The organism is Noviherbaspirillum humi (assembly GCF_900188095.1).
GTDB classification, from domain to species: Bacteria; Pseudomonadota; Gammaproteobacteria; order Burkholderiales; family Burkholderiaceae_D; genus Noviherbaspirillum; species Noviherbaspirillum humi.
Window position 1 is genome coordinate 1 of sequence record NZ_FZOT01000023.1, and the last position, 56,704, is coordinate 56,704.

Sequence of the window (56,704 nt, forward strand, 5' to 3'; positions counted from 1 at the left end):
CGGAGCGGCCGGTGCGGCTGATCTCGGCGATCAACCGCATCTACGAGAAGTTCGGGCTGAACGATCTGGAGCAGATCGAGGATGCGCCGGAGTACCAGCCGGGATTGATCCTCACCCCCGAGCTGATCCAGCAATACCTGACGAAGAAGGTTTCCGAGCCGGCCTGATGCCGGGCCACTTTATCTCGATTCCGGAGCGCGCATGGCTGTGTCATTCATGTTGAGACGCCTGGTGCTTGCCGCCGCGGCAGGCATTCTGGCCAATACGGCGCACCCTGCCATGGCGCAGGAAGCGTCGCTGCTGACCTACAAGGGCGAGGACCGGCAGGAGAAGCTGGTGGCAGCTGCGAAGAAGGAGGGAACCTTCACCTGGTACACCTCCTTCGCGGAGCGCGACATCCCGCAGCTGATCGGTCCCTTTGAAAAGAAATACGGCATCAAGGTCCGGGTCTGGCGCGCCGGCACCGACAAGGTGCTGCAGCGCACGCTGATGGAAGCCAACGGCAAGCGCTACGACGTCGACGCCATCCACATCAGCGCGCCCGAGATGGAAGCGCTGCAGCGCGAGAAGATCTTCCAGCCGGTGGAGAGTCCTCATCTGAAGGATTTGTCGCCGGGTGCCGTGCCCAAGCACAAGGAATGGGTCTCCACCTTGCTGACGGTGTTTGTGCAAGCCTACAACACCAACCTGGTGAGGAAGGAAGACCTGCCGAAATCCTACGAGGACCTGCTCAACCCGAAGTGGAAGGGCAAGCTCGGCATCGAGGCCGAGGACTTCGACTGGTTCGCCGCCGTGGTCACCGGCATGGGCGAGCAGAAGGGCGTGAAGCTGTTCCGCGACATCGTCGCCACGAATGGCATTTCCGTGCGCAAGGGGCATACCCTGCTCACCAATATGATCGGCGCCGGCGAAGTGCCGCTCGGGCTGACCGTCTATAACTACATGCCGGAAACGGCAAAGAAAAAAGGCGCGCCGATCGAATGGTTCGCGATCGAGCCGGCCATTGCCCGGGTGAATGGCATCGGCATCGCGCGCCGCGCGCCGCATCCGAACGCGGCGGCGCTGTTCTACGACTACATGCTGTCGCCCGAGGGGCAGAAGGCGATGACCGCAATGGACTACGTGCCGATCAATACCACCGTCGAATCGCCGGTCAAGGGACTCAAGATCAAGCAGATCGATCCGGCCGTATCGCTGGACCAGATGGAGAAATGGTCCAAGCTGTATGACGACGTGATCCTCAAGCGCGGCGGAAAGTAGGGACGATCCGGGCGCACGGCATGCCCTGCCGTGCCGCATTATGACCAGAAAAGGCTAGAACGCATGTCCACCACCATGACCGCCGCGCCGCAGGAAATCCAGCCGCGCAAGAGCTTTCGCGATGTCTGGATCATCACGATCGGACACGCGCTCACCCACTGGTATCCGGCCACCTTCTACCTGCTGCTGCCGCTGATCGGCAAGGAGCTGGGACTGAACTACAGCCAGATCGGCCTCATCATGACCTGCCAGTACATTGCCGGCGCCATCTCCAACGTGCCTGGCGGCATGCTGGTCGATACCGTCGGCAAGAAGGGCCTGCTGATGGCGGTTTCGCTGTTCTGGGTCGGTTTTCCCTATCTGCTGATGGGCATGGCCGGCAGCTACTGGATGCTGCTGTTCTGCATTTCCCTGGTCGGCATCGGCAACAACCTCTGGCATCCGACCGCGATCCCGACCCTGGCCCAGCGCTATCCGGAGCGCAAGGGGCTGGTGCTGTCGCTGCACGGCATGGGCGGCAACGCCGGCGACGCGCTGGCGCCGCTGGCGATCGGCGCGCTGCTGGCGACCTTCACCTGGCGCCAGATCGTGGTGATGAACGTGGTGCCGGGCGCCATCATGTCGCTGCTGATTCTCGCCTACCTCGGCACCCTGACGCTCGGCTCCAAGAAGAAGCCGAAGCCGGCGGCCGCCGAAGAGCAAGGCCAGAGCGTGAAAGAGTATGCGCAGGGCTTGCGCGGTCTGCTCGCGAATCGGGTGCTGATCATGCTCACCGTCAGCTCCGCCTTCCGTTCCATGACCCAGACCACGCTGCTCACCTTTCTGCCGGTGTTCCTGGCCTACGAGATGGGCTTCAATCCGTTCTGGGTCGGCCTGGCCATGTTTCTGCTGCAAGCGGCCGGGTTCGCCGCATCGCCGGTCGCCGGCCACCTGTCGGACCGCATGGGGCGCCGCCGCATCATCATGTCCAGCATGGCAATGACCGCGATGGTGTTGCTGGCCATGGTCTTCGCCGGCAAGTCCACCGCCTTCGTCATCTTCATCGCCGCGCTCGGCTTCTTCCTGTATGCGATCCGGCCGGTGCTGCAAGCCTGGCTCCTGGATGCCACGCCGAAGAACATGGGCGGCACCAGCATCGGCATGCTGTTCGGCATGCAGGCGGTGGGCTCCTCCATCGGTCCCGTGATCGGCGGCTTCCTCGCCGACCGCTACGGCCTGCTGTCGACCTTCTGGTTCCTCGCCGCCACCATCGTGATCGCCAACCTGTTCATCTTCTTCGTGCCGGCATCGGTCATGGCGGGTCAAGGCAAGGAGTGATTCGCAAGGAACCTATGAAGCCGTCAGGACCTGCGCATGGGTGAGCTGTTCGCCATCCTGTCGGCGCTCTGCTTCTCCGCCGGCAATGTCGCCATCAACCAGGGATCGCAGGGCAAGGGCGCCGACAACGGCGCTTTCCTGTCGATCCTGATGACCGCCGCCATCGCCTGCGCGATCTGGCTTGCCCAGGGCGGCGCCTCGCGTCTGGACGCGGTGAATCCAGCCGGCTTGCTGTGGTTCGCCGCCGCCGGCGCGCTCACCATTTTCGTCGGCCGCGTCTTCATGTTCGCTTCGGTTCAGCATCTCGGCGCCATCCAGGCATCGGCCGTGAAGCGACTCGGGCCGCTGTTTTCGGTCACCCTCGGCGTGCTGCTGCTGAACGAACCCTTCGATGGCGTCATGGCCGGCGGCATGCTCCTCATCGGCGCCAGCTTCGCGATGCTGGTGCTGCAATCGACGCGCGGCAAGCCGCAAGGTCCGACACCTGCAACGGCCGCGCGGCCGTGGCGCGATCGCATCGCCAACATCGGCTTTCTATACGGCCCGGTTTCCGCGCTGGCCTACTCGATAGGTTATGTCGCCCGCAAGTGGGGATTGATCCATATTCCGGACGCCGCCTTCGGCACCATGATCGGTTCCATCACCGGCGCCATCATCTTCCTGGCAGCGGCCGTTTTCCTGCGCAGCTATCGCCAGGCGGTGCATGCCACGTTCACCCGCTTCAATTCCTGGCTGACCGCCGCCGGCGTGCTCAGTTCGGTCGGCCAGGTCCTTTACTTCTATGCGCTGTCCTACACCACCATCTCCCGCGTCGCGCTGATCACCTCGATGGAAGCCTTCCTCACCATCTTCCTGTCGATCGCCGTCTTCCGCACACGGGAGAAGGTGACGGCGCCCACGCTCTTCGCCGCCGGTCTTGGCGTGGCAGGAACCGCCCTGATCGTGCTGCACTGACGCCGCCCATCGAATCGCCGGCTTCAAGGCGCAGCTGCACCGCAGGCCGCAGCGCTGCCCGGCGCTGCGCTGCCTTCTTCCGCTAGGCGGTCGCCTGGGTCGCCGTCTGGACCGCTGTCACTTTCACTGATACGGCTTTCGCTTCTGAAGAAAGGCATATGACATTCTTCAGTTGCGATTTTGTCCTGTTGCTTCGCCCTATTCCGTTCATTCGCTTTGCCGTACCGATCATCGGCATCGTCTTTTAGCAAAGAAATTTCGCGCCTATTTTTTCATCAAGGAGCGAAATCATGAAAAACGGATTCACACTCATCGAACTGCTGGTCGCCATTGCCATCGCCGCAATCCTTGCGGTGGTGGCGCTTCCTTCTTATGCCGATTACATCACCCGCGGGCGGATTGTCGACGGCACAGCAACGCTATCGACAATGCAGGTTCGCATGGAGCAGTTCTTTCAGGACAACCGGACCTACGTCGGCGCGCCGGACTGTGCCAACAACACCACCGCCAGCCAATTCTTCAATTTCAGCTGCGCCGCCGCGCCGGCGGTGAGCGCATCGGGCTACGTCCTCCAGGCAGTCGGCAAAGGCGGAATGACAGGCTTCACCTTTACCGTTAACCAGGCGAATTCGCGGGCCACCGCCGCCGTGCCGAGCGGCTGGACAACACCCACCCCGAACAATTGCTGGGTGACCCGGCGCGGCGGACAGTGTTGATGAAGACCGTTTCACAACGAGGCGTAACACTGATCGAGACCGTGGTGGCGCTCGCATTGATCGCCATCCTGGCGTCGCTTGCCCAGTTCGGCTTCTCGGACTGGACCATCAACAGCCGCATCCGCACCACGGCGGAAAGCCTGCAGAACGGCGTGCAGATGGCGCGCGTGCTGGCGGTGCAGCGCAATACGCCGATGAACTTCTCGCTGGTCGATACCCTGACCGCCGATTGCGCGCGCGCGACGGACGGGCGCAACTGGATCATCAGCCTCGACAATCCCGAGGGCAAATGCGACGCCGCGCCGTCCGATTCGACTACGCCTCGCATCCAGCAGGCGAGGCCGGCCGCGGAAGTAGGCGGTGCGGTTTCAATTGCGGCGACCGTCAGCAACGTCGCATTCAGTGGACTGGGACGACCTTCAGGCCCCCTTACGATCGATGTGCAGGGCGCCACGGGCAGCTGCCTTCCGCAAGGAAGTGTGCGTTGCCTTCGCATGATGCTGTCGGCCAGCGGTTCGGTGCGCATCTGCGATCCGTCGCTCGATTCGGCCGGCTCCGACATCAGGAGATGCTGAATGAGGCATATCCCGTTCCAGCTGCATGCACGCGGCATCGCCCTGCTCGAAGCCTTGTGCGCAATCCTGGTGTTTTCCTTCGGCGTGCTGGGGCTGGTCGGCCTGCAATCGGTATCGGTGGGGCAGGCGGCGCTGGCGCAGTACCGCACCGACGCCAGCCTGCTTTCCGACGAACTCATCGGTCGCATGTGGGCATCCAATCATGCGGCTCCATCCACGCTTCAGGCCGCATTCAACTCCAGTGGTGATGCCGGCGGCGGCACCGAATACCAGGCGTGGCTCAACCTGGTGAAGGCAACATTGCCGGGGGTAAAGGCCGGCGGTGATGGCGCGGTTTCCACCCTGCCGACGGTCGTCGTGGACAGCAATGGCGTGGCCACCATCACCCTCTTCTGGCGCACGCCCAACGAAAGCGCCAGCAACCCGCCGCATTTCCATACGGTCGTCGCGCAAATCCGGTAGGACCGCATGATGAGACACCGACCGTTCAGCCAATCGCGCGCCCGCGGCATGGGCCTGCCCGAGATTCTTGTGGGCGTGGTGATTGCCATGATCGCCGCAATCGTCATGCTGCAGGTCTTCAGCACGGCCGAAGGCTTCAAGCGCAGCACCACCGGCGGCGGCGATGCCCAGATCAACGGGACGATCGCGCTGCATACCCTGCAGCGGGACATCAGGCAGGCAGGCTATGCGACCGGGCTGCCATCGATCGTCGGCTGCAGCCTCAGGCTGAGCCCGAGCGTGACACTGCCGGTACTGGCGCCGGTCATCATCAATCCACAGGGTGTCCCAGCCGGTGATGCGAATACCGATACGCTGCTCATCGCTTACGGCTCGGCAGCCCAGCTGCCGGAAGGGGCGAGGATATTCAATCATGTGGCGGGGCAAGCGACTTATACCGTTGCCACCCCCGGCTCATTTGCTGTCGGTGACTATGCCGTTCCCCAGGCGGAAGCACGGCCGCAGGCCTGTGTACTTGCGTTTTCAACCGTCAGCAGCCGTGACTTGCCGAATTCCTCGGTTGGCCTCTCCATCGCTTCCTCGACCAGCATGAAGGGCGGAACGTTGATCAACCTCGGCGCCCAAACTGTAATCCGCGCATATGCGATTCGAGGAGGGGCGCTCACCAGCTGCGACTATCTCCTGAATGATTGCGGCGCCCAGAAAAACGCGAGCAACCAGAATGTATGGGTGCCCATTGCCAGCAATGTCGTCAGCCTGCGGGCACTCTATGGCCGGGACACCACGACGCCCCTGGACCGCACCATCGATGCCTACGACCGCACCACGCCATCGACTGTTTGCGAATGGGCCGGCCTCGGTTCGCTGCGGCTGGCCCTGGTCGCGCGCAACGAGCAGTTTGAAAAGACAAATGTCACGACCGCCGCGCCAAGCTGGGCAGGCGCTGCGAGCGCCGCCATCGACCTGAGCCAACTCCCGGACTGGCAGCGGTACCGGTATCGGCTGTTCGAAACCACCGTACCGTTGATGAACATGCTCATGCCGGACGTGCCGTCGGGATGCTGATCATGAAGAACGCTCGCAAACTCGTCTTCCGTGCGCATGCCTCGGCCAGGGGTATTGTGCTGATCATCGTGCTGGTGGTCTTGCTGGCAATGGCAATCGCCAGCGTCGCCCTGGTCCGCTCGGTCTACACCACCAATATCGTTGCGGGCAACATCGCTTTCCATCAATCGGCCCTGCATGCCAGCCAGCTCGGCGTGGAAGCGGCTTATGCCTGGCTGCGCAATCAGCCGGCGCTGCAGCTCAACATGAGCATCGAGTCCACGTCAGCAACACCGGTTGCCTATGTCGCTTTCCGTGAAGATCCGGCCGAGGGACAAAGCTGGGAAGACTTTTGGAATCAGGTCCTCGTACCAGCAAAACAGGTCAACACCTTGCCGAATGACGACACCGGCGGCAATACGGTAGCTTACGTCATCCATCGATTGTGTCAGACGGCGGGCGCGTCGACGGCCGGCGCGAACTGTGATGCACGGCCCAGCGTGAATCCGGCTGGCACAGGGAGTAAAGGTGCCGGCGTAATAGCAATCAACGCTGTTTCTCCGATCTATTACCGGGTTACCGTGCGAGTGTCAGGCCCCCGAAACACGGTGAGATTCGTCCAGTCTATTGTGTCATTGTGACAGTTTCCATGAGTCACAGATCTAACCAATTCGTCGGGCAATGGGTCAGATTTATGACTAAGTCATAGGTATCCATAATGCGACTCAAGAACATCCAATGTGGCGTCATGCTACTTTCAATGTGCATGCTTGTTCCTGTTGTGTGGGGGGCGCCTACCGATATTGCCAACGCTCCCCTGATTTCGGGCACAGGCGCTGGAGTAAAGCCGAATATTCTCTTCATACTGGATAACTCAGGCAGTATGGACTCCGAATACGTGCCTGACAGTGCCACTGGATTATTTTGCCGCGGCATACAAGGCTCTGGCGTTACTACCAAAACCGAAACCTTTGCGGCTGGTTGCGGTACGTCGCATGATCCGTTAATGCAGAATAGTGACTACAACACTATTTTTTACAATCCTGCGGTCACATATCATCCTCCACTCAAATCGGATGGAACATCATTCCCGGTTTTTGATAAGGAAGAGATGTGGAAAGCGATGCCAACCGATGGGTTGAAGGACTCTTCCGGTGGAAAGAATCTTCTTACAAGCTTTGCAGACAAGCTCTGGTGTGACAATTCAGTCACCATCGATAAAACCAAACCGAATTGGGACAAAGACTGCATTCGTAATGGAAATTATCTGCTTCCTTCATCTAAGCCCATAAATGGAAAATATTATTCCACGGTGATTCTCGATTATTCCAATGGAAAGGGTAAGGTGGCAGTGGGGACGCCGGACAACATTCAGTTGGAAAATCGTGACTTGGGGCCGCACTACTACCTCTTTTTGCCTTTGGAGTACTGCGACAACCGCGCCTTCACTAATTGTCAACCCGAGCAGACCGGAGTTTTCAAATATCCCGCAAAAATAAGGTGGTGCAAGTCAGATAGTGATGCCAAAGCGGTAATGCCCGCTGCAAATGCTTGTCAGGCGACACAAAGCAGTTCATTTCCTCATATACGTTACCCAATCAAGGCAGCGGGCAAAGGCCTAATGATTCGTCAAGACATAGTGCCGAGCACAAATAGCTATCCATACCCGGGCACAGACAAAAAAGCGCTTACCCGAACTGACTGCGCAGGCGAGACATGCTCTTATCAGGAAGAGATGACCAATTTTGCCAATTGGTGGGCCTATTACCGCAATCGTATCCAACTCATGCAAACAGTGGTCAGTAGAGCCTTTTCCGTTCTAGATGATCGGTTCCGCGTAGGCTACATGACAATTGCTTTTGACCCGACTACACCTACTGACGGGTTCATGAACCTGTCGGATTTTACCTCTGGGAATCGAGCGATCTGGTACCAGAAGCTGTTCAAAGCCAGACCGCATGCCGGAACTCCCTTACATGCTGCTCTCGCTAGAGCGGGGCGACTTTATGGAGGCAAGCTTAACAATTCAAGTCTGGATGGGGTTCAAGTATCGGACCCAGTCCAATTCTCTTGTCAGCGGAACTACGCCATCTTGGCAACGGACGGTGTGTGGTCGGCACCCAAGCCTAATGAGGCAGTGAAGCTGGATGGCTCAGACATAGGCGACGAGGACGGCGACCTTGATCCGCCGCAGAAAGATGGATTAAAGCTTTCGAAAATGTTGGCGGACGTCGCGGCTTACTATTACAAGACCGATCTGCGTACCGGCTGTGCTAGTAGTGCGGCCAACGTATGTGACAACAATGTGCCGACTTCTCCAAGCGATCCGGCATCACACCAGCATATGACGACATCTACCATTGGTCTCGGCTTGAGTGGCTTGCTTCGCTATACAACCGATTATGAGACTGCAGCTGACAGCGATTTCCAATTTATCAAAAATGGCGTGGTTGCAAATCCTAGTAATGGAATCTGTAGCTGGCAATTGAGCGGAGTCTGTACTTGGCCAAGTTCACAAAATAGCGCGCTTTCGAGAGTTGATGATCTTTGGCACGCAGCTGTCAATGGCCATGGAAAATATTTCAGCGCCTATGATTCCAATGACCTTTCCGATGCACTGAATAAAACACTGGCCGCTGTCATTGACAGGATCGGTGATGCCGCCGCGGTGACAATCAGTAATCCGAACTTGGCAGCCGGTGACAACTATGCATTCAGCTCGGTTTTTACCAACAACATCTGGAACGGCGATATTTACCAACAGCTGTTGGACCTCAATACGGGGGAAGTCAAGCCGACCAAATCGTGGTCTGCCGCGACGAAGCTGGATGCCAATCCCCAGGCATATGCGAACAGAAAGATTTATCTTTTTAATGCTGGTGCTGCCAATGGGCTGAGGCAATTCGATTGGAACAACCTCAGCAACCAGGAAAAGAGTTATTTTTCATTGGCTTGGATCGGATCCCTATCGCAATTATGCTCGAGCGGCACAAATTGTCTTTCATCCGCTGCTAAAGCTAATGTTGAAGGCGCCAACCTGATCAATTTCCTTCGTGGCCATCGCGCTCTGGAAGGCATACAAAGCGATATCTCGATGCCGTTCCGAAAACGGTCGAGCATCCTTGGCGACATCGTCAATTCAGAAGCCGCTTACATAAAGGCGCCACTTTATGCCTATGCGGACAGTGGTTACGCCGCATTCAAGCAAGCAAAGTCAACCCGGGCGGGCATGGTATATGTCGGGGCTAACGATGGCATGTTGCACGCATTTGATGCTCTTAGCGGTGAAGAAAAATGGGCCTACGTCCCGAGCATGGTGCTCCCGAATTTGTACAAGCTGGCCGATAAAAATTATTCGACGAAGCATGTCTATTTCGTGGATGGAACGCCGGTACAAGCGGATGTCTATATCGGCGGAGAGTGGCGCACCATCCTTGTGGGCGGCTTGAATGCAGGCGGACGGGGTTACTATGCGCTGGATGTCACCGATCCGGATGCGCCCAAGGCGCTGTGGGAATTCACGAACAAAGAGCTGGGCTACTCCTTCGGCAAGCCGGAGATAACCAAATTGGCGGGTTCGGGTACATGGGTCGTGCTATTCGCCTTCGGCTATAACAACGTCGATTCGAACGGCAGCAGCAGCCAAGGCGATGGCAAGGGTCATCTCTTCGTCGTTAAGGCAATGGATGGCAGCCTGGTTCGTAAAATTAGCACCGAGGTTGGTACTATCGATACACCGAGTGGCCTGGCGCAAATCCGGGCATGGGTAGATGACGCCACCAACAATACCGCCAAGTATGTCTATGGAGGCGACCTCCTTGGCAATCTCTGGCGCTTCGATATCAACAATGACGCAGCAACCGGCAATCCAAAATTGCTTGCCACCCTGAAGGATGCCCAGGGGAAGGCACAGCCGATTACCAGCAAGCCCGAGTTGGGGCAGGTCGAGGGCTATCCCATGGTGTATGTCGGGACCGGTCGCTATCTCGGCATCAGCGATATCAGTGAGTTCAATCAGCAGACCTTGTATGGGATCAAGGACCCAGGCACCGGCGGCGGCTACGGCATCCCTCGCAACAACGCTGCATTTGTCAGGCAAACGATTAGCATAGGGACTTGTCCTACAGGGTCACTGGCATCGATCTGCAGTGCCGGTGAAACTGTCAGAACTGGCACGGCGAATGCGGTGGACTTGGCGAATGCCGCTGGATGGTACATGGACTTGCCAACGACTAATGAGCGGGTCAGCACCGATCCACAACTCGTTCTTGGCACGCTGTTGTTCACAGCCAATTCCCTGGACTCCGGTTCCAATGTCTGTAGTCTGGGGGGACAGAGCTATCTATATTTTCTGGATTACCGCAGCGGCGGTCCGGTGCCGAATTACTCTAATGGCGTAATCGGCAGCACGCTTGGGAGCTCATTATCGACTCGCGCTGTTGCAGCGGTTTTGCCTAGCGGGAAAATTACTGCAACTGAACGCCTCTCGGATAACACCACAGTCGTCAAGACGCCACCGATTGGCTCAGCTTCAATTCCCCGACGCGTCTCCTGGCGCGAGGTTGGCGGGCGCTGAGCCGTTCTTAATGTGATGACAATCCTATTGGGCCATGTATGTAGGCAATCCATAGTGGCTGCCGCTTCAATCGCCTTGCATGTTTGCGTAGCAGGGATGGTGTCCGGCAACGGGCCCTATGGCGATCCGGCAAAACGCGCGGAATCATCGTCTTCTGCGCCGATAACCGTGACACTCGTACATCCCGATACAAATGTCCCAAAAGTGAATGCGCAGAGAAATGGACCGGCAATGTTGCCAGTTACAGTGCCGGCGCAACCCATCGTGGGAGCTCGCTTTGCGATTCTTGCCTATCCCAGAAGAGATGCAATCAGCGTGCAACCAACAGGCTCTTCAAGCCCGAATACGGGTCTCTTGCATGCCGGAGACCTCATCGAACCCGCACGCATCCTCCATGAGGCGATGCCCGATCCCTACTCGGTGGCCGACCTGCCGGCAGGCCGCATGCGGCTGGCCCTGCTAATTAACGAGGCAGGAAAAGTTGAAGCCGTGAGATTCGAAGAAGAATTGCTTCCAATGGAAGCAGTAAGCGTCTTGCGCCAGACCTTCGAGAAATTCCTCTTTCAGCCGGCCAAGCGCAACGGCGCGCCAATCAAAAGCGAATTCAAGCTTGAACTGTCCATCGATTCAACGACGCCATCCCTCTGCGCTGCAGCCGGCAACGAAAATCACTGCCCCACCCCCGCCTTGTCCAGCAGCCCCTTCGCCTTCGGCGAAGCGAGAAACCGCACGAACGCCTTGCCCGGTTCCGACTCCGCCGCCACCGCCGAATAGCGGGTGAAATTCTGTGCTTCCGGCGGCAGCAGGCCGACCAACTTCAAGCCCTTGTCCTTCTTCAGCAAAATCTCGGTGACCGCGCCGAAGCCGATCTCCTTGCCTTTGCCGGCCAGCACATGGTCCAGCACCGCCGCGCCGTCCGGATAGCGGGTGGTCTTGGCTTCGACCTGCTCCGCAATGCCCATCTTCTTCAGCAGGCTCTCCATGTAGACGCCGGTGGAGGCCTTGTTGTAGACGATGGAATCGGCATCGAGGATGGAGCGCTTGAGCGCATCGGCGCTGGAGATGTCCGGCGTCGGCGCACCGGGCCGCACCGCCACGCCCACGCCGACCTGGCCGACATAGGTCGGTTCGCCGCTCAGCTTGGCGCTCTTGACGAAGTCATTGATGCCGGCGGTCGGCGCGATCACCACATCCCATTTTTCGTCGGCGGCGATACGCTTGGCGATCTGCGGCGCGGTGTTGTAGGTGATCATCGGGACATGGCCGGACTCCTGCTGGAAAGCGTCGGCCACGGCATGCAGGCCGGGTTCGACGGCGCCGCCGCTGAGCACGGTGAATTCGGCGGCCAGCACAGGCTGGGTAATAGAAGCAAGAGCGGCGAGAAGGGCGGGGCCGAGCGCGGATCTGGTCATGCTGTCTCCTTGGTTGTGATGTTGTAGGCCACGGCTGCGATGGCAATCCCGATCATACCCGAGCCGGCCGTTGCTGGTTCAGCCCGATCGAGGGCGCATGAAAAAAGGCGGCGCGCCGTTGCCGGCGCACCGCCCTTCCTGATCCCTGCCGCACCAGACCAGGCGCGGCGAGCATCGTGCATCAGCCTTCCGGCGTGACGTTGGCATCCTTGATGACCTTGGCCCAGGTCAGGCGCTCGGTATGGATGAACTCGGCGAATTTCTCGCGCGAGCCGCCGCCATCCTCGGCGCCGTACTGGTCCATCCTTGCCATCACGTCCGGCATGGCGAGCACCTTGTTGATGTCTTCGTTCATGCGCTGCGCCAGCGCCGCCGGCATCTTGCCCGGGCCGACCAGGCCGTACCAGGTGCTGGCCTCGAAGCCGGGGAAGCCCTGCTCCGCCATGGTCGGTAGATCGGGGTAGGCCTTGGAGCGCTTGGTGCGGGTCTGCGCCAACGCGATCACCTTGCCGCCCTTTACATGCGGCGTGGCGGCGGTCATGGTGTCGAAGCTGTATTCGATCTGGTTGCCGATCAGGTCGGTCAGCATCGGCCCCGAACCCTTGTAGGGAACGTGCAGCGCGTCCACGCCGGCGCGCAGCTTGAACATCTCCAGGGTCAGGTGCTGGCTGGAGCCGACGCCGGCGGAGCCGAAGCCGATCTTGCCCGGGTTCTTCTTGCACAGCTCGACGATGGCTTTCACCGTCTTCGCCGGCTGAGTGGGGCTGCAGATCAGCAGGTTGGGCGTCACGCCCACCAGGGTGAGCGGCGTGAAGTCCTTCTCGGCGTTGTAGCCGAGCTTGGGCATCAGGCCGGGCGAGATGGCATGGCTGTTGACGTGGGCCATCAGCAGCGTGGTGCCGTCGGCGGGCTGCTTGGCCACATAGTCGGCGGCGATGGTGCCGGCCGCGCCGGGCTTGTTCTCAACGACGACCGATGTGTTCCACATCGCCGCCAGCTTCTGGCCGACCACGCGGGCCAGCACGTCGGTGCCGCCGCCCGGCGGGAAGCCGACGATGATGCGCACCGGGCCGGAGGGCAGGGTTTGCGCGCGTAGCAGCGGGGAGACCAGGGTGGCGGCCGTGGCCGCGATAAAGGTTCTGCGTTTCATGTCGCACCTCGATAGGGTTTTATCTCGTGTCGGAAAGCGGGGCCGGCATGCCGGCCCGTGACTCAGGCAGCCTGCGCCAGCGGCACCTTGGCCGAGTGCGCGAGCGAGGACAGCGCCGCCAGCACGCCGCCGCGCTGGTGCGGCACCTTCGCCAGGTCGAGTCCCATCTCGACGCCGGACAGCGTGCCGCACAGCGTGAGATCGTTGAAGTCGCCGAGGTGCCCGATGCGGAACACCCAGCCCGACAGCTTGCCCAGCCCCTGGCCGAGCGACATGTTGAAATGGTTGAGGATGACCTTGCGCAGCGCATCGGCGCTATGGTGCTGGCCGTTGGCATCCTTCGGCATGACCACCGCGGTCAGCACGCCGCTGTACTCCGCCGGGTTCTGGCACAGCACTTCGAGGCCCCAGGCCTGCACCGCCTCGCGGGTGGCGAGCGCATGGCGCTGGTGCCGGGCGAAGACGTTGGACAGGCCTTCCTCGAACAGCATGTCGCAGGCTTCGGAGAGGCCGTACAGCAGGTTGGTGGCCGGGGTGTAGGGCCAGAAGCCGTTCTGGTTGGCGGCAATGATCTCGTCCCAGGCCCAGAAGGCGCGCGGCAGCTTCGCTTGCTTCGACGCGGCCAGGGCTTTCTCCGACACCGCGTTGAAGGACAGGCCCGGCGGCAGCATCAGGCCCTTCTGCGAACCGGAGATGGTGACGTCCACGCCCCATTCGTCGTGGCGGTAATCGATGGAGCCGAGCGAGGAGATGGTATCCACCAGCAGCAGCGCCGGATGGCGCGCATTGTCGATGGCGCGGCGCACGGCGGCGATGTTGGAGGTGACGCCGGTGGAGGTTTCGTTATGCACCACGCACACCGCCTTGATGCTGTGGCCGGTGTCTTCCGCCAGGCGCGCTTCGATCTGCGCCGCGTCGGCGCCGTGGCGCCAGTCGCCCTGGATGAATTCCGGCTTCAGGGACAGGCGCTCGGCCAGCTTCTTCCACAGCGTGGCGAAGTGGCCGGTTTCATACATCAGCACATGGTCGCCCGGCGACAGGGTATTGACCAGCGCCGCTTCCCAGGCGCCGGTGCCGGAGGAGGGATAGATCACCACCGGCGACTGGGTCTGGAACACCTTCTTGATGTCCGCCAGCACCTTCTTGCCAAGGGCCTGGAATTCGGGGCCGCGGTGATCGATGGTGGGATAGTCCATGGCCCGCAGGATGCGGTCGGGCACGGTGGACGGTCCGGGGATCTGCAGGAAATGCCGCCCGGAGGGATGGGAGTTCAGTTTAAGCATGGGGTCTCCAGCCAATGGCTCTTGTGAATAATCGTTGTGGACGTATTTTTGCATACAATATACCGCGATGTTTGAGAAATGTCCAATCTCCCCGCTTATCTCGGTAAGCAATTGACTAAAAAGGAAAAAAATCATCCATCCAGCGGTTTTCAGAGTTTAAGGCATAATTTTGGTATACAATTCTCCAGAACCCGAAACCGACTGCGCATTCCATGACCGAACCCGTTCCCATCAACCGCCAAGGCTTGTCCGCTGCCGCCACCAGCCGGCTGCGCGACATGATCATCGAGGGCGTGCTCGTCCCTGGCACCCGCCTGAACGAACGGGTGCTGTGCGAGCAGCTCGGCATTTCCCGCACGCCGCTGCGCGAAGCCTTCAAGACGCTGGCGGTGGAAGGCCTGATCGACCTGCTGCCGAACCGCGGCGCGGTGGTGGCGGAAATGTCGACTGCCGACATCGAGCAGACCTTCGAAGTGATGGGCGCGCTGGAAGGCCTGTCCGGCCAGCTCGCCTGCCAGCGCATTACCGCGGAAGAGCTGGCCGAGATACGTGCCCTGCATTTCGAGATGCTGGCCGCCCATGCGCGGCGCGACCTGTCGGCGTATTACCGCGTCAATCTCGCCATCCATGCGCGCATCAACGCCGCCGCCGCCAACGCGGTGCTGACCGAGACCTACAAGCAGATCAATGCCCGCATCCAGAGCCTGCGCTTCCGCTCCAACTTCAATCAGGAGAAATGGGATGCGGCGGTGAAGGAGCATGACGCCATGCTGGCCGCGCTGGAAAAGCGCGACGGCGAGGCGCTGCGCCAGCTGCTGCACCAGCACCTGCTGAAGAAATGCGCAACCGTGATCGACGAACTGAATTCCCGCAAGACCGCCTGACCCAGACTGCTTCCGGCGCTGCAGCGCCGACAACGACTACGACAAATAAGAGACGCCATTTCCCATGAACGCTTCCGTCCCGCACCAAGTCCTGCTCAGCCCTTCGCTGCAGGAGGCCGCCAGCCGCAATGAAATCGCCGCCCGCCTGCAGAAGGAAACCGGCGGCGAAGTCCTGTTCGACAAGTTTTCTCGCGGCCGCTATTCGACCGATGCCTCGATCTACCAGGTGGAGCCGGTCGGCGTGTTCGTGCCGCGCAGCGAGCAGGACATCGTCGCCGCCATCGACATCGCCCGCGACGCGCGCCTGCCCATCCTGCCGCGCGGCGCCGGCACCAGCCAGTGCGGCCAGACGGTCGGCCGGGCGCTGGTGATGGACAATAGCAAGCACTTCAACCGCATCCTCGATTTCGACCGCGACGCGATGACGGTGACGGTGCAGCCCGGCGTGGTGCTGGATCACCTGAACGCCTGGCTCAAGCCGCACGGCCTCTGGTTCCCGGTAGACGTGTCCACCTCGGCCCAGTGCACCATCGGCGGCATGGCCGGCAACAATTCCTGCGGTTCGCGCAGCCTCTACTACGGCAACATGGTGCATAACGTGCTCGGCATCGATGCCTGGCTGTCGGACGGCACCTTCGCCAGTTTCGGCCTGCTGCCGAAGATGCTGGAGGCGGCGCCGCCGCGCATCCGTGCGCTGGCCGATACCGTGGCCCGCATCGCGGCGCGCGAGCGGGAAGAGATCGAAGAGCGCTTCCCCAAGGTGCTGCGCCGCGTCGGCGGCTACAACCTGGACATCTTCCATCCGCAGTCGGTGCGCGGCTATACCGAGGACGGCAGCGTCAACCTGGCGCACCTGCTGGTCGGCTCGGAAGGCACGCTGGCCTACAGCAAGCAGATCACGCTCAAGCTGTCGCCGCTGCCCACCTTCAAGACCCTCGGCGTCGTCAACTTCACCAACTTCAGCAAGGCGATGGACAGCACCCAGCACATCGTCAAGCTGGGTCCGGTGGCGGTGGAACTGGTGGACCGCACCATGATCGAGCTGGCGCGCGGCAATCCCGCCTTCCGCCCCACCATCGAAAAGGCCTTGATCGGCGCGCCGGAAGCCATCCTGCTGGTGGAATTCGCCGGCGCCGACAAGGCGCAGCAGCTGGCCCAGCTCAAGGCGCTGACCGAGCTGATGGGCGACCTCGGCCTGCCCGGCTCGGTGGTGGAGATGGCCGACGAGAAGGAACAGAAGGAACTGTGGGAAGTGCGCAAGGCCGGCCTCAACATCATGATGAGCCTGAAGGGCGACGACAAGCCGGTGTCCTTCATCGAGGATTGCGCGGTGCCGCTGGAGCACCTGGCCGAGTACACCGACCGCCTCACCGAAGTCTTCGCCAAGCATGGCACGCGCGGCACCTGGTATGCCCACGCTTCGGTCGGCACGCTGCACGTGCGGCCCATCCTCGACATGCGCCGCGACGGCAGCGCCAAGATGCGCGCCATCGCGGAAGAAGCGGCGGCGCTGGTGCGCCAGTACAAGGGCGCCTTCTCCGGCGAGCATGGCGACGGCCTGGTGCGCAGCGAATGGGTGGACTGGCAGTTCGGCGAGCGCCTGATGGGCGCCTATGGCGAAATCAAGGATGCCTTCGATCCTGACGGGCTCATGAACCCCGGCAAGATCGTGCGCGCCACCAAGATGGACGATACTTCGCTCTATCGCTTCAAGCCCGGCTACCAGGAGCAGCCGCTGGCCACCGTGCTCGACTGGTCCAGCTGGAACGTGCATACCGATCCGGTCACCGAGGAAGTCAGCGCGCCCGGCACCGGCGGCGACAGCACCGGCGGCTTCGCCAAGGCGATCGAGATGTGCAACAACAACGGCCATTGCCGCAAGTTCGACAGCGGCACCATGTGCCCCAGCTACCGCGCCACCGGCGAGGAAAAGCACCTGACGCGCGGCCGCGCCAATACGCTGCGCCTGGCGGTGTCCGGCCAGCTCGGCCCGGATGCGCTCACCTCGCAGGAAATGTACGAGACGCTCGACCTGTGCGTGAGCTGCAAGGGCTGCAAGCGCGACTGCCCCACCGGCGTCGACATGGCCAAGATGAAGACCGAGTTCCTCTATCACTACCGCAAGAAGCATGGCCTGCGCATGAAAGACAAGCTGGTGGCCTACATGCCGCGCTACGCGCCCTGGGCGGCGCGGCTGGCGCCGCTGTTCAACCTGCGCGACAAGCTGCCCGGCGCGGCGGCAGTGAGCGAAAGGCTGTTCGGCTTCAGCGCCAAGCGCAAGCTGCCGCAGTGGCGCGGCGATACCTTCTTCCGCAACGCGCCGGCCGCCTCCAGCGCCGGCGCCGCCGGCGAGGTGGTGCTGTTCGTCGATACCTTCAACAATTATTTCGAGTCCGACAATGCGCGCGCCGCCTACAAGGTGCTGCAGGCCGCCGGCTACCAGGTGCATCTGGCGAAGGCGGCGGACGACAAGCGGCCGCTGTGCTGCGGCCGCACCTATCTCTCGGCCGGCCTGGTGGACGAGGCCAAGGCGGAAGCGCGGCGCACCCTGCAGGCGCTGCTGCCCTTCGTGCAGCGCGGCGTGCCGGTGGTGGGCCTGGAGCCTTCCTGCCTGCTCACCATGCGCGACGAGTTCCTCTCTTACGGCCTGGGCAAGGAAGCGCATCAGCTGGCGCAGCAGGCCATGCTGTTCGAGGAATTCCTGGCGCGGGAAGCCAAGGCCGGCAAGCTGCAGCTGAAGCTCAAGCCGCTGCCGCAGAAGACCGCCATGCTGCACGGCCACTGCCACCAGAAGGCCTTCGATGCGGTGCGCCCCGTGCAGGCGGTGCTCGGCCTGGTGCCGGAGCTGCAGGTGCAGTTGATCGAATCCAGCTGCTGCGGCATGGCCGGCAGTTTCGGCTACGACGCCGAGCACTACGACGTGTCGATGAAGATGGGCGAGCTGGCGCTGCTGCCGGCGGTGCGCAAGGCCGGCGCCGATACCCTGGTGGTGGCCGACGGCACCAGCTGCCGGCACCAGATTGCCGATGGCGCCCAGCGCGACGCCTGGCATGTGGCGCGGGTGCTCGAAGCGGCGCTGGATCAGGGCTGAGCCGGCGGACTGCGCACTCAGCCGCTATGCATGCAGCAGCCTGAATGCGCGTCCCGGCGCCGGCGCACCGGGGAAGAGCCGCTCCAGGGCGGCGTCATCCAGCCTCAGGTGCTGGCGCGCCACCTGCGAGAGCACCGCGCGGAAGTCGGTACTCACCACGAGGTCGCGCCCTTCATGGAGCCGGCCGCCTTCCAGGCCGGGCCAGTCGGCATGCACCTTCCCGCCATTGACCCGGCCGCCGAGCAGCCACATCGCGTTGCCATGCCCATGGTCGGTGCCGCCATTGCCGTTCTCGCGTGCGGTGCGGCCGAATTCCGACATCACCACGATCACCGTGTCGTCGAATGACGATCCCAAACCCCTGGCCAGCGCCAGCAGGCCCCGGCCGAGCGGCGCCAGCCGGTTCGCCAGCTGGCCTCTGGCGGCGCCCTGGTTGGCATGGGTATCCCAGCCGCCGAGGGCGATGAAGGCGATCTGCATGTTGGGATCGTTGCGCATCAGGGCGGCGAGCCGCGCGGCGTCGCCCGGAAAGCCGTTGGGCAGGGGCGCGCCGCCATTGGCCATCTGCATCTCGGCATCCAGCGCCGCCGATACTTCCTGGCGTGCCTGCTTCGCATCGCGGTAGGCGCGGCTCATGCGGCTGTCGTCGGCGTAGAGCTGGTCGAAGGCGGAGGAAAGGGCGGGACGGGCGTTGCGATCGTCGCGCCGGCCGCCCGTTGCCAGCGCCAGCGTGCTCGCGGGCGCGCTCCCGGAAAGAATGCGCGGCATGACCGGGCCGATGCCGATGGCCCGCGTCGGGCCGCTGCTGCCCGGCAGCGACGCCACCAGCCGGTTCAGCCAGCCATCGGGCGTGCTGCGGCGGCCGGGCGTGCCGGTCTCCAGGTAATCCTGGGCATCGAAATGCGAGCGCGTCGGATCGGGAGAGCCGCAGGCATGAACGAAGGCCAGCTTGCCTTCGCTCCAGAGCGGCTGAAGGTCGGCCAGCGCCGGATGCAGGCCGAAGTAACCGTCCAGATCGATCACGCCGTTGTCGCCGCCCGGACGGTCCAGGCCGATGGTCGGGCGAAGGCGGGCGTACTCCGCGTCGCCGTAAGGGGCGACCACATTCAAGCCGTCGATCGCGCCGCGCAGCATTACCACGATCAGGCGCCGGCGCGCGGCGTCGGCGGGCGCGCCGGCATGGCTCACGGCCCAGGCATCGCGGCCGAGGGGGATCAGGAAGCCGGAAGCGGCCAGCGCCGCGCCGAGGAAGCCTCTGCGTTTCATATTCATCTTTTCCTCGTCAATAACGCATGAAGTCCGGACTGCCGAGCACCATGGCCGCCTGCAGGCGCGGCGGGTTGCGCAGGATGGCATCGCGCGTTGCCGCCGACACGCCCGGCCCGAGGGTGTGCAGCAGGCTGCCGCTGTCGATGCGTGTCGTTGGCGGCGCGGCGGGCGTCGATTCAGGTACGGGCGTCCATGCCTGTGCCGGCGGGTCCATGTCTTGAGTCGTCATCATGCCGGCCGACGCCAGCCGGCCGGAAGCGGCCAGCGCCGCGAAGTCCAGGCGCCTGGCCAGCGCATCGGGATTGAGCCATGCGTCCTCGGTGTTCTTGTAACCGTCCGGCGTGGCGCAGCCGAACAGCGGCATGCCGAGCCGGTTCAGCGCACCCATGATGGGCCGCGCGTTATCCACTGGCAGAGCGGCGGCACGCATGGCGGAGACGACGAAGCGGTAGGGCGTCTTGAACTTCGCGCCGACGGCGGAGGCATTGCGGAATTCGGAGCTGGAAAACAGGACGCGCAGCACCGGCCGGATCTCCCCGCCGCTGTCCAGGTAGCGCCTGGCCAGACGCTCAACCAGCGCCGGCGGCGGCTGGTCGGCGACGAAATACTGCGCAAGCTTGAATGCCAGGCGGCGTGCGGTGGACGGATGCAGGGCGAGGACGTCGAGCGCAATCTCGCCTTCCTGCTGCCCCTGCGCGGCAATACGCCGTCCGAGCCAGACCTTGTCGCCGCCGTCGTGGCGCCGCGCTTCGAATCGGAATCCCGGGCCGCCGCGGGCCAGTTCCTGCGGCTTGAAGGTCCAGCCGGTGAACATGCGCGCCAGCTCGGTCACATCCTGCTCGGTGTAGCCGCCGTCCGCGCCCAATGTGTGCAGCTCCATCAGTTCGCGGGCGTAATTTTCATTGAGGCCGGCGATCCTCCTCGCCGCAGGGATCGTTCGGCCACGCGCATCGAGCGGCTGATCGTTCGCGGCCGAGGACAGCCAGTTGTCGAGATAGAACAGCATGGCGGGATGCCTCGCCGTCGCGCCCAGCAGATCCCGGAAATTGCCGAACGCATGGGGCCGGATCGCATCCCGCTCATAGCTTGCCACCAGCGCCGGGTCCAGGCCCTTGAACATGAATACATTGAAATGGTTAAACCAGAAATCCACCATCACTTCTTCGAGCTGGCGCGGACTCTCCACCGCCCGCAGCAACCTGGCCTGCACGGTCTGCTCGACGATTCGCCGTTGCGTTTCCTTTGCCAGGCCGCGGTCGGCCTTTCCTGCCTGCTTGTCCTGGTCCCTCGCCTGCAGGAGCGCGGCGAGGGCGTCGCCGGCGCTCTGGCTTTCGATCGGCAATGCCGCCAGCCGCTGGGCCAGCGTCGCGGACAGGGCGATGGAAGATGGGTTGAGCTGCATCTCGACATAGCGGTCCACGCCGATGCGCATGACCTCTTCCAGATCACCCGGCCGCGGTCCGTAACCGAGCCGGTTGAGTACATGCAGCGCGGCTTGTTCCGGCGCCGGCTCGGCGGCGCCGGCCAAACCGGAAAGGAGAAAGGCTGCGGTCAGCAGAAGCAGGGCGCGAAAGCGCTTCATGGCGTACCTCCTTGCATGCCGCGGCCATCGGCAAACGGCCTTCGGGTTGAGCGGCTCGGCGCCGACTTTGCAGGACGGGCAAGGATGGGTTCATCCCGTTCATGGCCGCTGCGGCGCGCTCGCTGATGCTTCATTCTACGTTCCTTTCGCCGTCGGGCAGCTGCCGGTCAGCCGCCCATGCAAGCTCGTTCCGATGTGCTTCCCGCACGAAGATGCCATCGGCCTCAGCAGACACAACGACTGGCTCGATTCGGTGATGACTGCGAGGGCAGAAAGTATGTAACAGGCGGTTACTGCATCATGGAAAACCCGCAGCAGCGGGCAGGGATTGATCGTGATGAAGCGAACCGTGTGGTTTGCGTTTGCAAGCCACGCGAAGGGGCCGCCCCTGCAAGCATGCCGCCATCCCCGGCAACAGCCGCAGCGGCGACTCGCGAGACGCGCATTGTCATCACCAATGGATGACGGAACAGAAAAAAGCCGCGCAAGGGATGCAACTCATTCACCAAATGACCTACTAACAAGGCGAATCTCATTGACGATCGATTAACCGATGACAATCGGCTTTCCAACTAGATAGTGCCGCCTTACGCCTTGACCAAGCCATTTACCGACATGGAACCCCGAACCGCCTCGGGGGTTGTGAAACGTCTTGTCGAACTGTTGCCGCGCATGCACAAGCTGATGGCGGCAGCCGTGGTCATTACCGATCAGGAAACTCATTTCTGCGCTGCATCCACCGGGCTCGATGGATGCCACCCTGATGCATTGATGGCCTTCTGCCGCTCGGCCACCCGCCGCGATGGCGTCATGGTGGTAAGCGACACTTCCACGCTGCCGGAACTCGCCGAGCATGCCATGGTGAAAGGCGCACCGTGGATACGATTTTATGCCGCGGTTCCGCTCAAATCGGAAGAGGGAAAGTCCATCGGCATCCTGTGCGTGATGGACCGGGTGGCGCGAATGCCCAGCGCCGGGATGCTGGCCTCGGTTGCGGCCATGGGCGAGCAGATCGCACTGCAGCTGCTCATGGAACGGCGCCAGACGGCCATGGCGGCCGGCTCCCACGATTCTGCGGGCACCTCCCATTTCGCCCGGGTGAATCGCGCGCTGCGGCTGCTGAGCGCCTGCAACGAATCGGTCATGCGCGCCACCAGCGAAGCGGCGCTGCTCAACGATATCTGCGGGCTGGCGGTGAACGTCGGCGGCTACCTGATGGCCTGGGTCGGCTATGCGCAGCCGGACGAAGAATCCAGCATCAAGCCCATGGCCCATGCCGGCCAGCTGCCGATGGAAGACTACCTGAGCCGGCTGAAGTTGAGCTGGTCGCCGACCCATCCCGGCGGCAACGGTCCGGGCGGCCGCACCATACGCGAGGGCCGGCCGGTGATCTGCGACGACATCGCCACCGAAGACAGCCTGGCACCATGGCGGCCGCTGGCGCGGCATGCGAACGCGCGCAGTCTGGTGTCGCTGCCGCTGCGCGACGGCAGCCATACCTTCGGCGTGTTCGGCCTCTATTCGATGGAAGCCGTTTCCGAGCATCAGGAAGAGATCGAACTGCTGCAGAAGCTGGCGGACAATCTCGCTTACGGCATCAGCAGCCTCCGTTCCCGCCTGCGTCACCAGCGCATCGAGGCCGCGGTGCTGGTGGCGGCCGCCGGCGTCTCGGCCAGCGGCGGCAGCGCCTTCTTCGAGCAGCTTGCCGGCAGCATGGCGCTCGCCGTCGGCGCGCAGGCCGGCATCATCGGCAGGTTCCTGCCGGGGCGTCCGCTGCGGGTGCGCAGCCTAGGTGCGGTGGCCGACGGCGCGGCGCTCGAGGAGTTCGATTACAACATCGAGGGCACGCCGTGCGAGCGGCTGCTCTCGGCGCCGCAGTGCGTCGTCTCGGAGCGGGCAATGGAGCAGTTTCCGGATGCGCTGCGCCTTCATGCCTTTGCCGCCCAGGCCTATGTCGGCCTGCGGCTGGACGATTCCGCCGGCCAGGCGATCGGCCTGATCTATGTCCTGTTCCGCGAAGCCGTCACCGAACTCAGCTTCGTCACCTCCACCCTGCGCATCTTCGCTGCCCGCGCCGCCGGCGAAATGGAGCGGCTCGAGGCCGACGCCCGCATACGCAACCAGGCATCGCTGCTGGACCAGGCGCAGGATGCGATCATCGTCAGCGGCATCGACCACCACATCACCTATTGGAACAAGGGCGCCGAAAGGCTGTACGGCTGGAGCGCCGAGGAAGCGCTGGGCAAGGACAAGGCGCAGCTCCTGTACCGGCATCCGATCGACTTCTACGAAGCCAGCGCCCATGCCCTGCATCATGGTGAATGGCGCGGCGAGGTTGAGCAGCGGCGCAAGGATGGCGAATCGCTGACGGTGGAGGGCTACTGGACCCTGGTGCGCGGCAACGACCAGCGGCCGCAATCCATCCTTGCCATCCATACCAATGTCACGCAGCGCAAGGCGGCGGAGCGCGAGATCGAAAGACTCGCCTTCTACGATCCCCTCACCCGGCTGCCGAACCGGCGCCTGCTGGTGGAGCGCTTGCAGCATGCGCTGGAAAACCAGGAGCGCGACCTGCATGGCGGCGCGCTGCTGTTCCTTGATCTCGACGACTTCAAGACCATCAACGACACGCTCGGCCACGACAAGGGCGATCTGCTGCTGCAGCAGGTGGCGCAGCGTCTGATTTCCTGCGTGCGCAAGAACAATACCGTGGCCCGGCTGGGCGGCGACGAGTTCGTGATCATGCTCGAACAGCTCAGCCACGACCTGCATGAAGCTGCCAGCCAGGCGCGGGTTGTCGCCGGCCATGTGCTGGATGCCTTCGCCCAGCCTTTCCACATCGCCGGCCACCATTACCATACCTCGCCCAGCATCGGCATCGCCATGTTCGGCAACCGCGACTTCAGCGTCGACGAACTGCTCAAGCGCGCCGACCTGGCGATGTACCAGGCCAAGGCGGCCGGCCGCAACACGATGCGCTTCTTCGATCCGGAAATGCAGCAGGCGGTGAGCGCCCGGGTGGCGATGGAGAACGATTTCCGCGACGGCCTGCAGCTGCAGCAGTTTTCCCTTTACTACCAGGCGCAGGCCGACCGCGAGGGCAGGATGACCGGCGGCGAGGCGCTGGTGCGCTGGCAGCATCCGCGCCGCGGCCGACTGTCCCCGGGCGAGTTCATTCCGCTGGCGGAGCATACCGGGCTGATCCTGCCGCTGGGCGAATGGGTGCTGAAGACCGCCTGCGAACAGCTGGCGCGCTGGGCGCGGCAGAAAGCGACCGCCGGATTGAGCATTTCGGTGAACGTCAGCGCACGCCAGTTCCGGCATGCGAACTTCGTGCCGCAGGTGTTGGGAGCGCTGAACGACAGCGGCGCCAATCCGTCGCGCCTGAAGATAGAGCTCACCGAAAGCCTGCTGGTGGAAGACATGCAGGAGACCATCGCCAAGATGGCGGCGCTGAAGGCTTACGGCGTCGGCTTCTCGCTGGACGATTTCGGCACCGGCTACTCCTCGCTGTCCTATCTCAAGCAGCTGCCGCTGGACCAGCTGAAGATCGACCAGTCCTTCGTCAGCGACGTGCTGACCGACCCCAACGACGCCGCCATCGCCAGCACCATCGTCGCGCTCGGGCAAAGCCTCGGCCTGAACGTGATCGCCGAAGGCGTGGAAACCGAAGCGCAGCGCGACTTCCTGGCGGACCACGGCTGCCATGCCTACCAGGGCTATCTTTACGGGCGGCCTATGCCGGCGGAGCAGTTCGAGGCGATGCTGCGGGCTGCTTCCGTTCACGCAAAGCCACAGCTTCATTGAACAGTTGCCGGTTGCCGTCAGTGTAGTGAAATTGCACCGAGCAGCGAGCACTGCGGCAACCGCAAAATCGAAGAACGCAAGATCGACAATAGGCTAACCGAGAGTGTCTTCAGCGATAGTCGAAGTCATTTTCTAGCTTGCGTTAATGCACTTTCAAAAAATGATTTAGAGGCATATGCATCATGCGGCTTTAAACCTTAACAATTAGCTTGATTCATGTGATTTTATTCGGTCATTTCGTCACTTACGCATTGAAAATGACCGTATCCAAGACCGTCACACCATCTTCCCCGCTTCGCTTTCCAGCAGGTGCCATGCAGCCCGAGTTCTTGCCCGGAACCCACGGTATTTCATTGGACCGTATGCTGGCCGGAACGACGGACCCAAAGGCTGGGCGGCTGGCATCCGCAGATGTGACGAAGATGGATGCCTTCCATCGAATGTCCTGGGTGTTGGAGCATGCCGTTCAAGGTTTGCCAGAAAAGATTAAGGCGGAGGTTTCGCAGTTGATCTCGCCACAATCGTTACTGCTGCTTCTAGGATTCCTCGCTGCCCAGGCAACGCCTATAGGCTGGATTGCCGATCTTGCGGTACTCGGTCTTACCATTCGCGAAGCCTGGTACGTCATAAACTCCTTGAACCGCATCAACGCGCTGGTCAGCAAGCCGCGAGACCGGCAAGATCTATTAGTCGCTGCGAATGTGACGGGCGATCTCATCGCACGGCTTGCGTCGTTGGGATTGCTTGGCAAAGTGATCGGCGCCTTCAAGCGTCATATGTCCAAACATACCGCGCAACCTAAGCAGACGCCGCAAGCTATTCAAGGACCAACCATCGATGTTTCTTCGAGGCGGTTGCCTCGCTCCGAAGGAAATTCATCAGTCCCGCTGACGCCGACGAGGATCGAAACGAACCCATCTTCAAGATTATCGGTTCGCGATTTGCATTCACCAGGTAAAGCGCGGACGGAGATTGTTCCTGAAAAGCGGGGCCGAAATCCACCTACGAACCAGCAAGGCAATTCGCAGCAACCTGCCACGCTGAACAGAAAGGCGTCCAATGCAAATCGTCGTAATGCTACGGCGCGTATAACGGTGTTCGCGTCGCCCCCGAACAGGCCATTGCTGCAATCATCAAATGCGGTGACAAACACGAATGCGCGGGCACCAATCGTCACCGAGAGGCCCCCAATGACTGAGTGGCAGCCGCATTACGAAAAAATCAAGAACAATCCTCCCTTGCCAACGCTGGTGAACTTTCTCAATGATTGGGTCAAAGGCAGCAGGCCGCCCGGCCTGGCAGTGGATATGGGGGCAGGAGCCGGCCTTCAAACTGCCGCGCTCAGCCGCTATGGCTGGGATGTAGTGGCAATTGATGCCGATGCTGCCTCTCCTTATTACGTTCGACAGGCATTGGCTAGAAATCGAGATCGGGCCCATGCAAATAAACGCTCTTCTGACGGTTATGGCAGGGTAGTGATCAAAGTACAAAAGTTTCAGGACGTCAAACTTCCGCCCGATGGAACGGTGGATTTGGTGTGGTCCGGCAGCCTTTCCTTCGTCCCGCGAAAAGACATGCCGGCCATCTTGCAAAAAGTTCGCCGGGCACTTGGGAAGGATGGTCGATTAGTGATTACCCTGTTCGGTCCCGAGCATCATTTAACAGGGAGCGCGGGCATCACGGTTTGGAAGGAGGAAGAAGTGCGCGCGGTGCTGAAAGGCTTCCGAATTCTTTCCTTGCAGCGCAAGAAAACGACGACGGAGTTTACGAACGGTTCAGGCGTATATGACTTGGTAGAAGTTGATGCAGTCAAAGAGTAGGGAAGCGTTTCACTGCGTCCGCGCGGGTTCCATAAAGAATTTCGCCATTCTGGCTTGAGAAGCGATCAGTCGATGCAAGTAAAAAAGTTTGAATCTTATTGCGGTCCAATGAGACTTTGCTCTCTCAAGCGCATGCAATTCACATCGAGCAGCCCGCGCCAGCAGGGCCTCGTCAGCCGCGCTCTCCAGTCTCAGCTGCGCAGCAGCACGTCGCTCGCGTGGCTTTGAAGCAGCCGGTCTGCGAGCGACCAGGCGCGGCCGCTGTAAGTGGAAGGAAACAGAGCATCGCCCGGTATGTTTTGCACCCACTGCACCTGCAGCCAGAAGGCGAGTTGGCTTCCGGCCCATTCGGTAATCAGGTCGCCGCGGCACCGAGAGCGAAGCCGGCGCCGAGCATGGTTGCCAACGCGGCGCGGTAGCGCACATCTCTCCAGGCGCCCGGCTCGCTCAATCGGCCGTGATGCCGGAATCCTTCACCAGCTTCTCCCAGAACCGCGCATCTTCCTTCAGGAACTGCTCGAAGTCGGCCGGCGAGCGGGACAGGGCGACTTCGGTCGCCTCCCGCGCCAGCATGGTCTTGACCTCGGGTTTTTGCAGGGCCGCGCTGGTCGCCTCGAACAGCCGGTTGACGACTTCCGGCGGCGTGCCGGCGGGCGCGAAGAAGCCGTACCAGAAATTCATGTTGAAGCCGGGATAGCCGGATTCCGTCATTCCCGGAATGTCGGGCGCGAAGGCTGAGCGCGCGGGCGTGCTGACGGCGAGTCCCTTCAGCCGGTTTGCCTTGATGAACGGCAGGACCGACGGCGGCGTGGCGAAGGTGAGTTCCACGTCGCCGGCGATCACGGCCTGCACCGCCTGGGCGCCGCCCTTGTACGGCACATGCTGGATGTCGATCCCGGTCGCCTGCTTCAGGTAGACCGCGCCGAGATGGGGCGCCGAGCCGTTGCCGGACGTCGAATAGTTCAGCTTGCCGGGCGACTTCCTGGCCGCGGCGACCAGGTCTTTCAATGAGTTGATGCCGAGGGCCGGGTTGGCGGTAAGGATGAGCGGGGAATTCGATATGCGCGTGATGGGGACCAGCGTGTTGACCCCGTAGTTCTTCTTCGGGTTCATCGCCGGATTGACCGACATGCTGCTCGGGCTGGCGATCAGGATGGTGTAGCCGTCGGGCGGCGCCTTGGCGACGAACTCGGCGGCGATGCTCGAGCCGGCGCCCGGCTTGTTCTCGATGATGATGGACTGCCCCAAGACCTTGCTAAGCGCCTCGGCGGCGACCCGGCCGGTGAAGTCGGCGGCGCCGCCCGGCGTGAAGCCCACCACCAGCTTGATCGGCTTGCTCGGATACGACTGCGCCTGCGCTCCAGGTGCCGCTGCCAAGCAGGCGGCGAGCACGGCAAGCGGCGGAATTGCTTTCCCCATGATGTCTCCTTTTTATATCGTCACGACGAGTTTTCCGAGATGCTGGTTCGACTCCATATAAGCCTTGGCGGCGGCCAGTTCCGGCAGCGCAAACGCCTGGTCGACCACAGGTTTGATCTTTCCCGCTGCCAGAAGCGGCACGATGTCGGCGGCGAAATCGCGCGTGGCGGCCGCGCGGAATGCGGCGTCGACCATCTTGTTCGACACGCCGAACAACACCAGCCGGCGCGAATGCAGGGCGGCGATGTCGAGCTCGGCATGCAGCACGCCGTCGACATAGCCCACCGTGGCCAGGCGCCCCTCGAACGCCATGCTGCGGATGCATTCGGCAAACACCGAGCCGCCGACCGTGTTGACCACCAGGTTGACGCCGGCGCCGCCGGTGACATCCATCAGCGCTTGGCAAAAATCCGGGCCGCGCGTGCACAGCGGAAGATCGAGCCCCAGCGCTTCCAATTGCGCCAGCTTGGCCCGGTTGCCGGAAGTGCCGGCCACGGACGCGCCGATCGCCTTGGCGATCTGGAGCGAGGCCACGCCGATGCCGGAGGCGGCCCCGGTCACCAGCAGCCACTGGCCGGGCATCAGCCGGCCTTGCCTGACCAGCATCTCGTGGGCCGTCATGTAGGTGACCGGAACGCACGCCGCCTGCTCCCAGCTGAGCGCTTCGGGCATGGCGATCGCCTGGTCCACATCCATGAGCGCGAACTCGGCGAAGGCGCCGACGAGGCGGCCGAACACCCGGTCGCCTGCCTTGAAGGCAGCAACCTCGGCACCTGCGGCCACGACTTCGCCCGCGCCTTCGATGCCGGCCGGCTTGCTCGTCCCGGTCTTGCTCAGGCCATGGCCGGCGATGAACTCGCCGCGGTTGAGCCCCGCCGCGCGCATGCGCAGCAACAGTTGGCGCGGCCCCGGCGCCGGCGCCGGCTGCTCCCGCATCTCGATCGCAATTTCCCCATCTTCCGCCAGCAGCCACCAAGCTCGCATGTTCGCTCCCATCGTTGGACGCTTTCGATTACTTGCCGCGAAATACCGGCTTGCGCTTCTCCATGAAGGCGGTCCTGCCTTCGGTGTAGTCCTCGCTTTCGAAGCAGTTGCGGATGAGCTGCTGGCACAGCGCATGGTCGAGCTCCGGCGAGGGCTTGAGGATCTCGCCGATGATGGTCTTCGCTGCATGGATGGTGATCGGGGCGTTGGCGCCGATGGAGCCCGTGTACTCGGCGAGCAGGGCCGGCATGTCGGCCGGATCGCACACGCGGGACACCAGGCCAAGCGACAGCGCCTCCCTGGCGTCGATGCGCCGGGCGGTGTAGAACAAATCCTTGGCGGCGCCGACGCCGATCAGGTCGACCAGGTTCTTCAGCGCCGAATAGCGGTAGCCCAGCCCGAGCCGCGCCGCCGGGATGGCGAACACCGCATCGCTGGAGGCGATGCGGATGTCGCAGCTGATGGCGACGTTGACCCCGCCGCCGATGCAATAGCCGTGGATGGCCGCCAGGGTCGGCTTGCTGCAGCGGTAGATGCTCATCAGCGCTTCTTCGGCCATGGCTTCGTAGTGCTTGACGGCTTCCTTGGCCGCGCGCATGTCCTCGAACTGCGAGATGTCGGCGCCCGAGACGAAAGCCTTCTCGCCCGCTCCGGAAAACACCACCAAGCGTATGGCCTCATCCTTTTCAGCCTGCGCCAGCAGCGGGGGGACGGCCTCCCACATGTCCACCGACAGGGCATTGTGCCGCGCCAGATTGTTGAAGCGGATGTGCAGCGTGCCGGCGTCGGTCCAGGCTTGCACGCGATCGGTCGGGGAGAGATAGGTTTCTGTCGTCATGGCTCTTGTTCGATGGTTCGATGGTGTGAATGGTGGGGCGCATCGCAGGGACGGCGGTCCCCGCCGGCAGGCGCGTCAGAAAACGCCGGCCGATTTCATGTCGGCGACCTGGGCGGAGGTGATGCCGAGCTCCCCCAGGACTTCCTCGGTATGTTCGCCGCGGCGCGGCGCGGCGCGCACGATGTCGCTCGGCGTGCGCGCCAGCTGGACCGGCTGGCCCACGAGGCGCTGCTCGCCGAGCCGGTTCGAGACCACGGTCTTGACCATGTCGAGGTGCTGCACCTGCGGTTCCTTGAAGACGTCGCGCATGTCGTTGATCAGTCCGCAGGCCACGCCGCCTTCGTTCAGGCGCTCGATCCAGTGGCTGCAGTCCTGCTCCGCCAGCCGCCGGTTGATCTCGGCGTTCAGGCTGTCGCGGTTGACCGAGCGCGCCGCCTTGTCATGGTAGCGCGGGTCCTCGATCCACTCCGGCGCGCCCAGGATGTGGCAGAAGCGCTCCCAGATCTTCGAGCCGAACACGGCGATGTTCATGTAGCCGTCGCGCGCCTTGTAGACGCCGGTCGGAATGCTGGTGGGATGGAAGTTGCCCGCCTGCTGCGGAATCTCGCCATCGATCAGCCAGCGCGAGGTCTGGAAATCCATCATGTAGACCATGGCTTCGAGCAGGGAGGTATGCAGCCATTGCCCCTTGCCGGACTGCTCCCGCTCCAGCAGGGCGACCAGGATGCCCTGCGCGGCGAAGATGCCGGCGCAAAGGTCGGCGATGGGAATGCCGACGCGCATCGGGCCGTCGCCGGGCATGCCGGTCACCGACATCAGCCCGCCCATGCCCTGGGCGATCTGGTCGAAGCCCGGCCGCGCCGCGTATGGACCGGTCTGGCCGAATCCGGAAATGCTGGCGTAAACCAGGCCGGGATTGTCCTTCGCCAGGGAGTCGTAATCGATGCCGAGTCGATACTTCACGTCGGGGCGGAAGTTTTCGACCACCACGTCGGCCGTGGCGATCAGGCGCTTGAGCACCCGGATGCCTTCCGCTTCCTTGAGGTTGAGGGTGATGGAACGCTTGTTCCGGTGGGTGTACTGGTAATCCGAGCCATCCTGCCCGCCGAGCGTATCGTCGCCGCGCATGTGCTCCGGCATCTGCACCTGGATCACGTCCGCGCCCCAGTCCGCCAGCTGCCGGCATGCCGTCGGGCCGGCGCGTACCTGGGTGAGATCGATCACGCGAAACCGCTGCAGTGCGGTTGAAGCCGGTACGTGGGGCATGTCTTCCTCCGGATTGTTTTGATTTGTTCACGGAGTATTCACACTTCGGCCAAAAGTGTCAACACTTTGAAACGGATTGTCGTCAATTTTGAGCGCCGTTCCCGTTCCGTGGACCTGCCCGCATGTATAATCGCCGCACAGACAGCCGCAGGGCGGACAAGGGTTTCGACGAGGCGCAAGAAGCCTTTCCCAGGCTCGACAAGATGGATTCCACATGACACAACTGGCAACCCGAAAGCCGGGACAGGGCTTGGCGCTGGGCATATCAGAGCAGCTCAGGCAATTGATCTACACCGGCGAGATCGCGCCTGGCGAGCGCTTGAACGAGGCGGCCCTTGCCCTGCGCATGGGCGTCAGCCGCGGGCCGGTGCGCGAAGCGATCCGCATCCTCGCCGGCTCCGGCCTTGTCACGGCGGTGGCGAACAAGGGCGTATTCGTGCGCAAGATTTCCGTGCGCGAGATGATCGAGGCTTATGAGCTGCGGGCGCTGATCTTCGGCTTCGCCGCCCAGCGCGCCATCCAGCACGTCACCGAAGAGCACCGGCAACGCTTCGAGAAGCTGCTCGCGCAGATGGACCAGGCGTGCGAGGAGGAGGATGGAAGCCGCTACTACGAGCTGAACCTGGCGTTTCATGCGCTGATCATGGCGCTCGGCAAGAACGAGCGCTCGCAGCAGCTCTACAACGATTTCGTCAACGAGCTGCATCTGTTCCGGCGCGGCTTCTTCAATTCCCCCGGCAACATGCGCAAGTCCAATGCCGAGCACCGCCAGATATACGAAGCCATCCAGAGCGGCGCCGAAGCCAGGGCCCGCAGCGCGGCGGAAAGGCATGTGATGTCCGGGCACCAGCGCCTGCTGTCCCAAATCGACTGAGCCACCGCGACACCGGCGGCGCAACGCCGCAGGAACTTGCCGCACCGTCTGATGCGGCACCGGCGCCGCCGCGATTTATCTTGCAGCGCAGACCTGAGCCGCCGCAGCGGCAGGAAACGTGGAAGCGTCGGAGAACTAGACCACTTCCACCTGGCTCATCACGATCCCGCGATATCGGCTCATCCCGTTCACGTCCAGCAGCCCGAGCCAGCGCGCCACGTCGGCCTCGCTCTTGCCCTTCGACAGCTGGCGCAGCGCGAACGTATGGCGCAGCTTGAACAGGCCGCCGGCATCGCTGCCCAGACCGGCCTGCAGCAACACCTCGCGGGTGGCTTCGAAGCAGCCGGTGTGCGACCAGGCGCGGCCGCTGGAGGTGGACGGAAACAGATAATCGCCCGGCATGTTCTGCTCGCGCCGTACCTGCAGCCAGAAGGCGAGCTGGCGCCCGGCCCATTCGGCGATCGGGGTCTCGCGCGCCGGCGAGTTGCCGTTGCCGGGCAAGGCCAGCTTCCACGGCAGGCCGGCCTTGCGGCCGCCTTCGATGATCACGCCATCCAGCTGCGCGGCGCGCACGTCGCCCGGCGCGAGGCCGGCGCCGAGCATGGTCGCTACCGCGGTGCGGTCGCGCACATCCTTCCATGTGACCGGGCCGAGCGCCGGGTCGGTGCCGCGCAGCTGGGTGACGTAGGCGATCAGGCGCTTGGCCTGGGCGGCGTTCAGGTAGTCGGGCAGCGGGTCCTTGTGCGAGGCATTGGCGTAGCGGTATTCGGGCCGCTGCAGCATGTCGTGCGCCGCCATGTTGACCGGCAGGCCCTGCATCTCGGCCTGGAAGCGGGTCAGCCGGTCGATCAGGGTGAGGAAGCGGCGCGCATAGCGCGGCGACAGTTCGTCGCCCTTGGTGGCCACGCGTGGCCGGGTGGGGTGGTCGCCGGTGCCGCGGCTGATGAGGAAATTGTCGATATCGCCTTCGCGCAGGTCCTTCAGGTCCATGCGCCGGTCGACGCAGAAGGCGACGAAGGCGTGCCACATCTCGCGATAGACGATCGCGGATTCCTCGCTCAGGGCGCGCTGAGTGCGGTCGCGCGAATTGCTCTGGGCGCGGTGGGCGATCCAGGCATCGAAGCAGTCGCGCAGGCGCTGTTCGAGCGAGATCGCGTCGGCGCCGTCGAAGAGGGAAAGCGTCATGGCAGTCAGGATGGAGGGATGAAAGGACGGCCGTATTGTGCATGCAATTCCGGCCACGTTCAAGAAAACATATTAACTGCATGCGACCGTTCAGCCGCTGACCGGCGTCAAGGGCCGCAGCGTCGAGGGCCGCAAAGAGAGCAGCAGACCGGGCGAGTCTGGCATCCGGGAAAGGAGATGCCAGATAGTTCAGAAAATCAGAAAGCGATCATGATGATGGATCCCGCCGTGATCAGCAGCCCGCCGATGGCCACCGGCCAGCTCAAGGCTTCGCCGGCGAACGCCAGCCCGAGCACGATGGCGAACGCCACGCTGAGCTTGTCCACCGCTGCTACGCGCGACACCGGACCCAGCTGCAGCGCCCGGTAATAGCACAGCCACGACAGCCCGGTGGCCACGCCCGACAGCGCCAGGAAGATCCAGGCATGGCGCGGAATCGAGGCGGGATTGACCCACTCGTTGCGCGACCAGATGATGGCCGCCACCACCGCGATGATCACCACGGTGCGGATCAGTGTCGCCATGTTGGAATTGAGCCCGGCCACGCCGAGCTTGCCGAAAAGGGCGGTGAGACCGGCGAAGAACGCCGCACCGAGCGCATATAGCTCCCATCCGGAACGAGTATCCATATTGCCTCTCTTGATTGGTCGGTTGATAACCGGGCCATGCTGCCACAACATGCAATGCCCCGGGCGCCTCATCCGGTGCTCTGCCTCATGGCGCAGCCGCTGAGGCAAGCCTGTACGGCGCCGATCCCGGCGCCAAAAACGTTTATCGACTAGACTCCCGCCTTTCGTCAGTCATCGGCAGCAGGCGTATTGATGGTCGACGACCATGCGCGAAGTGCCATCAGGGCAAGGCGTCGTGTCAAATGGTTCGGCCTTTTTCGATGCCCAAACCCGGGGCGGCGCCACCCTCCGCCTTGCGGCATCGTCCGCGATGCTGGGTTGGCAGCGCCGGCTTGCCGTGATCCGGAGATGTCCCTTCGCCCTGCGGCAGCCGAGGGTTTGCCCGGGAAGGCGGCCCATGCGGGATAAAAGCAGCCGATCGGCAGTCTTAAGCTGTTCAATCATGCGGCATTCATGCGGCCGACTCTGAACGAAGCCATTCGGAAATCATTCCTCAAACCAGACAAGCAACAAGGATTCACCAATGCAATCGCGCCCACGCGCACTTTCCGCCGGCATGCCGGCGCCCGACTTGACCGGCGGCATGATCGGCTTCTTCGCCTTCTGCTGCGGAGCGATCGTCGCCAACATCTATTACGCTCAGCCCATCATCGGCCTGATCGCGCCGGACATCGGCATGTCGCCGCGGCTGGCCAGCCTGATCGTGTCGCTGACCCAGATCGGCTATGCGCTCGGCCTGTTCTTCCTGGTGCCGCTGGGCGACCTGGTGGAGAACCGGCGCCTCATGATCATCACCACCGTCGCCGCGGTCGTCAGCCTGGCCGGCGCGGCGCTCTCCGCCTCGCCGTCGCTGTTCCTGCTGCTGTCGCTCATGCTCGGCTTCAGTTCGGTCTCGGTGCAGATCATCATTCCGATGGCGGCCCACATGGCGCCGGAAGCCAGCCGCGGGCGGGTGGTCGGCAGCATCATGAGCGGGCTCCTGCTCGGCATCCTGCTGGCGCGGCCGGCCTCGAGCTTCATCGCCGGCCATTTCGGCTGGCGCGCCGTGTTCGCCTCGGCATCGGTGCTGATGCTGGTTTTCACGCTCATGTTCGCCATGCGCATGCCGATGCGGCGGCCTCAGTACGGCGCCGGCTACGCCGCGCTGCTGCGCTCCCTCGGCACGCTGATCCTGCGGCACCGGGTGCTGCGCGAGCGCGCCTTGCTGCAAGCCTGCATGTTCGGCTCCTTCAGCCTGTTCTGGACCGCGGCACCGCTGGAGCTGGCGCGCAGCCACGGCTTTACCCAACAGCAGATTGCGGTGTTCTGCCTGGTCGGCGCCATCGGCGCGGTGGCGGCGCCCGTGGCCGGCCGCCTTGCCGACGCCGGCCACGTGCCGGTGGCGACGATGACCGCCCTGATCCTCGGCGTGCTCAGCTATGTGCCGGGCGCGCTCCTCGATGGCCACTGGAGCATCATCGGTCTGGGCGTGACCGCCGTCGTGCTCGACTTTTGCGTGCAGATGAACATGGTCATGGGCCAGCGCGAAATATACGCCCTCGACGCCGCCAGCCGCGGCCGGCTGAACGCCCTGTACATGACCAGCATCTTCATCGGCGGCGCCGTCGGCTCCAGCATGGCGAGCGCGCTGTACAGCCACGGCGGCTGGCTGTGGGTGACGCTGGCGGGCGGCGGCTTCCTGCTGCTGGCGCTGCTGCGCTACGTCATGAGCCGCTAAGCTGCCCGCTCGCTTGTGCGGCGGCATGGCGCATGGGCGTGATTGGCCGTATGCTGGGGCGCGATTCTTCTCTTCAAGGAGCGCTCCGTGCAACCCATCGATATCGTACGCGAAGGCTATGCCCGCTATGAACGCCGTGATTTCGCCGGCGTGTTCCAGCTGCTCTCCAGCGATGTGGAGTTCAGCCAGACCGAGACGCTACCCTGGGGCGGCGTCCATCGCGGCCACGAAGGTGCGCGAGATTTCTTCGCCAGGCTGAACCAGCACACCGACGCCACGCCCCGGCCCATCACCTATGTTCCTGCTGGCGACGACGTGGCGGTGATCGGCCGTCTCACCGGCACGGCGCGCGCCACCGGCCGGCCCATCGATCTCGACATCGTGCACGTCTGGACGGTGAAGGCCGGCAAGATCGTGCGCTTCGCGGCCTACATCGATACGCCGGCGATGCGGCAGGCCCTCGGCACGGATTGAGCCGAGCGTTCGCCGCTCGCGCTTTGCTGCGCTCCATGGACCGCTCCCGGATACTTTTCGGCGCCTTCGACCGCCACAATTTCGGCGACCTGCTCTTTCCGCATATCCTGGCAGCGATGCTGCACGGTCGAACGATGCGGCATGCCGGGTTGGCGCAGCGCGATCTGCGCCACGTCGGCGGGCATGCAGTCGAGTCGCTGGCGCATCTTGGCGCCAGCCTGCGGCAGCCGGCCGACCTCATCCATGCCGGCGGCGAGCTGTTGACCTGCGGCGCCTGGGAAGCGGCGGTGATGCTCCAGAACCCCCGCGATGCCGAGGACCTCGTGACCCGTTTCGATGCGCATTCCAAACCGGCGCGTTACTGGGCAGCCCAAGCGATCGGCCGGTCGGACCGCGTGCCTTACCTGGCCGATGCCAGCATGCTCAGCGGTGGCGGACGGTGCTTCCATCATGCCCTCGGCGGCGTCCAGCTGGATGCGATGCCTGGCGAAATGCGCGATGAGGTCCTGGCCAAGCTGGGCCGCTCCGCCCGGCTTTCGGTGCGCGATCGCGTCACGCGGGAGGCTTTGCGCAGCGCCGGCATTCAGGCCGCCCTGACGCCCGACCCGGCCGTCATGGTAAGAAGCCTGTTCGATCACCTCATTCAAACCCATGCGCAGCGCGGCGAAGCCGCCGGGCTGATCGGTGCCTTCCCGGCCGGCTACCTCGCGCTGCAGTTCAGCGCCGATTTCGGCGACGATGCGACGCTGGACGCCATTGCGGCGCAATGCGAAGTCCTGCGCCGCGCCACCGGCCTGGTTCCCGTGCTGTTTCGCGCCGGCGCGGCCCCCTGGCATGACGACCTGGATGTCTATCAGCGCCTTGCACAGCGACTGAAAGCGGCGCGCGTGTTCCAGTCGCTGCACCTGTGGGACATCTGCGCCCTCATCGCCCGCAGCCGTGCCTATGCCGGCAGCAGCCTGCATGGGCGCATCGTCGCCACCGCCTACGGCTTGCCGCGGGTGAACATGCTTCCTCCGTGGCAAGGCTCGGCACCTTCGAAGCAGCACGCTTATGCAGCTACCTGGGAAATGGATGGCGTGCCGCTTGTGTCAGCGGTGGATGAATTCGCAGCAGCCCTGGAGGCCGCGCTTGCCATCGAGGGAAAACGATACCGGCACTGGGCTGAACGGCTTGCGTCCGAATACCGCACCGAATTTGCGTCGTTCGCCGCCGCGCTCGGGACATGAGCCAGCCCTTCTTGCTAAGATGCCGTTTCACCGTCGCCAAGCAGCGGCGCATGCAACGACAAAACAACATGAAGGAGATGAGATGGACAAGGACATGGAGCAGCGGCTGCGCATTGCCGAAGTGGTGCAGAACTGGGCCCTGTGGCGCGATGCCGGTTTCTGGGAACGCTTCGCCACGGTATGGCACGACGACGGCTGGATGTCGGCCACCTGGTTCCAGGGACCGGCGCCGAAGTTCATCGCCATCAGCAAGACCGGCTTCGAGAAGGGCGTGTCCATTCTGCACTTCCTCGGCGGCAGCACCATCGACATCCGCGGCAAGCGTGCCATCGCTCAGACCAAGATGACCATCAACCAGCGCGGCATCGCCGACGATACCCTCGTCGACGTGCTCTGTACCGGCCGCTTCTACGATTTCTTCGAGCTGCGCGAGATCAACGGCGTCGAAGAGTGGCGCATCGTGCGGCGCCAGCCCATTTACGAAAAGGACCGCATGGATCCGGTGGATCCGTCGGCGACGCCGAAGCTCGATGGCGATCTCCTGGCCCAGTTCCCCAAGGGCTACCAGCACCTCGCCTACCTGCAGACGCGCCTCGGCTTCAAGGTCAAGCGCGACATGCCGGAACTCACCGGCCCGGTGGTGCAGGCGCTCTATCAGCGCGGCGAGAAATGGCTGGCCGGCGATTCGTCGCCTTTCGATGAGCCGCCGGTCGAAACCGTGATTTGAGGATCGATATTCCGGGTGGGGCGCTTGCGGCTGCCCGGCAATCCGGACCAGATATTTTTAGAATGAGAAAAGTCAGGACATGAACAGCACATCCCCGACGATCGGCGTGATCGGCATCGGCGCCATGGGCATGGGCATCGCAAAGAACCTGCATCGCAAGGGCTGGCCCATCGTCGTGCGCGACATCCGCCCGGAAGCGGAAGCGGAGGCTGCTTCGCTCGGCATGCGGGTGGCAGCGACGCCGGCAGCGCTGGCCGGGCAGGCCGACTGCATCATCATCGTGGTGGTGAATGCCGCCCAGATCGATGACGTGCTGTTCGGTTCGGGCAGCGTCATCCAAGCCGCGGCGAAAGGCAAGACGGTGGTGCTGTGCTCCACCATCGCGCCGGAAGACACCATGCGCTTTTCCGGTCGCCTCGCCGAAGCCGGCGTCGCCGCCATCGATGCACCGATTTCCGGCGGCCCGGCCAAGGCCGAAGCCGGCAGCATGAGCATGATGATCGCCGCGCCGGAAGCCGTGCTGCAACCGTGGCAGCCGCTGCTGGAAGCGATGGCGGCCAAGCGCTTCCATATCAGCGATCACGTCGGTGACGGCGCCAAGACCAAGCTGGTGAACAACCTGCTGGCCGGCATCAATCTCGTGGCATCGGCCGAAGCCTTTGCGCTCGGCAAGCGCATCGGCCTGGAGCCGCGCAAACTGTTCGACGTCATCGCCGCCTCCAGCGGCTCCTCCTGGGTCTTTGAAGACCGCATGTCCCGCGTGCTGGAAAATGACTTCGAGCCGCGGGCCTTCGCCCACATCCTTACCAAGGACGTCGGCCTGGCCACCGCGATGGCGGATGCCGCCGGCTACGACACGCCGCTCGGCGACGCGGCCCTCGCCCGCTACAAGCTCACGCTGGAGCGCGGCTGGTCGCAGCTGGACGATGCGGCGGTGATCAAGACCTACGAATCCTGATTCGGGATCACGCAAAAGGAAACGGCGGGCAGAAAATCTGCCCGCCGTTTTCATTTCAGCCGTGCGCTCTCGAACTCGGGGAGCTCAGAGGAACCCGATGGAAATCCACGGAATCGCGGCGATCAGGATCAGCGCGATGAACAGCGCGCCGAGATAGGGCCAGACATGGCGCATCGCCTGGTCCGGATTGACGCGGCCGATGGCGCAGGCGGCGTAGAAGCCGACGCCGAAGGGCGGGGCGAACAGGCCGAGGCCCATGGCGAAGATCACCACCATGGCGTAATGCACTTCATGGATGCCGACGGCGCGCGCCACCGGGAACAGCAGCGGACCGAACAGCACGATGGCAGGAATGCCTTCGAGCACGCTGCCGAGGATGACGAAGGCCACCACCGAGATCGCCATGAAGCCGATGGAACCGCCCGGCATGGCCGACATCACCGCCGCCAGCTGGCGCGAGAAGCCGGACTGGGTCAGCGCCCAGGCCATGGCGGTAGCGCAGCCGATGATGAACAGGATGGCGCCGGACAGTGAGGCGGTTTCCACCAGCATCGGGTACAGCCGCTTCCAGTCGAACTGGCGGTAGATCAGCAGGCCGACGATCACGGTGTAGACGATACCGACGGTCGACACTTCGGTGGCGGTGGCCACGCCTTCCACTACCACGGCGCGGATGACGAAGGGCAGGGCCAGCGCCGGCAGCGCGACGATGAAGGCGCGGGCGATCTGGCGGCCGGTGGCGCGCTTCACGCCGGTCATGTTCTCGTTCCGGCTATGGAAGAACACCACCACCGCCAGTGCCGCCGCGCCCACCAGCGCCGGCAGCAGGCCGCCGGTGAACAGCGCCGCGATCGATACCCCGGTGACGGAGCCGATGGTGATCAGCACCAGGCTGGGCGGGATGGTTTCCGACATCGCGCCGGAGGAAGACAGCAGGGCAATCAGCCGGCCCTCGTCGGAGCCGCGCCGCTTCATTTCCGGGAACAGCGCCGGCGCCACCGCCGCCATGTCGGCCGCCTTGGAGCCGGAGATGCCGGACACCAGATACATCGCGCCCAGCAGCACATAGGCCAGGCCGCCGCGCACATGGCCGAGCAGTGAAGCGAGGAAATCCACCATCGCCTTGGCCAGGCCGGTCATCTCGATCAGCACGCCGAGGAAGACGAACAGCGGCACCGATAGCAGGATGAGGCTGGACATGCCCTCGTCCATGCGGCTGACGACGATGGTCAGCGGCACGTTGGTGGTGAGCGCCAGGTAGGAGAGCGTTGCCACGCCGAAGGCGAACGCGATCGGCACCGCGCAGGCCACGCACACCGCTACCATCACCACGAAGAAGATCAGCAGGTTGAGATTGCCGAGCTTCATGAACACCGGCCGCGCGAACCACAGCGCCGCAGCCAGCGCCACGAAGAACAGCAGGCCGATGCCGAGCTGGCGCTTGGAGCCATGCTCTGCCAGGCGCATCAGGATGATGGCCATCATCAGCACCGCGCCAATGCCGATGGCCGCCACCCGCAGGCCATCCTGGATTTCCAGCGCCGGCGTGGAGATCGCCCACTGGTCCTGGAAATACTCGTGCGCCGGCAGGATGATTTCCAGCACGAAGGTGGCCACCACCAGTTCGGCGCCGAGCGTGACCCAGCCGCGCGTGCCGGGCTGCAGCCGGTTGACCAGGGTGGTCAGGCGCATGTGCTCGCCGCGGCGCAGCGCGATCACCGCGCCGAGCATGGCCAGCCACAGGAACAGGATGGAGGCGAGCTCGTCGGACCAGGTCAGGGGAGCGTTGAAGACATAGCGGGCGGTGACGCCCGCCAGGAGAACCAGGATTTCCAGGGCCACCAGGATGGCGGCCGGGATCTCGCTGATCGCCGCCAGTCCGCGTTCCAGGATCAGGAACAGCGGCCGGCGGTTCGCCACGCCGGAGGCGTGGCCGACGGATGAGGCTTGCATGGCGGATGTGGGAAGAGTTGAGGCAGGATTATTCGAGCTTGCCGGCGTACTTTTCCAGCATCGCCCAGGCATCGGCGCCGTATTTCTTCTTCCAGTCGGCATAGAAGCCGGATTTCTTCAGCACCGCGCGGAAGGCATCGACATTGACCTGGTTGAAGGCCATGCCTTTCGATTTGAGCTCGACCTCGACCGAGTTGTTGAGGCGGCGCACGTCGTCGCGCTCGCGCTCGCCCGCGCCGTTGATGTGCTTGGTGATGATCGCCTGCAGGTCCTTCGGCATGCGGTTCCACATCTTGCCGTTGGCGAGGAACCAGAAGCCGTCCCACATGTGGTTGGTGAGGGAGCAGTACTTCTGCACCTCGAACAGCTTGGCGGTCTGAATGATGGCCAGCGGATTTTCCTGGCCTTCGACGATCTTGGTCTGCAGCGCGGAGTAGACTTCGCTGAAGTTGATGCTGGCCGGCGCCGCATCAAGCGCCTTGAACATCGAGGTCCAGAGCGGGCTCACCGGCACGCGGATCTTGAAGCCCTTCAAGTCGGCCGGGGTGTTGATCGGCTTTGTCGAACTGGTGATCTGGCGGAAGCCGTTGTCCCAGATCTTGTCGAACGCATGCAGGCCGGCCTTGGCGATGTTGCCGCGCACGAAGGCGCCGAGCTCGCCATCCATCGCCGCCCACACCTGCTGGTAATCCTTGAAGGCGAAGCCGATGCCGTTGATGGACGCGACCGGCACCAGGGTCGACAGGATCAGCCCGGACAGGGTCATGAAGTCCATCGCGCCGGAACGCACCTGGGACAGCATGTCGGTGTCGGAGCCGAGCTGGTTGTTGGGGAAGACCTGGATGTCGACGCGGCCGTTGGTCTCCTTGCGGATGGCATCGGCCGCTTCCTTGGCGCGCACGTTCAGCGGATGCACTGCCGGCAGATTGCTGCCGTACTTCATGCTGAATTCGGCGGTCTGGCCATAGGCGAACTTGCCGACCATCGACGTCGCCAGCGTGCCGGCGGTGAGTTTGGATGCCTGCGTCAAGAATTTGCGCCGGGTCTGCTGTGTCATGGTTGTCTTCCCCTGATGCTGAGTGTTGTTGGTGTTGCTGCAGTAAGAGCGGCGATTATACCGTCGGGTCTTGCGCTTGAGGCAAGGTTTAGTACGGGCGACGCCGCCTTGGCGCGCAGGGCACCTTCTGGGTTGAACCCATCTGCGGCATTCCCGGTGGCTGCGGCGTGGCAGCATGTTGGCGTGAAAACGCGGTAATCTTCCAGGCCCGTCACATGCCATCGACCTTGACCAAGCCACGGCATCTCATTATCGAAAAGACATCATGAAGCCCGAAGACCTGCAGCGCCTCGTCACCCTGTCCATGCCCTACGGGAAGTACAAGGGCCGCCTGCTCGCCGACCTGCCCGGCCATTATCTAGGCTGGTTCGCCCGGGAAGGATTTCCGCGCGGTGAACTTGGTCAGCTGCTGGAACTGATGTACGAGCTGGACCACAACGCCATGCGTCACCTGCTTGACCCATTGCGTCCCGCCGGCAGCGGCGCCGGCTACGGCGTCAAGCGTTCCATGGCTGAGTAGGTGCTTGCCATGGATGGCGGAGTTCATTTATAGTGATCAACCATTATGGGGCGGTAGCTCAGCTGGGAGAGCGTCGCGTTCGCAATGCGAAGGTCGGGAGTTCGATCCTCCTCCGCTCCACCAAATTCCCTTCCAAGTAAAGCCAGAAAAGTCTAGAAATGGCATTGAAAACATAGACTTGCTTTAAAATTTTGTCCGGTAAGTTCCAGACGGTTCCGTTGAAAGCCAACGCGTTTTGACGGTAATATTGACGGTAGCAGCAACCTTGTCTAGAGGGGTTACCGCCATGGCCTTGACTGATACCGCTATTCGCAAGACAAAGCCGTCTGACAAGCCGCTGAAGCTTACAGATGGCGAAGGACTGTATGTCATCGTCACCCCCTCTGGGTCGCGTTGGTGGCGGTTCGACTACCGCTATGGTGGTCGGCGTAAGACCTTATCAATGGGCGTCTACCCAGCCATTGACCTGAAAACCGCTCGCGAACGACGGTACGAGGCCCAGCGCCTTTTGGCCCAAGGTATCGATCCCAGTGTTAATCGGAAGATTCAGAAGGCGGAGCAGGCTGGAAATGCAGCCAACAGCTTCGAGGTTATCGCTAGAGAGTGGTTTGCTAAACATGCGCCGGGATGGGCAGCATCTCACAGCGACAAGGTCATCAAGCGCCTCGAACTTAACGTTTTTCCTTGGATAGGTGCACGGCCTGTTGCCGACATCACGGCTCCCGAATTGCTTACGGTACTGCGAAGAATCGAAGCTCGTGGTGCTCTCGATACTGCGCACCGCACCCATCAAAATTGCGGGCAAATCTTTCGGTATGCGATTGCCACTGGCCGCTGTGTTAGGGATCCGTCTTCTGACCTTCGCGGTGCGCTACCTCCAGCCAGGCATAACCATTTCCCTTCCATTGTTGAGCCCAAATCGGTAGGCGAACTGCTTTGCGCCATTGACGGATTCGAGGGGACGTTCGTCGTGCAGTGCGCACTACGGCTTGCTCCAATGTTTTTTGTTCGACCGGGTGAATTACGCAAAGCCGAATGGCGCGATATTGATTTTGAAAGGAAGCAATGGACTTACCTAGTTACAAAAACAAGGACCCAGCACATTGTTCCTCTCGCTACTCAAGCGCTTGCAATACTACAAGAATTGCACAAACTCACTGGCCACCGTCAGTATGTATTTCCAGGACGAGACCCTAGAAAGCCAATGAGTGAAGCGGCCATCAATGCAGCCCTACGCCGAATGGGATACGACACAAGAACCGAGATTACTGGGCACGGCTTCCGCGCCATGGCTCGTACGATTCTTCATCAAGAAATGCATTTCCCGGCTGAGGTGATTGAGCACCAATTGGCACACCGGGTGCCGGATAGCTTAGGTACTGCATATAACCGTACCAAGTTTATTCAGCAGCGCTGCGTCATGATGCAAAGCTGGGCTGATTACTTGCATAAGCTGAAAGTGAATAATGGTTTGGAAAATCTTCCGCCACCTTAAAGTCGCTAGGTTCCAATTACTGTTCAAAACTTACCTAGTTGGAGTGTGAATTGGTTATACACAATGATGATCTGCACAAAACAACGAGTCAGCATACACTTAATTTTAAAGGTCTCGATGAAATAACGGCGTTATTCGATTGCCTGATTTTCATGACACATCCTGATGATGGCCATAGGCGCAAACTGCTCAGTGCTTGGTGCCAAACAGGTAAATTTCTTCGCGAGACAGATCTTTTAGCTGATGAAGATGTGGTCATGAGTAAGCAGGAATTAGCGCTCCTATTTGAGGGTGGAACCGTTGGAGTAGCAAGAGACATTTCCAATGCTCAGAGCGGCGGGGTGGCGGCCGGCATGGTTTTAATAGCCCTTCTTTGGATGGGCGAGAATGAAATTTCTGATCCGGGGTTATTAAAAGCCTACCATATCGCTGAGAAGATACATTTTCGCGCGAAAGATCAGCACAATAAATACATCAGTAAAGGTAATAAGAGTGTTCGCAACAACTGGAAAGAATTTCAAAATGTTGCCCACCTATGGGCAGCGTTCGTATTACTTGGTACGGAAGCCGATTTCCGAGATGAAATCGACGGTGTTAAGTGTTCGTTAAACGGAACTGAACTCGCGTCTTTAGCATTATCGCTGCAAGTGCACGCGTCTAAACTCTCTCGACCGAGGCCGGGAATGCCGCTGTTACCTAGCACCGCGGTGAAGATTGAAGGAGTCTCAACTAGATCGTTCAACCTGTCGAAATTTTCAGAACAGTTCCGTAAAGCGTTGGAGACCTACGGGTCTCATTAGAATTACCAAATTGACAATGGCAAGTTCACTTTTCCTCTGTTGTCGCTAAGTTTAATTTCCTAAGCTTTCCTTGAAGTTTTCGGATGGTCCGGAAACATTTCAAGGAAAGTTAATATGGTTATGCAGATCCAAACGGCGCTAAAGATTCTCCGTCGCCGTCATGTCGAAGCAAAAACCGGCCTCGCCCGCTCCAGCATCTACCAGCGCATTGCCGCTGGCTCCTTCCCAAAACCGATCAATCTGGGCGGCCCCCGCGCCGTCGGCTGGGTCGAATCCGAAATCGATCAGTGGATCGAGGAGCGGATGATTGCAAGTCGCAAGGAGGAGCAGTAATGGCGATCCAGACGCTCCTCAACTGCCTGCATAAAGTACGTAAAACCGGTCAGAATCGCTGGATGGCCTGCTGCCCGGCGCATGACGACCGCGTTCCAAGCTTGTTGATCAGCGAAACTCCCGATGGTTTTCCACGCTTCCACTGCTTCGCGGGCTGCTCGAAGGAAGAAGTGCTGACTGCCGTTGGACTGGACTTGGAAGAGCTCTTGCCTTTCATCCCTGCCGGCGTCCACTTCGCAAAAAAGGAGCGGCGCCTGTGGCACTGGCAGGACATTCTCCAAGCTATGAGCTTGGATCTCTTTATCGTCTTTCAGTACGCCAAACAGATGCAGTATGGGCAACCCCTCGACGACGACCAGCTGCTGCATCTGGTGGAGTGCATCGGCCGCATTCAGGCTGCTATGGGATTGGCCAATGAATAAGTCCATCGAACGCGGGCAGGCAATCTTGGCATCCATGGCAGAAGATCCCGAGAATCGGCTTAAGTCAGCAGCTGTTATCGAACGGCTCGAGATCGTATCCGGCTACGAGGATGCGAAAGCTGCCGTGACAGGCGTGGCAGACGTGAAGGCAAGCGAAAACGAGGCTTTGGATGTCTCGGCTGGTGAACTCGCTGACGTTACAGCCGTAACATCAGCTCCCAAGGTGGTGCTCTCGGTGCCCGACGACGAGCGTCCGTGCTTCCGCGTTGTTGACGTCAACACCGAACTGCAAGAGACCGGGTTCGTGCTGCGTCCCGGTGTCTGGCATTTCGGTATCAGGGTTAGCAGGCAGGACGGCTCCTCTCAGCTAACCCAACAGTGGGCGTGCTCGCCGCTGCATATCGAAGCCATTACCCGTGACGAAAACGACGCCCACTTCGGCCGCAAGTTGCGCTTCGTGAACTCACTGGATCAGTGGCGTACATGGAGCATGCCCATGGAATTACTTAAGGGAAATGGCGAGGAGTTGCGGGGCGAACTGCTGTCCATGGGCGTGCACATCGACCCGAACGGGCACAAGCTGCTTGGCCAGTATTTGCAATCGGAGATTCCGCAAACTCGTCTTAAGTGCACCCTTCAAGTGGGCTGGTGCGGCAACGCTTTTGTACTGCCAAACCGCGTGATCGGCCCGGATGCCGACCAGGTTATTTTCCAGACCGGCGAGCGCTATCTCGACGAATACGCACAAGCCGGAACGCTAGAAGGCTGGCAGACGAGCATCTCGGCAAGAGCGTCCGGCAACCCGCTGCTCCTGTTGTCGATTGCAGCCTCCTTCGCCGGCCCGCTTTTGGCCAAGTGCCATGCCGACAACTTCGGCATTCACTTTGTTGGTAATTCTTCGACTGGCAAAACAACGTTGGTCACCGTGTCAAGTGCGACCTGGGGCGGCCCAGGAAATCGCCGTAGCTGGCGCGCCACCGCCAATGGTATGGAAGGCATAGCGGCACTGTTCAACGACGGCCTACTTGTTCTGGACGAAATCAGCGAGTGCAACCCGCGTGAAGTCGGTGCCATCGTCTACATGCTTGCGAATGGACACGGTAAGCAGCGCGCCAGACGCAGCGGCAGCGCCCGAAGTGTCCAGCGCTGGCGCTGCATCGTGCTTTCCACGGGCGAGCGCACGATCGCCACTTCAATGGAAGAAGGCGGCGAGCAGGCTAAGGCGGGCCAGGCAGTGCGCCTGCTCGACATCTCGGTGGAACGCATCCATGGGGCTTGGGACGACTTGCACGACACAGAATCCGGCGCTGCATTTTCCGACGCCTTGCGCCAGGCTGCCGCCACTAATTACGGCCACGCCGGCCCGGCATTTCTACAGAAGCTCGCTGAGGAGCCACGTGATCTGGTGCACTATTTGGAGAAAATCAAATCCTTGCCGCAATTCCAGATCCCTGGCGCTGAAGGCCAGGAAAAACGTGCGGCGCAGCATCTGGCACTGATCGCGCTAGCGGGCGAACTCGCCACCGAATTCGGCGTCACTGGCTGGCGGGAAGGCGAAGCGCTCGAGGCAGCAGCCGAGGCATTGAAGCTGTGGCATGACATGAGGGGGAGCGGCAACAGCGAGCGCCGGGACATGCTCGGCCAACTGCAAGAGTTTATCGACCGCCATGGCGACAGCCGCTTCTCCTCCACGGACCCGGTTCAGGAAGGCGCGATGCGGCACAACCGCGCGGGCTGGTGGCGCGAGAGTGCCAATGGCCGTCAGTACTTGTTCACGGCTACTGGGATGCGCGAGGCGCTTAAGGGATTCGACTTCAAGCGAGCGCTCAAAGTGCTGGCAGCGGCTGGGGTACTGCCACCACCAAACAGCAGCGGCGAGCATGCACAAAGCCCGCGTATCCAAGGCCAGACGCGGCGCGTCTACATCGTCAACCCAGACCGGCTGGAAGACTGACATGGGGATCGCATCCTTGCTGGGCAAGCTCAGAAATGATGGCGTCACGCCTGTCACGGTTGCTCGATCGGATGACGTAACGGCGGAAGCTAGACCGGAACTAGCTGTAACGCTTGAAACGGCTGTCACGGCACAAATTTCCATAGCCACCAATTCAGATGAAGCTGCCGTTTCCCTCGTTTCGATAGACAGTTTGCTGTCCTTGAAATTCTCTGAAAAGGCGGAGATCCAGGCGTGGCTGGACCATATTGGTGAGAGTGATCCGCTTATCGTCTCCGCAGTGTTTAGCGTGGCCGCCGCTAATGTTCCCGAAAAAATACGTCTGCTCGCATATATCAAGGAACAGAACACGGAACGCTATACGTTTGGCGATCGTCGATATTGTGACGAGTGCGCGAATTTGCTGGCAAACGGTAAGTGCCTGGCTGCTCAGCGCCGACAGTTGCTGACCAGTTCGTCTTTGACACCGATTCTCGACATACGTCATCGCTGTGGCGCTTTTGAGGCACGCCAGCTAAACGGGCCAGGAAGGAACTTGGAAAAGGATGACAACTATGAATAAGCTTGTTGAAGCGGGCAAGCGTGGCCGAGGGCAACCACCGAAGGAGCCGCCGCCCGACGCGGCGGAGCGCATTAGGGCGCTGGCGGCCGACGGCTTTTCCATGCGTGGCGTTGCTGCTGGCCTTGGTGTCGTGCAGGATACCTTGCGCAAATGGTTTGATCACGACCAGGCGTTGAAAGAAGCGTTCGAGCTCGGTCGCGAGCGAGAGCGGCACGTGTTGCACAATGTCCTGTACCGGGCGGCCGTTGAGGACGGCAATCTGACCGCGGCGATGTTCCTGTTGAAATCCAGGCACGGTTACAAGGAAGGTCAGGATCCGAGCGAAGCAGGCGGGCGCGTGACCATAAATTTCTCCTTGCCAGCAGCCATGCCGGCTGCCAATTTTATGACGGTGAGCCATGACTCCAACGCTTAGCTTCAGCCAATTCCAGCAAAAGGTCATGCTGGTGCCTGAGGAGTTTGACCTGTTCTTAGGTGGGGGCCGGGGTGGCGGCAAATCTTATGCAATTGCGCTCTTGGTACTGCGTCATATCGAGCAGTATGGTGAGCGCGCGCGGGTGCTGTATATCCGTCGCAGCTATAAAGGGTTGGCCGACTTTGAGATGGTTACCCGTGAGCTGTTCGCCAAGGTCTACTCTACAGCCGCTCGCTACAACGCCGCGGAGCACATCTGGCGTTTTCCAAACGGCGGCTATGTGGAGTTCGGCCAGCTCGAAAGCCACGCAGATTATGCCAAGTACCAGGGGCGCTCTTTTACCTTGCTCTTAATCGATGAAGCGGGCCAATTTGCAACGCCAGATTTGCTTGATCTCCTGCGCTCGAATCTGCGTGGACCGAAAGAAATCCCGGTAAGGATGGTCATTGCGGCTAACCCCGGCGGTCCCGGGCACTTCTGGTTAGCAAAGCGCTATGTATTCCAGACGGCGCCATGGCAACCGTTTAAAGAAGTGAAGTCAGGCCGAACCTGGGTGTACGCCCCGTCGACTTTCACTGGGAATGAGTTCATTGACCGCGAGCAGTACCGGCAGCAACTGTACAGCTCATGCCCGGACGATCCCGAATTGTTGCGGGCATGGATAGAGGGCGACTGGGCGGTCAACCGCGGCGCTTATTTTGCTAGTGTGCTGGATGAAAACCGCAATGCCATAAATCCGTGGAAAGCGGTACCAGCTGGGTGGGACACGTTCCTGGCGCATGACTTTGGCTCGTCAGCCCCTTCGGTGACCTATGTCGTAGTTCGTTCGCCCGGGGCCCAAGGACCGGACGGAAGCTATTACGCCCGGGATAGCCTGATACTGCTGGATGAGTTGGCTACGGCGAAGCGCGATCAGTCAAATGTGGGCCTGGGGTGGACTGTGCCAATACTGGCTGAATCGATCATCGAGATGTGCAAACAATGGGGAATCCGGGCTGCTGGCGTGGCTGACGATGCCATTTTCGCTCGCTGCGGCCACAGCGCTGGCTCCATCGCTGATGAGTTCATGCGTATGGGCGTCTACTTTTCCCCTGCCAAGAAAGCCGACCGGCTAACAGGCTGGAACATTATGCGACGATTGTTGGCGGATGCGGGCAAGGTTGATTGCCCAGGTCTTTACATTAGTAGAAACTGTCAATATTTTTGGGAAACCGTACCTTATCTTGGCCGGGACCAGAAACGGATTGAAGATGTTGATAGCAGCGGTCCAGACCACGCTGCTGATGCTGTGCGATATGGATGCCTACGACGTAGCAACGAGGTGGTGATTATGAATCTAGTAGGATTTTAAAGGGATTTTTTCGTCGCCTAAAAAGCTTGACTCGCACGCTAGTGGGATAGAGATATTTCTTCTGCCTACCGCTTAGACTGCTTCAACATGGCTGAGTACGTTGAGTTTGTGCGGTGGGTCCGCCTTAGTTGCTCTTAGACGGTCGCATAAGGCGACTCACGGCCATAAGCCGACGTTTGGACTTGTGTAGTCTAAAAACACGATTACGCAAGCTTCGTTAGTAACGAAGTCAACTACACGGTTATCGAATCATCGATAGCGTTCATTTCTATCAAGTTGCGTCCTCTTTGCTTGGCACGATAGAGCAGGGCATCTGCCCGACGAATGCCATGTTCAACCGGCTCGTCTAAGGTCAACTCAACCAGACCGGCAGAAAAGGTGTAGGAAATTTTGCCAGCCTGATTCAGTAGATGTGCATGCTGGACCTGTTGGCGCATCCGCTCGAGTACGCCATGCGCATCCTGAAGGATCGTACCTGGAAGATATAGCAGAAATTCTTCCCCACCCCAACGCGCTAGCACGTCATTTTTTCGTAGCTGTCGCCGTCCAAGTTGCGCAAACTGTTTGAGAACCTCATCGCCAGTATCATGGCCATAAAGATCATTAATCTTTTTGAAACCGTCAAGGTCAAGCAGCGCGAGGCAAAAAGATGTTACGGATGGCGTTCTTCGCTGTTCTTGACAGCGAAGCAGCTCAGCCATGTAGCGCCGGTTCGGCAGTGAAGTAAGTTCGTCGGTGGTCGCCAGCATTCGATTGGTCTCGGCCGCAACTCGAAGTTCCTCCCGTTGCGCTTTCAAGCTCGAACGCAGATCACTCAGCCTGCCGTTAATGACGCCCACTACCAACAGGGCAGAGCCGGCAAGCATGGAGTGAAGGAGTTCGGTCTTGAGATCGAAAAACTGGGGTACGGTGAATGGCATTGAAAGCATCGCCCCGCCCAGAAACACCACCACAAAAATGCTGAGCGCACGTGCCTCGCGAGCTTTCAATGAAAAAGCGGAAAAGATAAGCACTACGAACAGCCCCAACAAGGTTGCACCTCGCAGCGGTCCCTGTCCGGTATAGGCAAGGGCCACGCAAAAGATGGCAAACCAGGACTGGTAAATGGAAAGCTGAGCCGTGGTGATGCCAAGACGCTCGTGTTTCCGGATCACCCAAAAAAAGGCCGCCTCGCCCATAAGCACGAGCACGGTAAAGATAGTGGCAATCAGACGAGAAGCCTCGCCAAACTCGACATCTATCCACAGGAAGGCCAATGCGAAGGCGTATAGCAACAACGTTGCGCCCCAATAAGCAATTAGCCGGCGCATCCTAGAATCGCTGCCGGCAGCCTTATCAAGTATCCAAGTACCAAGTCGCATTACCATTCTGGAAAGATGGAAAATGATAGGAGCTAAGAATGAGCCGCCCTTTATTGTTACTTTACAGAAAGTGGCTTAAGGAATCTATAGCTCATAGACGGCATCCCATTGTCATTTATTCACTGATCGGCGGGGCGAATGGAGAACTTCAATCGCCCTACACCCTATTGCTGCGTGGCGGCAGTCCAATCCTAGAGATTCACTCACCTGTAATCGCCCACGTTTGCCGAAACATTTAGCCAGCAATGCGATACTGCTATTACTGCGCAGTCGCATGCAGGGAAATGCGTTGGATATGACGGGTTCGTGCTCCTACTTTGCGGAATATCGGCGCTTCTGGGAATGAGCTAATTACGGGAGGATTTATCGACAGATTGGAGGCATAAAAAACCCAAGCCTCAATGAGGACTTGGGTGAATCATTAGGGAGGAGCATCTAGTGCGATGATCTTCCCCGAAATGTCTAATGCTTTTACTTACAAGCGTAAGCTCTACCAATCCATTCATTCGTCATGCTAGTTCCTTGCTGCGACCAAACAACATCGGTGGCCTTCAAATCTGCTGCCTGATTCATTGCTTTCGCTTTGGCGTTCCTTGAACCAATGCTTGAACTCAGGCCAACGAATACCGCATCTGCACCGTTGACATTACCTAGCAATTTGCACCGGCTTACATCCGAACTTAATGACTCACGAACTGAATTGGGCTGCATTGTTGTACAACCAACAATAGCAAAGAGTGCAACACTTAATACTGAAAAGTTCATTTTGTGCTTCACACAGGCCTCACAGGTAACGGATTGGTAATCAAAATACAACTGCGCCGCACAATACCTTATCTGCAACGAAGTGTATATAGAGAAACTTTGGGTGGTTCTGGTCAGGCTTGCTCGTTTGATTGACGCAGGAATAAGTAATGATAGCGAGTGAGATTGCGATGCGTCTATTTCGAAGTTGCTTCTCGGATTTTGGCAAAGATGTTTGCTCTCTTCCGACACCTCAGTCAACATACCTTCCCTTTGCACTCAAGAGAGACCATAGAACCTCCGCCGTAATGCGAAGAAGTGATTTCTAAGGAAGTAAAAAGGCATTGCGACAGCGTAAAAGAGGCCCTTAGGATCACGGGACCTGCAATGAAGAAGGCACTTTTACCTAATGAAAAACTACTTTTGATTGCCGTTTTTGCAACAGCCCCTGCTTGGGCATCTTGGACACAAGTGGCAACCCATGACGCTGCTGACGTCTATGTCGACCTCGCAACCGTTGAATCAGTCGGCAATTCCAAGCAGCTCTGGATGTTAGCTAACTTCAAAGAACGCGGTCAGGGTGGCGAACTGTCACTAAGATCCCACATTGAGATTGACTGTAGCCAACATGCCACCAGACAGTTAAAGGGATTTGGTCACGACGAGGCCATGGGAAAAGGCCAAATGATGTTTAGCGTATTCAAGCCAGGAGATTGGAAGGAAATCGAGGGGACAACTGGGGACGCGGTGATGAAGGTTGTTTGTAGCAGTTAGATTGCTCAAAGACGACTAGGAAGCAACTCCTGAATCATCTTTCGTAATCTGGCGTCCCTAATCGCTTCAACAAGCGTCTCCACTGAGTAGAAAACCTGCTTCCACTCTTTTTGTAATACAAGACTAAGACTGGAGTCATTAACCCCTCAGGATCTGTGGAGGTGCCGCAGAATCCAAGTTGGTAGTCGGCAAAACCCGCAAGTAAGAAATCGCCAATTATCCTGGCTTGACGGAGTTGATCGTCGGCCCACTCTTTGTCGTTCATTTCGAAACAGACTCTTTGGTTGTCAAAAACCGATACTGGTCTTTTATTCTGAATGGAGACTGGCAGTATGTAAATCTCTAAGGACTTACAAGTGCAGAAGCGTAGAGACTACTCTCTATCCTCAGAGCCTCTTCCGTAACCTAGATGCAGCATCTTGCGTCTTGGGAGACCAAGATCAACCTAGCCCCCTCGGACTCTGAAGTAGCCCCTTGAAAGACCGGACCGGCAGTCTTCCGTACACTAACGACTAGGAATATAAATATGGATATGCCTATGCTTTCAGGGTGAATGCAGCAAGTGGAAGTGATAACCGGGGTCCAGCGGCGCAGACGCTGGACTGCGGAACAGGCTGGAATGGGTTAGGCCTACGTCTGTCAGCGCCGCCGTTCGCATACGTTTCCGGAAATCAAATACCGTCTATTGGGTATTGTAAATTTCTAAACGGAAATTTATCGTAACGCCTGCAACGCAGGCCATCCAGGCAGACCATCCATTTCACCAAGGACAATAATGAAGAAAATCTCCGTACTGTTCGCTTCCCTTATCCTGTGTGCCTGCAACAGTGGTCTTTCTGGCACCTATGAAGACCAGATGGGCATCTCGTCCTACAAGTTTGAAAAAGGCGGCAAGCTGACCACCAACACGATGGGCATGCAGGTGGAAACGAAGTACGAAATGGATGGCAAGGACATCAAAATGGAAATGCCGGGCGGCCAAGGCAAACTCGTCTTTACCGTCTTGGATGACAAGACGATCTCGGGCCCGATGGGCATCAAGCTGACCAAGAAGCAGTAATCAGCAAACCTTCTCCCTTATTTGAGCAAAGAGAAAAAGCATGAAAAAAGCACTCGCTGTGTGTCTCGTTGGATTGTTGGTCGCTTGCGGCGAAAAAACCACCTCGGAAACGCCCAAGGAGCCGTCCAAGCAAAACAATGCTTCTGCCCCGACTGGCGCCAACTCTGATGCAGCTGCTGCCTTCAATGAAGCGCAGAAGAAGGCTCAGGTCGTCAAACCTCAGCCGGACATGAAAGTCCCGCTGGAAAATTACACAGCGCTCGCCCAAGACCAGAACGACACATGGCTGACTTATCTTGCTGTGGCCTATAGCGATCAGAAATCCGATGACAAGGAGCTGCTGAACCTGTTCTCGGGCAAGTACTACAACGAACAGGATGCGTTCAAAAAGCAGGAACTGATCCCGACCGAACTCCCGCCGATCAAAACGACCGTCGAAGGCTACTCCAAGCAGCGTTACTACTCGATGGAATTTGGCAAGACTAATATCGCCGTCAACGCGAGTCCGCAGATTTACAATGGTTACGACTTCGACAGCAAAAGCTTCAGAATCATCGGGGCATTCGATACAAACTCAACGTACGCCAACCGGCAGAATGTTCTCCTAAACTTCCCTCAAGCCCCGGCGCTGGCTAAACTTAAGGTAGAAGAAATCGAGATGGCGAAGCGCATTGAACAGCTTCGCGCTAGCAACAGTGTTCATCTGCGTGGTAAGGTCTACTTTTTCGTAACTGAAGTAGTACAAGGTAACCGGGTGCAGGCAATTCCCACCTACGTTCAGTACGACGTGTACGATAAGCCGTCCTATTTTACTAGCGGCAGCAAACAGGTAGCTTCTTTCGTCGTGAAAAACGAGCCGTCACCACAGTAATCTGAAACTTATCAGGCCATCCCGGCGTTCGGCAATGGCCTGATGACTTCAGGCTTCTATTAATCGTGATCCACGTCTGGGTCTTCCAAGCACATGGGACGTCCAACCATGTATTCGAAATCCTTAGCCGTGGCGGTCGAGACGATCGGGCCGCTTGCACTCCAAGACTCTTTCTTCTTTACCGTCCCGTACTGAATAAGATACTTGGCGTTCATCACCGCACTCCCACGCGTCAATCTCTTAAATTCTGCGCCAGAGACCAACTTGACTCGTGACACCTTTGTTGGAAGCATGCCGCTGCAGCCTTTTACGTCGAACTCCACTTTCTTAGCCAGATCCGCCTTCGCCTCGTCGATACTCATAGGTCGATTCGCCTCAGCGATCCGTCGTTTCAGCTCAGCGTCAGCTTCAGCCTTCGTCTGAGGCCGTGCTGGTTTTGCCGCCGGCGCCTGTGCCGCGACAGAAGACTGTGCGGGTGCCGCCGGCACTGGTGCTGCCTGCGCGGGCTGTATCCGAACGGTGCTTGGCGCCAGCATGGCAGTAGCCACGATGCCCGGGTTTTCCCATTTTATCGACGCCTGCGCACCGACCGCGTATGCGGTGACTAGGCCGTTGTCGATGCAACGCACATGCCCTTGCTGGGTAATCCGCTCACGATAGACGCCGATGCGGCCTTGCATTCCGGTGAATTGGAGCACACCGCGACATCCAAGACTTGGATATTCAATGGAGCCTCCCTGTACGCCATTCATGACAATCTGAACCGGATAGTCTGATCGCATCATGCCCGGACCGACCTGCTTCATCATGCCTTGGTAGGCACCAGAAATTGGCTCGGCAGGCCCGGTGGGCAATGGAGCGCAGCCCGAAATTATAGCGGCCACAGTGACGACTGCCGCTGCAGCGAATTGAAGTCGAGTCATTTTTTTTTGAGTTGTTTAAGAAATCCCTCGCCGGTTACGCCTAACTAAGTATGGTTAGCGAGACCAAGTAGGTTTGGCAACATAAGCACGAGTTGACGAACCAACGAACTTGCAAGCGTGGTTTTAGATAATCTTACCGAGGATTGTGACACGCCATTTAGAATAACAATGGGTAACTTCGGGTTTTTTATTTACACTGTTTGCGTTGCAATTTAGCAGAATATTCTCACAAGTGAAATCGCTTTTACTAAGTATATTTCATACCCTTTTAGGTGCTGGAGACTGAATCTTAAGAAGTTTACAGGTCGCCGCAGGCGCGAGACCAGACTCCCTGCCATCCTCAAGATACGCCAGCATCGATTCGTCTTGACGGGGTTTGAGAGGGTCGGGGAAGGCGCTCAGGCAGTGATTATGCTCAAAGCTGGTTGTGTCTAAGCATGTGCACAGAAGTGGTTTGACGCTGCACGGCGCAGCCAGAAGTGTTTGGACAAGATACCTGCGGCCCGTCTTGCGGTAATCCTCCCGAAAAGTAAGCGGGCATGAAGGTAGAATTTTCTCTAATCAAAACGAGGAAGTTTTACATGAAGAAGTCGCGCTTTTCGGAAAG

48 protein-coding genes and 1 tRNA gene are annotated in these 56,704 nt (G+C 60.7%); 33 read left to right on the forward strand and 16 right to left on the reverse strand.

Annotated elements, in window-relative coordinates; translation table 11 throughout:
* Positions 1–201: 201 nt before the first annotated feature.
* The 10 genes from CHB88_RS21730 (at position 202) to CHB88_RS24890 (ending at position 11,678) form a co-directional block, all read left to right on the forward strand.
* Complete coding sequence (locus CHB88_RS21730; RefSeq protein WP_245845163.1) at positions 202–1,260, forward strand: ABC transporter substrate-binding protein; 1,059 nt, start codon at positions 202–204, stop codon at positions 1,258–1,260.
* Between the two features lie 63 nt (positions 1,261–1,323).
* On the forward strand, positions 1,324–2,577 hold the full coding sequence (locus CHB88_RS21735) for an MFS transporter (RefSeq protein WP_245845164.1): 1,254 nt from the start codon (positions 1,324–1,326) through the stop codon (positions 2,575–2,577).
* A gap of 36 nt (positions 2,578–2,613) precedes the next feature.
* The gene (locus tag CHB88_RS21740) at positions 2,614–3,531 is read left to right on the forward strand and encodes a DMT family transporter (RefSeq protein ID WP_089401455.1); all 918 of its coding nucleotides are present in this window, start codon (positions 2,614–2,616) and stop codon (positions 3,529–3,531) included.
* 290 nt (positions 3,532–3,821) lie between these two features.
* Positions 3,822–4,247 carry a type IV pilin protein gene (locus tag CHB88_RS21745; protein WP_089401456.1) on the forward strand — a complete coding sequence of 142 codons (426 nt, stop codon included), beginning with the start codon at positions 3,822–3,824 and terminating at the stop codon, positions 4,245–4,247.
* Positions 4,247–4,822 (forward strand): GspH/FimT family pseudopilin, encoded by a 576-nt coding sequence (locus tag CHB88_RS21750; RefSeq protein WP_089401499.1) that lies wholly within the window; start codon positions 4,247–4,249, stop codon positions 4,820–4,822. The genes CHB88_RS21745 and CHB88_RS21750 overlap by 1 nt, the downstream gene beginning before the upstream one ends.
* Entirely contained in the window at positions 4,823–5,284 is a 462-nt protein-coding gene (locus CHB88_RS21755; RefSeq protein ID WP_089401457.1) for a type IV pilus modification PilV family protein, read from the forward strand.
* Between the two features lie 48 nt (positions 5,285–5,332).
* Positions 5,333–6,349, forward strand: a complete 1,017-nt coding sequence (locus tag CHB88_RS21760; protein WP_176442600.1) for a PilW family protein — start codon at positions 5,333–5,335, stop codon at positions 6,347–6,349.
* A 2-nt stretch (positions 6,350–6,351) separates the two neighbouring features.
* On the forward strand, positions 6,352–6,969 hold the full coding sequence (locus CHB88_RS21765; RefSeq protein ID WP_143131420.1) for a pilus assembly PilX family protein: 618 nt from the start codon (positions 6,352–6,354) through the stop codon (positions 6,967–6,969).
* Positions 6,970–7,046: 77 nt separating this feature from the next.
* Positions 7,047–10,904 carry a pilus assembly protein gene (locus CHB88_RS21770; RefSeq protein WP_089401460.1) on the forward strand — a complete coding sequence of 1,286 codons (3,858 nt, stop codon included), beginning with the start codon at positions 7,047–7,049 and terminating at the stop codon, positions 10,902–10,904.
* A gap of 54 nt (positions 10,905–10,958) precedes the next feature.
* Entirely contained in the window at positions 10,959–11,678 is a 720-nt protein-coding gene (locus tag CHB88_RS24890) for a hypothetical protein (RefSeq protein ID WP_143131421.1), read from the forward strand.
* On the opposite strand, the gene CHB88_RS21775 is transcribed toward CHB88_RS24890, so the two are convergent.
* The 3 genes from CHB88_RS21775 to CHB88_RS21785 form a co-directional block, all read right to left on the reverse strand.
* The gene (locus CHB88_RS21775) at positions 11,573–12,316 is read right to left on the reverse strand and encodes a substrate-binding domain-containing protein (protein ID WP_089401461.1); all 744 of its coding nucleotides are present in this window, start codon (positions 12,314–12,316) and stop codon (positions 11,573–11,575) included. The genes CHB88_RS24890 and CHB88_RS21775 overlap by 106 nt on opposite strands.
* A 181-nt stretch (positions 12,317–12,497) precedes the next feature.
* Positions 12,498–13,466 carry a Bug family tripartite tricarboxylate transporter substrate binding protein gene (locus tag CHB88_RS21780; RefSeq protein ID WP_089401462.1) on the reverse strand — a complete coding sequence of 323 codons (969 nt, stop codon included), beginning with the start codon at positions 13,464–13,466 and terminating at the stop codon, positions 12,498–12,500.
* Positions 13,467–13,528: 62 nt separating this feature from the next.
* Positions 13,529–14,749 (reverse strand): pyridoxal-phosphate-dependent aminotransferase family protein, encoded by a 1,221-nt coding sequence (locus CHB88_RS21785; protein ID WP_089401463.1) that lies wholly within the window; start codon positions 14,747–14,749, stop codon positions 13,529–13,531.
* A gap of 212 nt (positions 14,750–14,961) precedes the next feature.
* Between CHB88_RS21785 and CHB88_RS21790 the strand changes: the two genes are divergently transcribed.
* A complete protein-coding gene (locus tag CHB88_RS21790) occupies positions 14,962–15,633 on the forward strand; it encodes a GntR family transcriptional regulator (RefSeq protein ID WP_089401464.1) in 672 nt (223 codons plus the stop codon).
* Positions 15,634–15,697: 64 nt separating this feature from the next.
* Positions 15,698–18,724 carry an FAD-binding and (Fe-S)-binding domain-containing protein gene (locus tag CHB88_RS21795; protein ID WP_089401465.1) on the forward strand — a complete coding sequence of 1,009 codons (3,027 nt, stop codon included), beginning with the start codon at positions 15,698–15,700 and terminating at the stop codon, positions 18,722–18,724.
* A gap of 24 nt (positions 18,725–18,748) precedes the next feature.
* Here the strand turns inward: CHB88_RS21795 and CHB88_RS21800 are convergent, their stop codons facing one another.
* Together CHB88_RS21800 and CHB88_RS21805 are read right to left on the reverse strand one after the other, a co-directional pair.
* The gene (locus CHB88_RS21800) at positions 18,749–19,990 is read right to left on the reverse strand and encodes a DUF1501 domain-containing protein (protein WP_089401466.1); all 1,242 of its coding nucleotides are present in this window, start codon (positions 19,988–19,990) and stop codon (positions 18,749–18,751) included.
* Between the two features lie 16 nt (positions 19,991–20,006).
* Entirely contained in the window at positions 20,007–21,575 is a 1,569-nt protein-coding gene (locus tag CHB88_RS21805) for a DUF1800 domain-containing protein (RefSeq protein ID WP_089401467.1), read from the reverse strand.
* 615 nt (positions 21,576–22,190) lie between these two features.
* Here CHB88_RS21805 and CHB88_RS21815 point away from each other — a divergent pair.
* Both CHB88_RS21815 and CHB88_RS21820 read left to right on the forward strand, forming a co-directional pair.
* Positions 22,191–25,382 (forward strand): bifunctional diguanylate cyclase/phosphodiesterase, encoded by a 3,192-nt coding sequence (locus CHB88_RS21815; RefSeq protein ID WP_089401469.1) that lies wholly within the window; start codon positions 22,191–22,193, stop codon positions 25,380–25,382.
* A gap of 218 nt (positions 25,383–25,600) precedes the next feature.
* The gene (locus CHB88_RS21820; RefSeq protein ID WP_245845169.1) at positions 25,601–27,202 is read left to right on the forward strand and encodes a class I SAM-dependent methyltransferase; all 1,602 of its coding nucleotides are present in this window, start codon (positions 25,601–25,603) and stop codon (positions 27,200–27,202) included.
* Between the two features lie 447 nt (positions 27,203–27,649).
* Here CHB88_RS21820 and CHB88_RS21825 read toward each other — a convergent pair whose 3' ends face one another.
* From CHB88_RS21825 to CHB88_RS21840, 4 genes are all read right to left on the reverse strand, one after another.
* A complete protein-coding gene (locus tag CHB88_RS21825; protein WP_089401471.1) occupies positions 27,650–28,621 on the reverse strand; it encodes a Bug family tripartite tricarboxylate transporter substrate binding protein in 972 nt (323 codons plus the stop codon).
* A gap of 12 nt (positions 28,622–28,633) precedes the next feature.
* On the reverse strand, positions 28,634–29,605 hold the full coding sequence (locus tag CHB88_RS21830; protein WP_089401472.1) for a quinone oxidoreductase family protein: 972 nt from the start codon (positions 29,603–29,605) through the stop codon (positions 28,634–28,636).
* 28 nt (positions 29,606–29,633) lie between these two features.
* Complete coding sequence (locus tag CHB88_RS21835; protein ID WP_089401473.1) at positions 29,634–30,443, reverse strand: enoyl-CoA hydratase; 810 nt, start codon at positions 30,441–30,443, stop codon at positions 29,634–29,636.
* A gap of 75 nt (positions 30,444–30,518) precedes the next feature.
* Complete coding sequence (locus tag CHB88_RS21840; RefSeq protein WP_089401474.1) at positions 30,519–31,709, reverse strand: CaiB/BaiF CoA transferase family protein; 1,191 nt, start codon at positions 31,707–31,709, stop codon at positions 30,519–30,521.
* Positions 31,710–31,923: 214 nt separating this feature from the next.
* Between CHB88_RS21840 and CHB88_RS21845 the strand changes: the two genes are divergently transcribed.
* A complete protein-coding gene (locus CHB88_RS21845; RefSeq protein ID WP_089401475.1) occupies positions 31,924–32,583 on the forward strand; it encodes a GntR family transcriptional regulator in 660 nt (219 codons plus the stop codon).
* 135 nt (positions 32,584–32,718) lie between these two features.
* Here CHB88_RS21845 and CHB88_RS21850 read toward each other — a convergent pair whose 3' ends face one another.
* Both CHB88_RS21850 and CHB88_RS21855 read right to left on the reverse strand, forming a co-directional pair.
* Positions 32,719–33,768 (reverse strand): tyrosine-type recombinase/integrase, encoded by a 1,050-nt coding sequence (locus tag CHB88_RS21850; RefSeq protein WP_089401476.1) that lies wholly within the window; start codon positions 33,766–33,768, stop codon positions 32,719–32,721.
* A 197-nt stretch (positions 33,769–33,965) separates the two neighbouring features.
* Positions 33,966–34,397: an EamA family transporter gene (locus CHB88_RS21855; RefSeq protein WP_089401477.1), complete on the reverse strand. Its 432-nt coding sequence runs from the start codon at positions 34,395–34,397 to the stop codon at positions 33,966–33,968.
* A 523-nt stretch (positions 34,398–34,920) separates the two neighbouring features.
* Here CHB88_RS21855 and CHB88_RS21860 point away from each other — a divergent pair.
* The 5 genes from CHB88_RS21860 (at position 34,921) to CHB88_RS21880 (ending at position 39,502) form a co-directional block, all read left to right on the forward strand.
* A complete protein-coding gene (locus CHB88_RS21860; RefSeq protein WP_217900214.1) occupies positions 34,921–36,114 on the forward strand; it encodes an MFS transporter in 1,194 nt (397 codons plus the stop codon).
* A gap of 87 nt (positions 36,115–36,201) precedes the next feature.
* Positions 36,202–36,588: a nuclear transport factor 2 family protein gene (locus tag CHB88_RS21865; protein WP_176442601.1), complete on the forward strand. Its 387-nt coding sequence runs from the start codon at positions 36,202–36,204 to the stop codon at positions 36,586–36,588.
* Positions 36,589–36,623: 35 nt separating this feature from the next.
* Entirely contained in the window at positions 36,624–37,817 is a 1,194-nt protein-coding gene (locus CHB88_RS21870) for a polysaccharide pyruvyl transferase family protein (protein WP_143131423.1), read from the forward strand.
* A gap of 82 nt (positions 37,818–37,899) precedes the next feature.
* Positions 37,900–38,544 (forward strand): nuclear transport factor 2 family protein, encoded by a 645-nt coding sequence (locus CHB88_RS21875; protein WP_089401481.1) that lies wholly within the window; start codon positions 37,900–37,902, stop codon positions 38,542–38,544.
* 79 nt (positions 38,545–38,623) lie between these two features.
* Positions 38,624–39,502 (forward strand): NAD(P)-dependent oxidoreductase, encoded by an 879-nt coding sequence (locus tag CHB88_RS21880; protein WP_089401482.1) that lies wholly within the window; start codon positions 38,624–38,626, stop codon positions 39,500–39,502.
* Between the two features lie 84 nt (positions 39,503–39,586).
* On the opposite strand, the gene CHB88_RS21885 is transcribed toward CHB88_RS21880, so the two are convergent.
* Together CHB88_RS21885 and CHB88_RS21890 are read right to left on the reverse strand one after the other, a co-directional pair.
* Positions 39,587–41,455, reverse strand: a complete 1,869-nt coding sequence (locus CHB88_RS21885) for a TRAP transporter large permease (protein WP_089401483.1) — start codon at positions 41,453–41,455, stop codon at positions 39,587–39,589.
* A gap of 28 nt (positions 41,456–41,483) precedes the next feature.
* Positions 41,484–42,512: a TRAP transporter substrate-binding protein gene (locus tag CHB88_RS21890; protein WP_089401484.1), complete on the reverse strand. Its 1,029-nt coding sequence runs from the start codon at positions 42,510–42,512 to the stop codon at positions 41,484–41,486.
* A gap of 265 nt (positions 42,513–42,777) precedes the next feature.
* Here CHB88_RS21890 and CHB88_RS21895 point away from each other — a divergent pair, with 265 nt between their 5' ends.
* The 10 genes from CHB88_RS21895 to CHB88_RS21935 all read left to right on the forward strand — a co-directional run bounded on the left by CHB88_RS21895 (position 42,778) and on the right by CHB88_RS21935 (position 50,364).
* On the forward strand, positions 42,778–43,032 hold the full coding sequence (locus CHB88_RS21895; protein WP_089401485.1) for a DUF3820 family protein: 255 nt from the start codon (positions 42,778–42,780) through the stop codon (positions 43,030–43,032).
* A gap of 47 nt (positions 43,033–43,079) precedes the next feature.
* Positions 43,080–43,155 (forward strand) — tRNA-Ala (locus CHB88_RS21900).
* A 163-nt stretch (positions 43,156–43,318) separates the two neighbouring features.
* Positions 43,319–44,527 carry a tyrosine-type recombinase/integrase gene (locus CHB88_RS21905; protein WP_089401486.1) on the forward strand — a complete coding sequence of 403 codons (1,209 nt, stop codon included), beginning with the start codon at positions 43,319–43,321 and terminating at the stop codon, positions 44,525–44,527.
* Between the two features lie 50 nt (positions 44,528–44,577).
* Positions 44,578–45,327, forward strand: coding sequence for a hypothetical protein (locus CHB88_RS24895; RefSeq protein ID WP_143131424.1), 750 nt, complete (start codon positions 44,578–44,580; stop codon positions 45,325–45,327).
* A gap of 114 nt (positions 45,328–45,441) precedes the next feature.
* A complete protein-coding gene (locus CHB88_RS21910) occupies positions 45,442–45,660 on the forward strand; it encodes an AlpA family transcriptional regulator (protein ID WP_089401487.1) in 219 nt (72 codons plus the stop codon).
* Positions 45,660–46,082 carry a CHC2 zinc finger domain-containing protein gene (locus CHB88_RS21915; protein ID WP_089401488.1) on the forward strand — a complete coding sequence of 141 codons (423 nt, stop codon included), beginning with the start codon at positions 45,660–45,662 and terminating at the stop codon, positions 46,080–46,082. Before CHB88_RS21910 ends, CHB88_RS21915 begins: the two co-directional genes overlap by 1 nt.
* Complete coding sequence (locus CHB88_RS21920; RefSeq protein WP_245845167.1) at positions 46,075–48,036, forward strand: DUF927 domain-containing protein; 1,962 nt, start codon at positions 46,075–46,077, stop codon at positions 48,034–48,036. Before CHB88_RS21915 ends, CHB88_RS21920 begins: the two co-directional genes overlap by 8 nt.
* A 1-nt stretch (position 48,037) precedes the next feature.
* Positions 48,038–48,598 carry a hypothetical protein gene (locus CHB88_RS21925; RefSeq protein WP_089401489.1) on the forward strand — a complete coding sequence of 187 codons (561 nt, stop codon included), beginning with the start codon at positions 48,038–48,040 and terminating at the stop codon, positions 48,596–48,598.
* A complete protein-coding gene (locus tag CHB88_RS21930; RefSeq protein ID WP_089401490.1) occupies positions 48,591–49,013 on the forward strand; it encodes a hypothetical protein in 423 nt (140 codons plus the stop codon). The genes CHB88_RS21925 and CHB88_RS21930 overlap by 8 nt, the downstream gene beginning before the upstream one ends.
* A complete protein-coding gene (locus CHB88_RS21935; RefSeq protein WP_089401491.1) occupies positions 48,997–50,364 on the forward strand; it encodes a phage terminase large subunit in 1,368 nt (455 codons plus the stop codon). The genes CHB88_RS21930 and CHB88_RS21935 overlap by 17 nt, the downstream gene beginning before the upstream one ends.
* A gap of 233 nt (positions 50,365–50,597) precedes the next feature.
* Here CHB88_RS21935 and CHB88_RS21940 read toward each other — a convergent pair whose 3' ends face one another.
* Both CHB88_RS21940 and CHB88_RS24900 read right to left on the reverse strand, forming a co-directional pair.
* Positions 50,598–51,725: a GGDEF domain-containing protein gene (locus CHB88_RS21940; protein ID WP_176442602.1), complete on the reverse strand. Its 1,128-nt coding sequence runs from the start codon at positions 51,723–51,725 to the stop codon at positions 50,598–50,600.
* 471 nt (positions 51,726–52,196) lie between these two features.
* Positions 52,197–52,490, reverse strand: a complete 294-nt coding sequence (locus CHB88_RS24900) for a DUF4156 domain-containing protein (protein WP_143131425.1) — start codon at positions 52,488–52,490, stop codon at positions 52,197–52,199.
* Between the two features lie 366 nt (positions 52,491–52,856).
* On the opposite strand from CHB88_RS24900, the gene CHB88_RS21945 reads away from it, so the two are divergent.
* The 3 genes from CHB88_RS21945 (at position 52,857) to CHB88_RS21955 (ending at position 55,174) form a co-directional block, all read left to right on the forward strand.
* Positions 52,857–53,243: a surface-adhesin E family protein gene (locus CHB88_RS21945; protein WP_143131426.1), complete on the forward strand. Its 387-nt coding sequence runs from the start codon at positions 52,857–52,859 to the stop codon at positions 53,241–53,243.
* 775 nt (positions 53,244–54,018) lie between these two features.
* Positions 54,019–54,303: a hypothetical protein gene (locus tag CHB88_RS21950; RefSeq protein WP_143131427.1), complete on the forward strand. Its 285-nt coding sequence runs from the start codon at positions 54,019–54,021 to the stop codon at positions 54,301–54,303.
* A 40-nt stretch (positions 54,304–54,343) separates the two neighbouring features.
* On the forward strand, positions 54,344–55,174 hold the full coding sequence (locus tag CHB88_RS21955) for a hypothetical protein (protein ID WP_143131428.1): 831 nt from the start codon (positions 54,344–54,346) through the stop codon (positions 55,172–55,174).
* Between the two features lie 59 nt (positions 55,175–55,233).
* Here CHB88_RS21955 and CHB88_RS21960 read toward each other — a convergent pair whose 3' ends face one another.
* Positions 55,234–55,983 carry a hypothetical protein gene (locus tag CHB88_RS21960; RefSeq protein WP_089401496.1) on the reverse strand — a complete coding sequence of 250 codons (750 nt, stop codon included), beginning with the start codon at positions 55,981–55,983 and terminating at the stop codon, positions 55,234–55,236.
* Positions 55,984–56,704 lie beyond the last annotated feature (721 nt).

Excerpts from the sequence above, each read along its gene's own strand:
- CHB88_RS21730 (WP_245845163.1), top strand. The coding sequence starts at position 202 with ATGGCTGTGTCATTCATGTTGAGACGCCTGGTGCTTGCCGCCGCGGCA.
- CHB88_RS21735 (WP_245845164.1), top strand. The coding sequence starts at position 1,324 with ATGTCCACCACCATGACCGCCGCGCCGCAGGAAATCCAGCCGCGCAAG.
- CHB88_RS21740 (WP_089401455.1), top strand. The coding sequence starts at position 2,614 with ATGGGTGAGCTGTTCGCCATCCTGTCGGCGCTCTGCTTCTCCGCCGGC.
- CHB88_RS21745 (WP_089401456.1), top strand. The coding sequence starts at position 3,822 with ATGAAAAACGGATTCACACTCATCGAACTGCTGGTCGCCATTGCCATC.
- CHB88_RS21750 (WP_089401499.1), top strand. The coding sequence starts at position 4,247 with ATGAAGACCGTTTCACAACGAGGCGTAACACTGATCGAGACCGTGGTG.
- CHB88_RS21755 (WP_089401457.1), top strand. The coding sequence starts at position 4,823 with ATGAGGCATATCCCGTTCCAGCTGCATGCACGCGGCATCGCCCTGCTC.
- CHB88_RS21760 (WP_176442600.1), top strand. The coding sequence starts at position 5,333 with ATGGGCCTGCCCGAGATTCTTGTGGGCGTGGTGATTGCCATGATCGCC.
- CHB88_RS21765 (WP_143131420.1), top strand. The coding sequence starts at position 6,352 with ATGAAGAACGCTCGCAAACTCGTCTTCCGTGCGCATGCCTCGGCCAGG.
- CHB88_RS21770 (WP_089401460.1), top strand. The coding sequence starts at position 7,047 with ATGCGACTCAAGAACATCCAATGTGGCGTCATGCTACTTTCAATGTGC.
- CHB88_RS21775 (WP_089401461.1), bottom strand. The coding sequence starts at position 12,316 with ATGACCAGATCCGCGCTCGGCCCCGCCCTTCTCGCCGCTCTTGCTTCT.
- CHB88_RS21780 (WP_089401462.1), bottom strand. The coding sequence starts at position 13,466 with ATGAAACGCAGAACCTTTATCGCGGCCACGGCCGCCACCCTGGTCTCC.
- CHB88_RS21785 (WP_089401463.1), bottom strand. The coding sequence starts at position 14,749 with ATGCTTAAACTGAACTCCCATCCCTCCGGGCGGCATTTCCTGCAGATC.
- CHB88_RS21790 (WP_089401464.1), top strand. The coding sequence starts at position 14,962 with ATGACCGAACCCGTTCCCATCAACCGCCAAGGCTTGTCCGCTGCCGCC.
- CHB88_RS21795 (WP_089401465.1), top strand. The coding sequence starts at position 15,698 with ATGAACGCTTCCGTCCCGCACCAAGTCCTGCTCAGCCCTTCGCTGCAG.
- CHB88_RS21800 (WP_089401466.1), bottom strand. The coding sequence starts at position 19,990 with ATGAAACGCAGAGGCTTCCTCGGCGCGGCGCTGGCCGCTTCCGGCTTC.
- CHB88_RS21805 (WP_089401467.1), bottom strand. The coding sequence starts at position 21,575 with ATGAAGCGCTTTCGCGCCCTGCTTCTGCTGACCGCAGCCTTTCTCCTT.
- CHB88_RS21815 (WP_089401469.1), top strand. The coding sequence starts at position 22,191 with ATGGAACCCCGAACCGCCTCGGGGGTTGTGAAACGTCTTGTCGAACTG.
- CHB88_RS21825 (WP_089401471.1), bottom strand. The coding sequence starts at position 28,621 with ATGGGGAAAGCAATTCCGCCGCTTGCCGTGCTCGCCGCCTGCTTGGCA.
- CHB88_RS21830 (WP_089401472.1), bottom strand. The coding sequence starts at position 29,605 with ATGCGAGCTTGGTGGCTGCTGGCGGAAGATGGGGAAATTGCGATCGAG.
- CHB88_RS21835 (WP_089401473.1), bottom strand. The coding sequence starts at position 30,443 with ATGACGACAGAAACCTATCTCTCCCCGACCGATCGCGTGCAAGCCTGG.
- CHB88_RS21840 (WP_089401474.1), bottom strand. The coding sequence starts at position 31,709 with ATGCCCCACGTACCGGCTTCAACCGCACTGCAGCGGTTTCGCGTGATC.
- CHB88_RS21845 (WP_089401475.1), top strand. The coding sequence starts at position 31,924 with ATGACACAACTGGCAACCCGAAAGCCGGGACAGGGCTTGGCGCTGGGC.
- CHB88_RS21850 (WP_089401476.1), bottom strand. The coding sequence starts at position 33,768 with ATGACGCTTTCCCTCTTCGACGGCGCCGACGCGATCTCGCTCGAACAG.
- CHB88_RS21855 (WP_089401477.1), bottom strand. The coding sequence starts at position 34,397 with ATGGATACTCGTTCCGGATGGGAGCTATATGCGCTCGGTGCGGCGTTC.
- CHB88_RS21860 (WP_217900214.1), top strand. The coding sequence starts at position 34,921 with ATGCAATCGCGCCCACGCGCACTTTCCGCCGGCATGCCGGCGCCCGAC.
- CHB88_RS21870 (WP_143131423.1), top strand. The coding sequence starts at position 36,624 with ATGGACCGCTCCCGGATACTTTTCGGCGCCTTCGACCGCCACAATTTC.
- CHB88_RS21875 (WP_089401481.1), top strand. The coding sequence starts at position 37,900 with ATGGACAAGGACATGGAGCAGCGGCTGCGCATTGCCGAAGTGGTGCAG.
- CHB88_RS21880 (WP_089401482.1), top strand. The coding sequence starts at position 38,624 with ATGAACAGCACATCCCCGACGATCGGCGTGATCGGCATCGGCGCCATG.
- CHB88_RS21885 (WP_089401483.1), bottom strand. The coding sequence starts at position 41,455 with ATGCAAGCCTCATCCGTCGGCCACGCCTCCGGCGTGGCGAACCGCCGG.
- CHB88_RS21890 (WP_089401484.1), bottom strand. The coding sequence starts at position 42,512 with ATGACACAGCAGACCCGGCGCAAATTCTTGACGCAGGCATCCAAACTC.
- CHB88_RS21895 (WP_089401485.1), top strand. The coding sequence starts at position 42,778 with ATGAAGCCCGAAGACCTGCAGCGCCTCGTCACCCTGTCCATGCCCTAC.
- CHB88_RS21905 (WP_089401486.1), top strand. The coding sequence starts at position 43,319 with ATGGCCTTGACTGATACCGCTATTCGCAAGACAAAGCCGTCTGACAAG.
- CHB88_RS21910 (WP_089401487.1), top strand. The coding sequence starts at position 45,442 with ATGGTTATGCAGATCCAAACGGCGCTAAAGATTCTCCGTCGCCGTCAT.
- CHB88_RS21915 (WP_089401488.1), top strand. The coding sequence starts at position 45,660 with ATGGCGATCCAGACGCTCCTCAACTGCCTGCATAAAGTACGTAAAACC.
- CHB88_RS21920 (WP_245845167.1), top strand. The coding sequence starts at position 46,075 with ATGAATAAGTCCATCGAACGCGGGCAGGCAATCTTGGCATCCATGGCA.
- CHB88_RS21925 (WP_089401489.1), top strand. The coding sequence starts at position 48,038 with ATGGGGATCGCATCCTTGCTGGGCAAGCTCAGAAATGATGGCGTCACG.
- CHB88_RS21930 (WP_089401490.1), top strand. The coding sequence starts at position 48,591 with ATGAATAAGCTTGTTGAAGCGGGCAAGCGTGGCCGAGGGCAACCACCG.
- CHB88_RS21935 (WP_089401491.1), top strand. The coding sequence starts at position 48,997 with ATGACTCCAACGCTTAGCTTCAGCCAATTCCAGCAAAAGGTCATGCTG.
- CHB88_RS21940 (WP_176442602.1), bottom strand. The coding sequence starts at position 51,725 with ATGCGACTTGGTACTTGGATACTTGATAAGGCTGCCGGCAGCGATTCT.
- CHB88_RS24900 (WP_143131425.1), bottom strand. The coding sequence starts at position 52,490 with ATGAACTTTTCAGTATTAAGTGTTGCACTCTTTGCTATTGTTGGTTGT.
- CHB88_RS21945 (WP_143131426.1), top strand. The coding sequence starts at position 52,857 with ATGAAGAAGGCACTTTTACCTAATGAAAAACTACTTTTGATTGCCGTT.
- CHB88_RS21950 (WP_143131427.1), top strand. The coding sequence starts at position 54,019 with ATGAAGAAAATCTCCGTACTGTTCGCTTCCCTTATCCTGTGTGCCTGC.
- CHB88_RS21955 (WP_143131428.1), top strand. The coding sequence starts at position 54,344 with ATGAAAAAAGCACTCGCTGTGTGTCTCGTTGGATTGTTGGTCGCTTGC.
- CHB88_RS21960 (WP_089401496.1), bottom strand. The coding sequence starts at position 55,983 with ATGATGAAGCAGGTCGGTCCGGGCATGATGCGATCAGACTATCCGGTT.